This is a genomic window from Streptomyces sp. NPDC090025 (assembly GCF_044748125.1).
Classification (GTDB): domain Bacteria; phylum Actinomycetota; class Actinomycetes; order Streptomycetales; family Streptomycetaceae; genus Streptomyces.
The window spans coordinates 765,609-807,104 of the sequence record NZ_JBIVFL010000001.1; the positions used below are offsets into that span (position 1 = coordinate 765,609).

At 72.3% G+C, this 41,496-nt stretch carries 40 protein-coding genes; 22 read left to right on the forward strand and 18 right to left on the reverse strand.

Annotation, left to right across the window (positions count from 1 at the left end; translation table 11 throughout):
* Positions 1-134 precede the first annotated feature (134 nt).
* The 5 genes from ACIPXM_RS03665 to deoC form a co-directional block, all read right to left on the reverse strand.
* Positions 135-386 (reverse strand): type II toxin-antitoxin system RelE/ParE family toxin, encoded by a 252-nt coding sequence (locus ACIPXM_RS03665; RefSeq protein ID WP_401651527.1) that lies wholly within the window; start codon positions 384-386, stop codon positions 135-137.
* Positions 383-637, reverse strand: a complete 255-nt coding sequence (locus ACIPXM_RS03670) for a type II toxin-antitoxin system Phd/YefM family antitoxin (RefSeq protein ID WP_401651529.1) — start codon at positions 635-637, stop codon at positions 383-385. The genes ACIPXM_RS03665 and ACIPXM_RS03670 overlap by 4 nt, the downstream gene beginning before the upstream one ends.
* A 137-nt stretch (positions 638-774) precedes the next feature.
* Positions 775-1,668, reverse strand: a complete 894-nt coding sequence (locus ACIPXM_RS03675) for an aldehyde dehydrogenase family protein (RefSeq protein WP_401651531.1) — start codon at positions 1,666-1,668, stop codon at positions 775-777.
* Positions 1,661-3,097 carry an aldehyde dehydrogenase family protein gene (locus ACIPXM_RS03680; protein ID WP_401651533.1) on the reverse strand — a complete coding sequence of 479 codons (1,437 nt, stop codon included), beginning with the start codon at positions 3,095-3,097 and terminating at the stop codon, positions 1,661-1,663. The genes ACIPXM_RS03675 and ACIPXM_RS03680 overlap by 8 nt, the downstream gene beginning before the upstream one ends.
* 5 nt (positions 3,098-3,102) lie before the next feature.
* Entirely contained in the window at positions 3,103-4,092 is a 990-nt protein-coding gene (gene deoC, locus ACIPXM_RS03685; protein WP_401651535.1) for a deoxyribose-phosphate aldolase, read from the reverse strand.
* A gap of 331 nt (positions 4,093-4,423) precedes the next feature.
* Here deoC and ACIPXM_RS03690 point away from each other — a divergent pair, with 331 nt between their 5' ends.
* The 10 genes from ACIPXM_RS03690 (at position 4,424) to ACIPXM_RS03735 (ending at position 16,747) form a co-directional block, all read left to right on the forward strand.
* Positions 4,424-5,068 (forward strand): PH domain-containing protein, encoded by a 645-nt coding sequence (locus tag ACIPXM_RS03690; protein WP_401651536.1) that lies wholly within the window; start codon positions 4,424-4,426, stop codon positions 5,066-5,068.
* Positions 5,069-5,377: 309 nt separating this feature from the next.
* A complete protein-coding gene (locus ACIPXM_RS03695; protein WP_401651538.1) occupies positions 5,378-5,722 on the forward strand; it encodes a hypothetical protein in 345 nt (114 codons plus the stop codon).
* A gap of 77 nt (positions 5,723-5,799) precedes the next feature.
* Positions 5,800-6,807, forward strand: coding sequence for a phosphate ABC transporter permease subunit PstC (pstC, locus tag ACIPXM_RS03700; RefSeq protein WP_401651540.1), 1,008 nt, complete (start codon positions 5,800-5,802; stop codon positions 6,805-6,807).
* Positions 6,808-6,885: 78 nt separating this feature from the next.
* Positions 6,886-8,127, forward strand: coding sequence for a phosphate ABC transporter permease PstA (gene pstA / locus ACIPXM_RS03705; RefSeq protein ID WP_401651542.1), 1,242 nt, complete (start codon positions 6,886-6,888; stop codon positions 8,125-8,127).
* Positions 8,124-9,899 (forward strand): phosphate ABC transporter substrate-binding protein PstS, encoded by a 1,776-nt coding sequence (pstS, locus tag ACIPXM_RS03710; RefSeq protein WP_401651544.1) that lies wholly within the window; start codon positions 8,124-8,126, stop codon positions 9,897-9,899. The genes pstA and pstS overlap by 4 nt, the downstream gene beginning before the upstream one ends.
* Positions 9,896-12,400 carry a hypothetical protein gene (locus ACIPXM_RS03715; RefSeq protein ID WP_401651546.1) on the forward strand — a complete coding sequence of 835 codons (2,505 nt, stop codon included), beginning with the start codon at positions 9,896-9,898 and terminating at the stop codon, positions 12,398-12,400. The genes pstS and ACIPXM_RS03715 overlap by 4 nt, the downstream gene beginning before the upstream one ends.
* A 279-nt stretch (positions 12,401-12,679) precedes the next feature.
* Positions 12,680-13,651 (forward strand): substrate-binding domain-containing protein, encoded by a 972-nt coding sequence (locus ACIPXM_RS03720; protein ID WP_401651548.1) that lies wholly within the window; start codon positions 12,680-12,682, stop codon positions 13,649-13,651.
* A 178-nt stretch (positions 13,652-13,829) separates the two neighbouring features.
* Entirely contained in the window at positions 13,830-15,020 is a 1,191-nt protein-coding gene (locus ACIPXM_RS03725) for a hypothetical protein (protein ID WP_401651550.1), read from the forward strand.
* Entirely contained in the window at positions 15,017-15,886 is an 870-nt protein-coding gene (locus ACIPXM_RS03730) for a sortase (RefSeq protein ID WP_401651552.1), read from the forward strand. Before ACIPXM_RS03725 ends, ACIPXM_RS03730 begins: the two co-directional genes overlap by 4 nt.
* Positions 15,887-15,904: 18 nt before the next feature.
* On the forward strand, positions 15,905-16,747 hold the full coding sequence (locus tag ACIPXM_RS03735; protein ID WP_401651553.1) for a phosphate ABC transporter ATP-binding protein: 843 nt from the start codon (positions 15,905-15,907) through the stop codon (positions 16,745-16,747).
* A gap of 69 nt (positions 16,748-16,816) precedes the next feature.
* On the opposite strand, the gene ACIPXM_RS03740 is transcribed toward ACIPXM_RS03735, so the two are convergent.
* Positions 16,817-18,001 (reverse strand): hypothetical protein, encoded by a 1,185-nt coding sequence (locus ACIPXM_RS03740; protein ID WP_401651555.1) that lies wholly within the window; start codon positions 17,999-18,001, stop codon positions 16,817-16,819.
* A gap of 96 nt (positions 18,002-18,097) precedes the next feature.
* A complete protein-coding gene (fxlM, locus tag ACIPXM_RS03745; protein WP_401651557.1) occupies positions 18,098-19,279 on the reverse strand; it encodes a methyltransferase, FxLD system in 1,182 nt (393 codons plus the stop codon).
* Between the two features lie 59 nt (positions 19,280-19,338).
* Between fxlM and ACIPXM_RS03750 the strand changes: the two genes are divergently transcribed.
* Both ACIPXM_RS03750 and ACIPXM_RS03755 read left to right on the forward strand, forming a co-directional pair.
* Complete coding sequence (locus ACIPXM_RS03750; protein ID WP_401651559.1) at positions 19,339-19,800, forward strand: DUF5753 domain-containing protein; 462 nt, start codon at positions 19,339-19,341, stop codon at positions 19,798-19,800.
* Complete coding sequence (locus ACIPXM_RS03755; protein WP_401651561.1) at positions 19,790-20,059, forward strand: DUF397 domain-containing protein; 270 nt, start codon at positions 19,790-19,792, stop codon at positions 20,057-20,059. The genes ACIPXM_RS03750 and ACIPXM_RS03755 overlap by 11 nt, the downstream gene beginning before the upstream one ends.
* A gap of 117 nt (positions 20,060-20,176) precedes the next feature.
* Here ACIPXM_RS03755 and ACIPXM_RS03760 read toward each other — a convergent pair whose 3' ends face one another.
* From ACIPXM_RS03760 to ACIPXM_RS03770, 3 genes are all read right to left on the reverse strand, one after another.
* Positions 20,177-21,832: a phospho-sugar mutase gene (locus ACIPXM_RS03760; RefSeq protein WP_401651563.1), complete on the reverse strand. Its 1,656-nt coding sequence runs from the start codon at positions 21,830-21,832 to the stop codon at positions 20,177-20,179.
* 365 nt (positions 21,833-22,197) lie between these two features.
* Positions 22,198-23,001: a purine-nucleoside phosphorylase gene (locus tag ACIPXM_RS03765; RefSeq protein WP_401651565.1), complete on the reverse strand. Its 804-nt coding sequence runs from the start codon at positions 22,999-23,001 to the stop codon at positions 22,198-22,200.
* 286 nt (positions 23,002-23,287) lie between these two features.
* Positions 23,288-23,725 (reverse strand): gamma-glutamylcyclotransferase, encoded by a 438-nt coding sequence (locus tag ACIPXM_RS03770; protein WP_401651567.1) that lies wholly within the window; start codon positions 23,723-23,725, stop codon positions 23,288-23,290.
* A 272-nt stretch (positions 23,726-23,997) separates the two neighbouring features.
* Here ACIPXM_RS03770 and ACIPXM_RS03775 point away from each other — a divergent pair, with 272 nt between their 5' ends.
* Positions 23,998-25,437 (forward strand): NAD(P)H-quinone dehydrogenase, encoded by a 1,440-nt coding sequence (locus ACIPXM_RS03775; protein WP_401651569.1) that lies wholly within the window; start codon positions 23,998-24,000, stop codon positions 25,435-25,437.
* 237 nt (positions 25,438-25,674) lie between these two features.
* Positions 25,675-26,601 (forward strand): DeoR/GlpR family DNA-binding transcription regulator, encoded by a 927-nt coding sequence (locus ACIPXM_RS03780; RefSeq protein ID WP_401652483.1) that lies wholly within the window; start codon positions 25,675-25,677, stop codon positions 26,599-26,601.
* On the opposite strand, the gene ACIPXM_RS03785 is transcribed toward ACIPXM_RS03780, so the two are convergent.
* Positions 26,598-27,275 carry a TetR/AcrR family transcriptional regulator gene (locus tag ACIPXM_RS03785; RefSeq protein WP_401651571.1) on the reverse strand — a complete coding sequence of 226 codons (678 nt, stop codon included), beginning with the start codon at positions 27,273-27,275 and terminating at the stop codon, positions 26,598-26,600. The genes ACIPXM_RS03780 and ACIPXM_RS03785 overlap by 4 nt on opposite strands.
* A gap of 93 nt (positions 27,276-27,368) precedes the next feature.
* Positions 27,369-29,123, reverse strand: coding sequence for an acetyl/propionyl/methylcrotonyl-CoA carboxylase subunit alpha (locus tag ACIPXM_RS03790; protein ID WP_401651573.1), 1,755 nt, complete (start codon positions 29,121-29,123; stop codon positions 27,369-27,371).
* Between the two features lie 428 nt (positions 29,124-29,551).
* On the opposite strand from ACIPXM_RS03790, the gene ACIPXM_RS03795 reads away from it, so the two are divergent.
* Positions 29,552-30,004 carry a hypothetical protein gene (locus ACIPXM_RS03795; RefSeq protein WP_401651575.1) on the forward strand — a complete coding sequence of 151 codons (453 nt, stop codon included), beginning with the start codon at positions 29,552-29,554 and terminating at the stop codon, positions 30,002-30,004.
* Positions 30,005-30,019: 15 nt separating this feature from the next.
* On the opposite strand, the gene ACIPXM_RS03800 is transcribed toward ACIPXM_RS03795, so the two are convergent.
* From ACIPXM_RS03800 to ACIPXM_RS03815, 4 genes are all read right to left on the reverse strand, one after another.
* Positions 30,020-30,625: a nucleoside triphosphate pyrophosphatase gene (locus ACIPXM_RS03800; protein WP_401651577.1), complete on the reverse strand. Its 606-nt coding sequence runs from the start codon at positions 30,623-30,625 to the stop codon at positions 30,020-30,022.
* 65 nt (positions 30,626-30,690) lie between these two features.
* Positions 30,691-30,819 carry a morphogenic membrane protein MmpB gene (gene mmpB, locus ACIPXM_RS03805; RefSeq protein ID WP_401651579.1) on the reverse strand — a complete coding sequence of 43 codons (129 nt, stop codon included), beginning with the start codon at positions 30,817-30,819 and terminating at the stop codon, positions 30,691-30,693.
* 122 nt (positions 30,820-30,941) lie between these two features.
* Entirely contained in the window at positions 30,942-31,178 is a 237-nt protein-coding gene (locus tag ACIPXM_RS03810) for an acyl-CoA carboxylase subunit epsilon (RefSeq protein ID WP_401651581.1), read from the reverse strand.
* 28 nt (positions 31,179-31,206) lie between these two features.
* Entirely contained in the window at positions 31,207-32,811 is a 1,605-nt protein-coding gene (locus tag ACIPXM_RS03815) for an acyl-CoA carboxylase subunit beta (RefSeq protein ID WP_401651583.1), read from the reverse strand.
* 134 nt (positions 32,812-32,945) lie between these two features.
* Here ACIPXM_RS03815 and ACIPXM_RS03820 point away from each other — a divergent pair, with 134 nt between their 5' ends.
* The 5 genes from ACIPXM_RS03820 (at position 32,946) to ACIPXM_RS03840 (ending at position 39,068) form a co-directional block, all read left to right on the forward strand.
* Positions 32,946-33,797: a biotin--[acetyl-CoA-carboxylase] ligase gene (locus ACIPXM_RS03820; RefSeq protein WP_401651584.1), complete on the forward strand. Its 852-nt coding sequence runs from the start codon at positions 32,946-32,948 to the stop codon at positions 33,795-33,797.
* 312 nt (positions 33,798-34,109) lie between these two features.
* Positions 34,110-35,270 (forward strand): adenylate/guanylate cyclase domain-containing protein, encoded by a 1,161-nt coding sequence (locus ACIPXM_RS03825; RefSeq protein ID WP_401651586.1) that lies wholly within the window; start codon positions 34,110-34,112, stop codon positions 35,268-35,270.
* A 53-nt stretch (positions 35,271-35,323) separates the two neighbouring features.
* Complete coding sequence (locus tag ACIPXM_RS03830; RefSeq protein WP_401651588.1) at positions 35,324-36,130, forward strand: enoyl-CoA hydratase/isomerase family protein; 807 nt, start codon at positions 35,324-35,326, stop codon at positions 36,128-36,130.
* A 131-nt stretch (positions 36,131-36,261) separates the two neighbouring features.
* A complete protein-coding gene (locus ACIPXM_RS03835; RefSeq protein WP_401651590.1) occupies positions 36,262-37,377 on the forward strand; it encodes a diguanylate cyclase domain-containing protein in 1,116 nt (371 codons plus the stop codon).
* Between the two features lie 440 nt (positions 37,378-37,817).
* Entirely contained in the window at positions 37,818-39,068 is a 1,251-nt protein-coding gene (locus tag ACIPXM_RS03840; protein ID WP_401651593.1) for a hypothetical protein, read from the forward strand.
* On the opposite strand, the gene ACIPXM_RS03845 is transcribed toward ACIPXM_RS03840, so the two are convergent.
* Positions 39,049-40,080: a hypothetical protein gene (locus tag ACIPXM_RS03845; protein ID WP_401651594.1), complete on the reverse strand. Its 1,032-nt coding sequence runs from the start codon at positions 40,078-40,080 to the stop codon at positions 39,049-39,051. The two genes, ACIPXM_RS03840 and ACIPXM_RS03845, sit on opposite strands and share 20 nt — an antisense overlap.
* Before the next feature lie 143 nt (positions 40,081-40,223).
* Entirely contained in the window at positions 40,224-40,469 is a 246-nt protein-coding gene (locus ACIPXM_RS03850; RefSeq protein WP_401651595.1) for a hypothetical protein, read from the reverse strand.
* Positions 40,470-40,577: 108 nt separating this feature from the next.
* Between ACIPXM_RS03850 and ACIPXM_RS03855 the strand changes: the two genes are divergently transcribed.
* Entirely contained in the window at positions 40,578-41,399 is an 822-nt protein-coding gene (locus ACIPXM_RS03855; protein ID WP_401651597.1) for a Scr1 family TA system antitoxin-like transcriptional regulator, read from the forward strand.
* On the forward strand, positions 41,392-41,496 hold a 105-nt coding region (locus tag ACIPXM_RS03860), incomplete at its 3' end, for a DUF397 domain-containing protein (RefSeq protein ID WP_401652485.1). The genes ACIPXM_RS03855 and ACIPXM_RS03860, both read left to right, overlap by 8 nt.

The following is a 41,496-nucleotide window of genomic DNA, read 5'->3' on the forward strand; positions in this document are numbered from 1 at the left end:
GGGGGGGCCGCGCCCCCGCCCCGCGCGGCGGCCCGGGGGGGGGGGGGGGGGGGCCCGCCGGGGGGCGGGGGGGGGGGGGGGGGGGCGGCGGGGGGGGGGGGGCGCCGCGGCGGCCCTCTCATGCGGCGTGATTCTCAGGCTGTGCGGCCGAGGTGGGTGACCAGGACGCGGATGACGTCCTCTTCGATGACGTAGAGGACGCGGTAGTCGTTGATGCGCAGGCGGCGAAGGCTCGGCGACCCGTAGGCGATCGATCCTGTGGGGCGCGGGTCGTTGGCGAGCTTGTCGATGGTGTCCAGGACGAGAGCCAGGCCGTCCGGATCGTCTTTGAGAAACCGTGCGGCGGAGTTGAGTGCGCCCGGTTCGAAGATGATCTCGTAGGTCACTGCTGGTCGAGCCCCAGTCGCCTGCGGACCTCGGCCATGGGAATACCCGGCTCCAACGTCCCCTCGGCCTTGCGTCGCTGGTAGTCGGCGATGGCCAGAGCGTCCTCCAGATCCTCTATCACCTGGGGCGAGACGAGGAGGGCGGCCACGTGGCCGTGGTCGGTGAGGGCGATGGTCTCGCGGCCGTGGGCGGCGCGGCGGACCAGGTCGCCGAGCTGGGAGCGAGCGGCACTGATGGCGATCTCAACCATGTGTCACATGCTGGCACGACATTCCACTTGTGAGCAACTCATGCGACTAGGTGCATGGAGTCTGCCCATGAAATGCAAAAGGGCCGCGCCCCGTCCGTACGGACAGGACACGGCCCTCTTCGAGCGACCAGGAGCGGTCAGTACGACGAACCCGAGGCGCCCAGCGAGCCCGTCGGGTGCCAGACCGTCTTGGTCTCCAGGAAGGCGGTCATCCGGTCCGTGCCCGGGGACTCGGCGAAGTCCTCGCCGCGGCGCGGGCGCAGCACCCGCTTGAGGTTCTCCGCCGCCGCGACCTCCAGCTCGCGGGCCAGGTCGGCGTCCGCGCCCGTGAGGTCGATGGCGTTGACGTCGAGGTGGGACGCGAGGTGCGGGCCCATCTCGGCGGCCTTGCCGGAGAGCAGGTTGACCACGCCGCCGGGCAGGTCGGAGGTGGCCAGCACCTCGCCCAGGGACAGCGCGGGCAGCGGGGCCTTCTCGGAGGCGATGACGACCGCCGTGTTGCCGGTCGCGATGACCGGGGCGATCACCGAGACCAGACCGAGGAAGGACGACTCCTGCGGGGCCACGACGGTGACCACACCGGTCGGCTCCGGCGTCGACAGGTTGAAGTACGGGCCCGCCACCGGGTTGGCGCCGCCGACCACCTGGGCGATCTTGTCGGTCCAGCCCGCGTACCAGACCCAGCGGTCGATCGCCGCGTCCACCTGGGCCGCGGCCTTCGACTTCGACAGGCCCTCGGCCTCGGCGACCTCGCGGACGAACTGCTCCCGGCGGCCCTCCAGCATCTCGGCCACGCGGTAGAGGATCTGGCCGCGGTTGTACGCGGTCGCGCCCGCCCAGCCGCCGAACGCCTTGCGCGCGGCCACGACCGCGTCACGGGCGTCCTTGCGGGACGACAGCGGCGCGTTGGCCAGCCAGTTGCCCTTGGAGTCCGTCACCTCGTACACCCGGCCGCTCTCGGAGCGGGGGAACTTGCCCCCGACGTACAGCTTGTAGGTCTTGAAGACGTTCAGACGGGTCGCGTCAGACATCGAGGTAGCCCTCCAGGCCGTGCCGGCCGCCCTCGCGGCCGAAGCCCGACTCCTTGTAGCCGCCGAACGGCGACGTCGGGTCGAACTTGTTGAACGTGTTGGCCCAGACGACACCGGCCCGGAGCTTGTTGGCGACCGCGAGGATGCGGGAGCCCTTCTCCGTCCAGATGCCCGCCGACAGGCCGTACTGGGTGTTGTTGGCCTTGGCGACGGCCTCGTCGGGGGTGCGGAACGTCAGCACCGAGAGCACCGGGCCGAAGATCTCGTCACGGGCGACGGTGTGCGCCTGGGTGACGTGCGTGAACACCGTCGGGGCGAACCAGTAGCCCGAGGTGGGGATCTCGCACGCCGCCGACCAGCGCTCGGCGCCCTCCGCCTCGCCCTGCTCGACCAGCTTGGTGATCCGGGCCAGCTGCTCCTCGGAGTTGATGGCGCCGATGTCGGTGTTCTTGTCGAGCGGGTCGCCGAGGCGCAGCGTGCTCAGCCGGCGCTTGAGCGAGTCGAGCAGCTCGTCGTGGATCGACTCCTGGACCAGCAGGCGCGAGCCCGCGCAGCAGACCTGGCCCTGGTTGAAGTAGATGCCGTTGACGATGCCCTCGACGGCCTGGTCGATCGGCGCGTCGTCGAAGACGATGTTGGCGCCCTTGCCGCCCAGCTCCAGGGTGAGCTTCTTGTCCGTGCCCGCGACCGAGCGGGCGATGGAGCGGCCCACGGCGGTCGAGCCGGTGAAGGCGACCTTGTTCACGTCCGGGTGCTCGACGAGCGCGGCGCCCGCGTCCCCGTACCCGGGGAGGATGTTGACGACGCCCTTGGGCAGCCCGGCCTGGCGGCAGATGTCCGCGAAGAACAGCGCCGACAGCGGGGTGGTCTCGGCGGGCTTGAGCACGACCGTGTTGCCGGTGGCGAGCGCCGGGGCGATCTTCCAGGCCAGCATCAGCAGCGGGAAGTTCCACGGGATGACCTGGCCGGCCACGCCCAGCGGGCGCGGGTTGGCCCCGAACCCTGCGTGGTCGAGCTTGTCGGCCCAGCCCGCGTAGTAGAAGAAGTGCGCGGCGACCAGCGGGAGGTCCGCGTCGCGGGTCTCCTTGATCGGCTTGCCGTTGTCCAGGGTCTCCAGGACGGCCAGCTCGCGGCTGCGCTCCTGGATGATCCGGGCGATCCGGAACAGGTACTTGGCGCGCTCGGCGCCGGGCAGCGCGGACCACTTCTCGAAGGCGCGGCGGGCGGCCTTCACGGCGCGGTCGACGTCCTCGGTGCCCGCCTGGGCGATCTCGGACAGGACCTCCTCGGAGGACGGCGAGACGGTCTTGAAGACCTTGCCGTCGGCCGCGTCGACGAACTCGCCGTCGATGAAGAGGCCGTAGGAGGGGGCGATGTCGACGACGGACCGGGACTCGGGAGCCGGTGCGTACTCGAAAACAGATGCCATGGTGATCAGTCCACCGTCACGTAGTCAGGACCGGAGTAGTGGCCGGTGGCCAGCTTCTGGCGCTGCATCAGCAGGTCGTTGAGCAGGCTGGAGGCACCGAAGCGGAACCAGTGGTTGTCCAGCCAGTCCGCACCGGCGGTCTCGTTGACCAGGACCAGGAACTTGATGGCTTCCTTGGTGTTGCGGATGCCGCCCGCGGGCTTCACACCGATCTGGACGCCGGTCTGGGCGCGGAAGTCGCGCACGGCCTCCAGCATGAGCAGGGTGTTGGCGGGGGTGGCGTTGACCGCGACCTTGCCGGTCGAGGTCTTGATGAAGTCGGCCCCGGCCAGCATGCCGAGCCAGGAGGCGCGGCGGATGTTGTCGTACGTGGACAGCTCGCCGGTCTCGAAGATCACCTTGAGCCGGGCCTTGTCGGCGCACTCGGCCTTGATGGCGGCGATCTGGTCGAAGACCTCCAGGTAGCGGCCGGCGAGGAAGGCGCCACGGTCGATGACCATGTCGATCTCGTCGGCGCCCGCGGCGATCGCGTCGGCCGTGTCGGCGAGCTTCACCGGCAGGGCGGCGCGCCCGGCCGGGAAGGCGGTGGCGACCGAGGCGACCTTGACGCCGGAGCCCTTCAGGGCGGCCTTGGCGGTGGCCACCATGTCGGGGTAGACGCAGACGGCGGCGGTCGTCGGGGTGCCGCGGTCGGTCGGATCGGGGTGGACGGCCTTGGCGGCGAGCGCCCGGACCTTGCCCGGGGTGTCCGCGCCTTCGAGCGTCGTCAGGTCGATCATCGAGATGGCCAGATCGATGGCGTACGCCTTGGCCGTCGTCTTGATCGAACGGGTACCGAGCGACGCGGCGCGCGCTTCCAGGCCCACGGCGTCGACGCCGGGCAGCCCGTGGAGGAAGCGGCGCAGCGTGCTCTCGGACGTGGTCACGTCGGAGAGGGGGGCACCTCCCGCGCCAGAGGCTGCGGGGGAGTGTGCTGCGGATGCAGTGGTGGGCATGGTCACCAGTCGAGCATATCTACGCGCGTAGCGGCCTGTACAGGGGGCTGCTCGTACGAGCGGGCGAAAGCGCAGGTGGGTGCGGGGGTGGCGGGGGTGGGGTGAGCTCGGTCACGGGGTCGGGGGCGGGGTCGGACGCGGGCACGGACGCGGGTACGGGGGCGGTCCGGCCGGAGCCGGGCCTTCCGGCCGTACGGGGCACGGCCCGGGCCCGGTCGTGGCCGGGGGACCCCTCCCGTACCGCCTCGCCCCGAGCGTCGTTCGAACACGCGCGCGTGCGACACCCCACCTCCTCGCGGTGTCCGCGCACCGGCTGAGGCAGAATCGGGCCATGACCACCCCGCAGCCGCCCTCCGCGCCGTCCGCCGAGCCCTACAAGGACCGTGTGTTCCGTTCGACGATGGGCATCGCGGGCGGGGTCTTCCTGGTCGCGCTCGCCGGGGTGCTCGGCGGGGACTCGATCGTGCGCGGCGACGGCCGGGTGCCGTGGCTGGCGCTCGCCGGGCTGCTCCTGGTGCTGCCGCTGATCGTCGCGTTCACGCTGCGGCCCGCCGTGTTCGCCGGGGCCGAGCGGCTGCGGATCCGCAACCCGTTCCGTACCGTCTCGCTGCCCTGGGCCGCCGTCGCGGACGTCCGGGCCGGTTACTCCAGTGAGGTGCTGACCCAGGACGGCCGCACCTTCCAGCTCTGGGCCGTCCCGGTCTCGCTGCGGCAGCGCAAGCGGGCCGCCCGGGCCGCCGCGCGGGCCTCGCAGGACGATCCGCACCGGCGCACCTCGGTGACCGCCGACGTGCGGGACACCGCCGCCCGGGTCGCGCCGTCCGACCAGGTGGTGGCCGATCTGCGCGGGGAGGCAGAGCGGCTCGGTTCGCGGCCCGAGGCGCAGGGCGAGCCGCAGGTCCGCTGGGCGTACGAGGTGATCGCCCCGGCCGTCGCGGGCCTGGTCCTGCTGGTGATCCTGGCCGTCACCGGCTGAGCCCGCCGGGCGGTGCCCGCACGGGTGGCCGCCCGGCCGGTCGTGCGCCCCCGGCGCACGGTCTTCACACCTTCCCGCGCCCCGGCGCACCCGTGTTCAGCCCGCTGAACCGGTTCAGTCGTTCTGCCCCTAAACCGACGGTCCGGACGGTTTGGTCCCCCAGCCTGCAGGTATCCGAGGGGCAACGTCCCGATGAAGCGTTGCGCGGGCCGTTTGTTCAGCGTCCAACAAACAGGTCCGTCTCAATAGATTGCCCCTGCCGAGACTGTGGGGGTGGGGGCAATGGGCAGAGGTGCCGGTCCGTCCGGTATGAGATGTCTGGTCGACGCGGGGCCCGACGGGCTGTGGTCGTGGCGGCTCGTGTCACCGAACGGGCGCGTCGTGGCGCGCTCGGGCGGCGGCTACGAGGACCACGTCCGCTGCCGGGACGCGTTCGTCGACCTGTGCGCGGAACACGCCGGGATGACCGGCGGCATCCAGCACACGGCCGACGGGAACGGCTGGGTGTGGTTACTCCGGGATCGCGAGGGCAGACCGGCCGCCGTCTCCGGACGCGCCTACGAGCGCTACTCGACCTGTCGTACGGCCTATGAGCGGTTCTTGCTCATGGTGGCCAAGGACGGCGTCGTCTGGCGCTCAACTTCCTTATTGTGAACGGAAGTTGCCCCGCGCACGCCCCTCGTTCACATTCCCGGGCCTCCCTGTCCACCGCGCGGGAATCACATCGTGGCGTGACGACAGAAACTCCTGAAGCGCCGGCGCTCGGCGCCCCGAGACGGCTGCACGCCGACCGCGGACTGCCGGACCGGATCTTCCGGGCCGTCGCCCGCTCCGGCGGCGGACTCGTGCTCGCCGTGATGCTGCTCGTCGGCGGATTCCTGCTGATGCGGGCCTGGCAGGCGCTGGACAGGGCCGGCTGGTCCTTCCTGCGCACCGAGACCTGGGAGCCGGACGCCGGGAACTTCGGCATCGCCGCGGTGCTCGTCGGCACCGTGCTCATCGCCCTCGTGGCGATCAGCGTGGCGGTGCCGCTGGCCACCGGCGCCGCCCTGTTCATCTCCGAGTACGCGAGTCCCCGGCTGCGCAAGACCCTGATCTCGACCGTCGACCTGATGGCCGCCGTGCCGTCCGTGGTCTACGGCCTGTGGGGGGTGTTCTGGCTGGAGGAATCGATCCTGCCGATCGCCCGGTGGATCGCCACCTGGTTCGGCTGGATCCCGTTCTTCCGGGTGGACGGCGCGGACCCGGACGACCCGCTGGCGCCGCCCACCGTCTACACCTCGTCGACCTTCGTCGCCGGGCTCGTCGTCGCCATGATGGTCGCGCCGATCATCTGCTCGATCATGCGCGAGGTCTTCTCACAGGCCCCGGCCGGTGAGCGGGAGGGCGCGTACGCGCTCGGCGCCACCCGCTGGGGCATGATCCGCTCCGTCGTGCTGCCGTTCGGCAAGGGCGGCATGATCGGCGGCACCATGCTCGGCCTCGGCCGCGCGCTCGGCGAGACCATCGCCGTCTACATGGTCATCTCGCAGGTGTTCACCATCCAGTGGCACGTGCTGCAGACCGGCACCAGCTCGGTCTCCTCCCTGATCGCCCTCCGGTACGGCGAGGCCACCCCCTTCGGCATGTCCGCCCTGATGGCTGCCGGCTTCGCCCTCTTCGTCATGACCCTGATCGTCAACTTCGCCGCCTCGTCCATCGTCGCCCGCAGCCGCTCCGGCGCCTCCAGCGACGCCTAGGGCCTGTCCGACAGACAGGCCCTAGTACGCGCACTCGTACGGCCCTTCGTACGTGCCCTGAAGGGGGACCCGAACCCGATGACCCTCGCCCCGGAGCGACCGGTCCGCCCCAAGACCGCCACGCCGCCACCCGCGGGACGTCCCGCCGCCGCGGAGCGCCGGCGATCCACCGGCGGGCTGCGCGCCACCGACGTGTACGCCGTCCTCGGTGCCGCCGCCGCGGCCGTCGCCCTCACCTGGCTGCTGTTCGACCGGCTGCTGCCGTTCAGCGGGGCCGTCGGCTTCGTGCTCGTCGCGTACGCGCTGTTCCTCGGCCTGTACGCGCTCGTCGTCTCGCTCGACGAGGACGGCCCCGCCGTCCGCGACCGGCTCGCGGGCGTCGTCGTCCGCACCCTCGGGGCCGCGCTCGTCGCGGTGCTCGTGTTCGTGGTGGCCTTCACCCTCTGGGAGGGCCGCAAGGCCCTGGTCCACCTCAACTTCTTCACCGAGGACATGAGCCTGGCGGGCCCGCTCGAACCGCTCGACGTCGGCGGTGTGCTGCACGCGGTGGTCGGCACCCTGGAGCAGATCTCCATCGCCCTGGTGCTCACCGTGCCCGCCGGAGTGCTCTGCGCCGTCTTCCTCAACGAGGTCCCCGGCGCCTTCGCCCGGCTCGTGCGCACCATCGTGGAGGCGATGACCGCGCTGCCGTCGATCGTCGCCGGTCTGTTCATCTACGCCACCGCGATCCTCGCCCTCGGCATGGAACGCTCCGGCCTCGCCGCGTCGTTCGCGCTCTCGGTGATGATGCTCCCGATCATCATCCGGGCCTCCGACGTGGTGATCCGGCTGGTGCCCGGCACGCTGCGGGAAGCCTCGTACGCGATGGGCGCCTCGCGCTGGCGGACCGTGCGGCACGTGGTGCTGCCCACCGCCCGCTCCGGTCTGACCACCGCCGTCATCCTCGGCACCGCGCGGGGTGTGGGGGAGACCTCGCCGGTGCTGCTCACCGCCGGGTTCACCGCCGAACTGAACGCGCTGCCGAACTCCGGCGCCCAGGTGTCCCTGCCGCTCGCCACCTTCGAGCTGGTCAAGTCCCCCGAACCGAACATGATCGCGCGCGGGTTCGGCACCGCCGCCGTGCTGATGCTGCTCGTCCTGCTGCTCTTCGTGATCGCCCGCGTCATCGGCGGCCGCGGTCCCGGGCAGTTGACGAGTCGTCAGCAGCGGCGCCGGGTGCAGGCGTCCCGGCGCGACGCCGAGCGGATCGCGTCCGGCTCGTCGAACCCCGGCCGCCCGGCGCCCGCCTCGACCGACATATCACCTAGGAGCACGTCGTGAGACCCGCGACCCTCACCCGAATCGCCCTGGCGCTCGCGGCCGCTCTGTGCGCGCTGCTCGCCGTGCGGCCGCCCGCGGCGGTCGCCGACGGGTACACCAAGATCACTGGTTCCGGCTCCACCTGGAGCTCCAACGCGGTCGAGCAGTGGCGCCGCAACATCGGCGCCAACATCGGACTCACCGTCAACTTCAACGCCAACGGCTCCTCGCAGGGCCGCGAGCAGTTCAAGAACGGCACGGTCGACTTCGCGGTCTCCGAGATCCCGTACGGCCTCAAGGACGGCAACGCCACCGACGTGCCGCCGGGCCGCGGCTACGCGTACATGCCGATCGTCGCGGGCGGCACCGCCTTCATGTACAACATCAAGATCGGCGGCCGGCAGGTCACCAACCTGCGGCTCTCCGGGCCGGTCCTGGCGAAGATCTTCACCGGCCAGCTGACCATGTGGAACGCGCCCGAGATCAAGGCCGACAACCCCGGCCTCACGCTGCCCGCCCGCCGGATCGTGCCGGTGGTCCGCTCCGACGGCTCGGGCACCTCCGCCCAGTTCACCACCTGGCTGAGCAAGGAACACCCGAGCGTCTGGAACGACTACTGCCGCCGCGCCGGACGGCAGACCCCGTGCGGCATGACCTCGTACTTCCCGGTGGTGCCCGGCTCCACCATGGTCGCCAAGTCCGGCTCGCTCGGCGTCTCCGCGCACGTCCGCCAGCCGCAGGGCGAGGGCGCCATCACCTACGTCGAGTACTCGTACGCGATCAACGCGCACTTCCCGGTCGTCAAGGTCCTCAACGCCAGCAAGTACTACGTGGAGCCGACCGCGCCCAGCGTGGCCGTCGCGCTGCTCAAGGCCCGGATCAACACGGACCGTTCGTCGACGAACTACCTCACCCAGATCCTCGACGACGTCTACCGCTCGCCCGACCCGCGCGCCTACCCGCTGTCCAGCTACAGCTACATGGTGGTGCCGACCACCGAGACCGCCCCGCACACCAAGGACAAGGGCCGCTCGCTCGGCACCTTCGCCCAGTACTTCCTGTGCGAGGGCCAGCAGCAGGCCGAGGAGCTCGGCTACTCGCCGCTGCCGAAGAACCTGGTCCAGGCGGGCTTCGACCAGATCCGCCGGATCCCCGGCGCGCCGAGCGGCGCCGTCGACCTGACCAAGTGCAACAACCCGACCTTCTCCAAGGACGGCACCAACACCCTGGCGAAGAACGCCCCGCAGCCGCGCACCTGCGACAAGCAGGGCACCTCCCAGTGCGCCGACGGCACCGGCGGCGCCCGTAACGTCACCACCCCGGTCCACAACGGCTCCGGCGGCGCCGGCACGGGCGGCTCCACCGGCTCCAACGGCGGCACCACGGGCGGCGCGAACGGCGGAGCCACCGGCGGCACCGCCAACGGCGGTACGACCGGCGGAGCCACCGGCGGCACGGCCGACGGCGGTGCCACCGGCGGTACGGCCGGGGCGACCGGCGGCGCGGCGGCCGGCGGGACCACCGCCGGGTCCGGCGGCACCGTCGACCCCGACACCGGCGAGGTGACCGGCGCCGACGCGGGCGCGGGCAACGGCGGCGACTCCTCCGTGGTCGCCAACCCGGTGACCCTGGCCGCCGACGCGGGCAGCGGGCTCCGCTCGGTCCTGATGGCGCTGTCCGCCGTACTGCTGCTCGGCCTGGTCGTCGGCCCGCCGCTGGTCGGCCGCGCCCTCGCCGCCCGCGACCGCAGGACCGGCCGCGGCGACAACGGCCGCGGGGGTGACGGCATATGAGCACCCTGACCACGCCCCGGGCGCGGCTGCGGGTACGGGCCGGGGCGGGCGCACTGCTCGCCGCGGTCGTCCTCGCGCTGCTGCCGCTGCCCGGCACCGAGGGCGACCGCGCCGAGGCGGCGGCGCCCGCGCCCGAGCGGAGCTCCGCCGTCACCAAGAACGGCACCAAGGGCCCGTACGACGACTTCTCCCGGCTCAAGGTGACCGTCCACCAGACCCGTGACCTGCGCTCCCAGGGCGTCCGGGTCACCTGGACCGACGGCGCGCCCACCGAGCTGCGGAACAACAACTACCTGCAGATCTTCCAGTGCTGGGGCGACGACCCGGCCGGGCCCGCCCGGGAGCAGTGCCAGTACGGGGCGGCCGCCACCGGCTCCGACTTCGGCGCCTATGTCGACCGGCGGCTGATCCCGGTCGGCTCCGACCCGCTGGAGAAGCAGTACGACAAGAAGATCCCCGACCCGCAGGTGCCGGGCCTGGAACTCGACCCGTTCGTGCCGTTCAAGCCGGTCAAGGGCCCGCAGACCCGCTCGCTCACCGACTGGACCTACTTCGGTCCCGGCGACACCAACGAGCAGTTCTTCGCCAACACCCAGCCGGACGGCACCGGTCAGGCGGTGGTCAGCCTGCAGACCACCCGGGAGGCCCCGCACCTGGGCTGCGGCGACCCGCTCACCGGCCCCGGCGGCACCGTCCGCGGCCGGTCCTGCTGGCTCGTCGTCGTGCCGCGCGGCGTCCACGACCCGGACGGCACCACCGGCAACTCCTACCGGCCGGTGAGCTCCGCGCTGTCCGCCACCAACTGGGCCCAGCGGATCGTCTTCCCGCTGGACTTCCTGCCGGTCCGCGACGCCTGCGCGACCGACAAGTCCGAGCGCCGGATGACCGGTTCGGAGCTGGTCACCGACGCCGTCACCTCCTGGCAGGCGGCGCTGTGCGCGGGCGGCAGCAGCCGCTTCACCTTCACCCAGCGCGGTGAGGACCTGGCCCGCCGGGCCATCGAGCAGCCCACCTCCACCTCGCCCGGACTCGCCTTCACGGTGAAGCCGGTCGAGGGCGTGCAGACCGCCGTGCACGCCCCGGTCGCGGTCAGCGGGCTCACCGTCGGCTTCTTCTGGGAGGCCGACCGGATCGGCCGGGTCGGCGATCTGAAGCTCAGCCCCCGGCTGCTCGCCAAGATGCTCACGTACTCCTATCCGTACGACATCCGGCAGCTCACCTTCAACCGGCCCGCGCCGGACCATGTGAAGGCGAATCCGCTGTCGATCGTCAAGGACCCGGAATTCCTTCAGCTGAATCCGGAATTCGCCCGGAATCCGCAGGCCCCGCAGATCTACCCGGGCGGAATCCTTTTCTCCGCCGAGCGTTCCGACGTCAACGGGATCGTCTGGAAATACCTGCGCTCCGACAAGGACGCCCGGGCCTTCCTGGAGGGCAAGGCCGATCCCTGGGGCATGAAGATCAACCCGTACTACGAGGACCTGAACCTCGCGAAGGAAGGCCCGGACGAGTTCCCGAAGGCCGACCCGACCGAGACCGAGGTCAACCTGGCCGAGAAGAAGATGAACTACTCGGTCACCGACCGGTCCCCGTACGCGCTCGACATGCACGACGCCGCGCAGCTCGTCCGGCGCGGCAGCAACGGCGGCAAGTTCAACCCGGCCGACGACCCGACCAGCGACACCGGCATCAAGCTCGTCGCCCAGGACGTCATCCCCGGCAGCCGGGCCGCCTACGGCATCACCGACAACGGCTCCGCCCAGCGCTACCAGCTGGAGACGGCCGCCCTGCCGAACGCCGCCGGCGAGTACGTGAAGCCGACCACCGCCACCCTGCTCGACGCGGTCGGCGACTTCCGCGAAGGACCGGTGCGCGGCGTCCTCGACTCCGACCCCTCCCGGGTCGGCCGGGGCGGCTACCCGCTCACCGTCGTCACCTACGCCGCCGCCTCCACCGACCTGGCCGCCGCCGACCGCAAGGAGTACGCGCGCGTGCTGCGGTACGCGGGCGGCGCGGGCCAGCGCCAGGGCACCGCGCCCGGCGAGCTGCCGTACGGCTACGCGCCGCTGCCGCAGAAGCTGCGGCTCCAGGCGGTCGCCGCCGCCTCCCGGCTCGAGCAGGGCACGCCCGCGAGCACCACGGGCGGCACCGCGACCGGCGGATCGGGCACGAGCGGCGCGTCCGGCGGCTCCGGTGGCACCGACGGCGGCGCGGGCGGCTCCGCGTCCGGCGGGTCCGGCTCCATCGGCGGCGCCACGGGCGGCACCGGCGGTACGACCGGCGGCGCCGCCGGGGCGACCACCGGCGGACCGACCGGCGGAGGGACCGCCTCCGGCGGCTCCGCGGGCCCCGACAAGGGCCTCGCGGGCACCGGGATCACCTCGTCCGAGGCCCTCGGGGTGATCCGCTGGGTGCTGCTCACGGTCCTGGTGGTCGGCGGTGGCGCGGCCATCGCGGGCCCGGTCCTGCTGCGGCTCTCGGTGCTCAGGCCACGCGGCTGAGCGGTGCGGGCCGGTGCCTGTCGGCGCCGGCCCAGGGGGTTCCCGGGCGCCCGCCGCCCGGGAATCCCGCATTCCGTTCGGTGGATTCTCTCGGATTCACCTAGGCAAGCAGTTCTTAACCTGATGAGGGGCTGATGGTGGTGGTCCGCCGTACGGGTCGTGCGGAATTGTTCTGCCCGGCCGGTCGACGGGCCGGCCAAGGCAAAGAATGAAGAATCCGGATTTGCTTGCGCGTCCATTCCGTGTGCTCTGTCATCCGTTATTCGGAGGAGATCAGAAGTGAACGTCAAGTCCCGTGCCCGCATCGGTGCCGTCCTCTCCGTCGCCGCCCTCGGTGTCGGCGTCCTCGCCGCCCCCGCCCAGGCCGACCCCAACCCGGTCACCGAGTACCGCACCCTCGCGGGTGTCGGCTCCGACACGACCCAGGACGTCGTGAACGGCCTCGGTGACGTCGTCAAGAACGCCATCGGCCAGAAGATCATCGCCTCCTGGAACGCCACGGGCTCCGCGTCCATCAAGACCAAGCTCAACGGCTGCACCATCACCCGTCCGAACGGCTCCTCGGCCGGTATCGACGCCCTGCGCAACGCCGTTGACACCAACTCGGGCTGCCTCGACTTCGCGCGTTCCTCGCGTGGCCCGGTCGACTCCTCCACCCAGGACCTCACCTGGATCCCCTTCGCCAAGGACGCGGTGACCTTCGCCAAGCGTTCCGACAGCGCGCTGCCCTCGGACCTGACCACGGCGCAGCTCAAGGCGATCTACGAGTGCACCACCACCTCGCTCAACGGTGTGACGCTCACCCCGGTCCTGCCGCAGGCCAACTCCGGCACCCGCCAGTTCTTCCTCAGCTCCATCGGCGTCTCCGCGCCGGGCGCCTGTGTCACCCAGGGTGTCCAGGAGAACGACGGCACCGTCCTCGTCGGCGCCGGCGACATCGTCCCCTTCTCGGTCGCGCAGTACACCGCGCAGGAGAAGGGCGTCGTCACCGACCGCCGCGGCGCGGCCGTGCTCGGCTCGGTCAACTCGATCGCCCCGCGCAACGCCGACAAGTCGCTGAACACCGCCTTCCCCTTCACCCGTGACGTCTACAACGTCGTCCCGTCGGCGAAGCTCACCAACACCTCGATCTCCCAGTCCTTCGTGGGCTCCTCCTCGAAGGTCTGCGCCCAGACCACCGTCATCACCAACTACGGCTTCGGCACGCTCGGCACCGCCTGCGGCGCCACCACCCTCAAGGGCGAGCGCTGACCGTAGCTCCCCCGCACCACCCCGGCATCCCATAGCCGCACGCCGGCCGGGCACCCACCAGGTGCCCGGCCACCGCGCGTAGCGCCTGTCCGGCGCCGCACGGCCGAAGCCACCGCACGGCCGTAGCCGTCGCACGGCCCAGGCCGTGACCGTCCCGTCCCTCCGGAGGAGACCGACCATGAACCGCCCGGCACCACTGAGATCACCGATCGCCCTGCTCACCGGCCTCGCCCTCCTCTGCGGGACGCTCGCCGTCTTCCTCTCCCTCGCGGCGCCCGCCCAGGCGCTCACCCGGCAGGGCTCGTTCACCCTGCAGGCGACCTCGGGGAAGATCACCGACACGCCCTTCGCCGCCTCGGTCACCACCGACGCGGGCTGCCCGGCCCCGGCCGACCCGGCCAAGCCGTACGTCCAGGCCCGCATGTTCGTCATGGACACCGAGTTCCGCGACACCAAGAGCCGGCTCGCCGACATCCCGGCCGGACAGCCGCTGAGCGGCGGCCCGTTCACCCGTAGCCTGACCGGCGAGCGCTCGCTCCAGGCCGCCATCAAGGAACTGGTCGGCGACGCCCCCGCCGACGGCCGCTACGAGCTGCGGCTCGCCTGCCGCACCGCGACCTCCGCCGACGACGACTTCTTCTTCTCCCGCATGATCGAGGTCTCCGGCGACAACTGGACCTCCATCGGCCAGCGCGCCACCCTCCTCCAGGTCACCTCCGACCCGGTCGTCCCGTGGGCCGGCAGCTCCGCCAAGCTCGTCGCCTCCGTCGCGCCCGCCGACGCCGCAGGCACCGTCGCCTTCCAGAAGTTCGTCAACGACGAACTGATCGACATCGCGACCGTGCCCGTCGCCGACGGCAAGGCCGAGACCACCCTCGGCGCCCTCACCGCGGCCCCCGACGGCATCGCCATCGTCGCCACGTACACGCCCACCGACGCCGAGGCGTACACCAGCGCCCTGCGGATCTACACCCTGTACGTGACCGCCGAGTCCCCGAGCCCCAGCCCCACCACCCCCTCGGCGACCCCGACCAGCCCCTCGGGCACCCCGACGGCCACCGGCACCCCGACCGAGACGCCCACCGACGACCCGTCGGAGACGCCCACCGACGACCCGTCCGGGACGCCCACCGACACCGCCACGCCCACTCCGGACCCGTCCGACACCGGCGCCGCCACCGACGGCCAGAGCGGCTCGAACGGCTCCACCGGGACCGGCGGCTCGTCCGGCGGCGGCTCCGGCGGCAACGGCAACCTCGCCTCCACCGGCGCCCAGGCCGGCGCCGCCGCCTTCGGCGCGCTCGCCCTGGTGCTGCTCGGCGCCGCCCTCGTGATCCACGTCCGTCGCCGCGGGAGCGCCACCTCGTGACCACCGTGTCCACCGCACGCCGCCCCGGGCTCGCGCTCGCCGGGGCGGCCCTGTGCGTGCTCGCCGCCGTCCTCATCGGTTTCGCCGCGAACCTGACCGTCCTCGGCCACCTCCAGCACGCCCGCGACCAGAACACCGGCTACGACGAGCTGCGCGAACAACTCGCCCTCGGCACCGTCCCGGTGGGCCAGCGCACCTTCGACGGCAAGCCGGTCACCCCCGGCACCCCGGTCGCCCTGCTCAAGATCCCCGCGCTCGGGATGCGCGAGGTCGTCTCCGAAGGCACCACGTCCAGCGTGCTGATGTCCGGGCCCGGCCACCGCCGCGACACCCCGCTGCCCGGCCAGGCCGGGACCAGCGTCCTGATGGGCCGCCAGTGGGGCTACGGCAGCCCGTTCCAGGACGTCCACCGGCTGCCGCAGGGCGCGAAGATCACCGTCACCACCGGACAGGGCGACGCCGAGTACCAGGTCACCGGGGTCCGCCGGGCCGGCGACCCCAACCCGGCCCCGGCCGGAGCCCAGGAGGGCCGGCTCACCCTGCTCACCGCGAGCGGCGGCGCCTACACCCCCGACGACCTCGTCCGGGTCGACGCCAAGCTGGTCAGCACCGTCCAGCCGGCCCCGCCGCGCCCGCTGCGGCCCGGCTGGATCACCGCCGCCGAGAAGCCGCTGGCCGGTGACGGCGACGCCTGGCTCGGCGTGTTCCTGACCGGCCAGGGACTGCTCGCCGCCGCCCTGCTCGCCGTCGCCGCGCACCGCCGCTGGGGCCACCGGCAGACCTGGCTCACCGCCGTCCCGGTGCTGCTCGCCCTCGGCATCGCCCTGTCCGGGCAGCTGACCCGGCTCCTCCCCAACCTGCTCTGAACACCCTGGAGTTCCGCCATGACCGACATCGCCGACACCGTGATCCTGCCGGGCGTCCCGGCCGGACCCCCCGGGACCGGGTCCCGCGCCGCCGGGCTCGAGGCGGACTCCGTCTCCGCCTGGTTCGGCGACCACAAGGTCCTCGACCGGGTGTCGCTCGCCATGCCCGCCCGTGAGGTCACCGCGCTCATCGGCCCCTCGGGCTGCGGCAAGTCGACCTTCCTGCGCATCCTCAACCGGATGCACGAACTGACCGGCTCCGCCGCCCTCGCCGGCCGGGTGCTGCTCGACGGCGCCGACATCTACGACCGGGGCCGCCGGATCACCCACGCCCGCCGCGAGATCGGCATGGTGTTCCAGAAGCCCAACCCGTTCCCCGCCATGTCGATCTACGACAACGTCGTCGCCGGACTCAAGCTCAACGGCGTCAAGAGCGACCGCGGCTCCAAGGACGCCCTGGTCGAGGAGTGCCTGACCAGGGCGGGCCTGTGGAAGGAGGTCAGGGACCGGCTGCGGCAGCCCGGCGGCGCCCTGTCCGGCGGCCAGCAGCAGCGCCTGTGCATCGCCCGCTCGCTCGCCGTCCGCCCCCGGGTGCTCCTGATGGACGAGCCCTGCTCGGCGCTCGACCCGACCTCCACCCGGCGCGTCGAGGAGACCATCGCCGAACTCAAGTCGGAGATCACCATCGTGATCGTCACCCACAACATGCAGCAGGCCGCCCGCGTCTCCGACAGCTGCGCCTTCTTCCTGGCCGAGCAGGGCACCCCCGGCGCCATCGTCGAACACGGCCCCACCGAGGCCGTGTTCGGCTCGCCGCAGGACCCCAGGACCGCCGACTACGTCAACGGCCGCTTCGGCTAAGCCCGTTCGCCCGGTACGCCCGGTACGCCCGGTGCGTTCGGTACGTGAGAGGGCCCGCCCGGTACGTGGCTACGGCGGGCCCCGCCACACGAGCAGCATGTACGCGCCCAGCCAGGCCGAACTGAGCGCCGCCGCGCCCAGCACCACCGCCGCCACCGGGAGCCTGGCCCGGGCCACCGCCGCCGCCACCGGCAGCAGCAGCGGGAAGCCCGGCAGCAGGAACCGGGCGCGCGGGAAGTACACCCCGCCGCTGCCCAGCACCACCAGGAGCAGCACCCCGCCGAACACCAGCAGCGGCAGCGGCTGCCGGTCCGCCAGACAGAGCAGAAACAGCCCGGCGGCCACCACGAGCACCACCGACACCACCACCAGGAACAGCTGCGGATCGGTCGCGTACGCGAGGTAGGCGCGCAGCCGCTCCCGGGTCACCGCGCCGCCGTCCCACTCGTTGCCCCACACCCGCTGGACCGCGAAGTAGCCGTCCCAGCGGCCCAGGGCAAGGCCGACCCAGCCGACGTACCCGAGCCAGCCGAGCGGAGCCGCGAGCGCGGCGAGCAGCGGCGCACGCCCCCGCCGCCGGGCCGCGAGCAGCCCCGCCACCGACACCGCGGCCGCCACCGCCACCCCGGTCGGCCGGGTCAGCCCGGCCGCCACCGCGAGCCCGGCCGCCCACCCCCAGCGCCCGGCGAGCACCGCGTACAGCGCCCACGCGGCGAGCGCCGTGAACAGCGACTCGGTGTACCCCATCCACTGCACCAGGGCGACCGGCGTCGCCCCCCACAGCACCGCGAGCACCGTGCCGACGCGCCGCCCGCGCAGCCGGTCGCCGACCGCGAACACCCCCCAGGCGGCGGCGAACGAGCACACCACGGCGACCACCAGACCCACCGAGGCCCGCGAGCCCGGGGTGACCGCCGCGACCGCCTTCACCAGCACCGGATAGAGCGGGAAGAACGCCAGACTGCGGGGCGGGTCGGAGAGCCGGTCCCGGTGCTCGTGGGTGTAGCCGTGATCGGCGATCCCCAGATACCAGTTGGAGTCCCAGTCCGTGGCGAGCGCGGGCCACACCCCGTGCCCCTTGAGATGCGCCCAGTGCGCGAGCACCAGCAGCCCGAACAGCCGCACGACCAGATACCCGGCCAACGCGGGCCCCGCGTGCCGCAGCGCCGACGGAACGCGAAAGAGCCGCGCGGGGGCCGGTGCCGGAGGTACGGCGGCGGGGCGGCGGATCAGCTGGGACGGCACGGGGGACACCGGGTCACCCTGACCCGGCCACGGGGACCGGGGACGGACCTGACGTCAGCCGCCGTACCGAGTTCACCTGTTCGGGTCCACCGTCAGGGTGACAGGTCACGCCAGGACGATGACGCTCTCCTTCTTGGAGATCGGGTGTCCGCCCGCCGGGGCAGCGGTCGCGTAGATCGTCATGGCGGGCACGGCCGTCCGGTCCGCGCCCCAGGCGTCGATGTGGGCCACCATCCTGCGAGCCAACGCGGCACCGGCGGGCCCGTATCCGGCCGCGCCCAGACGCCACGGCCGTGCCGGATCCATGTCCTCCCGCAGGAGGATCATGTAGGCGAGCGAATCGTCGACCACGACAGCGGGCGTCCGGACCGGAATGGCCGGTCGTCGTACGCCCGAAGCGAGAGCCTCGGACGTGGCTTCCAGACGGCACACCGTGTCGTCCTTCATCGTGGCACGCAACCAGACGCCGTCGAACGGCTCCTGCCCGCCGACGCGGGCCTCCGCCCACGTCTCGACAACCGGCCCGGAGAACACGTCACGGAGCCGATCACCGCGTACCTCCTGGTCCACGTCATGGTGCAGTCGGATCCTCCCGTCGAAGAGTTCGACGGTCCGCTCTCCGTCCTGACCGATGATCGGCACGAACCCGCACAGCTCCATGCCCTCGGAGACCAGGGTGTCGCCACGCCGGATCAGCGACACCGACCTGGTCTGCCCACGCCAGCGGAGCGGAAGGACGAGCCGCCCTCCGTCCGCGAGCTGTCCCCACCAGGCCCGGGGGATGTCCCACAGCCCGACGGTCGCGATCAGCCGGTCGTACGGGGCGTTCCCGGGCGCGCCCAGCAGCCCGTCCCGCTGCATCACGGTGACGCGGTCGTACCCGGCCCTGTCGAGCATGGTCCGGGCATGCAGCGCCACGTCCGTGTCGATGTCCACGGTGGTGACAGCACCATCGGGGCCGACGATCTCCGCGAGGAGCGCGGCGTTGTAACCCGTACCCGCGCCCACCTCCAGGATCCGGTCGCCGGGCTGGGCATCGAGCTGGCCGAGCATCATCGCCACGATGGACGGCACGGACGCGAGCGACAGCGGCTGGGGGCCATCGGGGTTGTCCTTGATGGTCACCGCCTCGTCGGTGTACGCCCTGGACGGGTCGAGACCGGGCAGGAACCGGTCCCGCGGCACGGTGCGCATGGCCCGCTCGACGGTCCTCGGCAGCGTCCGCCCGGACGTGATCTGGTCGACGAGCCGGTTCCTGCGCTCGTCGAGGGTGGGAGTGTCGGTCACAGGGTTCCTTTCAGTTCAGGAGGAGACACGCCGCCCACCCGGTCTCGACCGGCCGGGCCGTGCTGAGGGCGTGTCGTACGAGGAGTGCACCGTCGGAGCCGGTCAGCGTTGAGCTGCGTGTGAACCGCAGGAGGATCCTGAGCAAGGAGAATCCGCCGATGATCCAGGCGATCATCGGCGAGGCGGCGCTCCGTCAGAAGGTCGGCGGGGTGGAGGTCATGAGCAGGCAGCTCGACAGCCTGCTCCACGACTCGGCCCACCACCAGGTCAGCTTCCGCGTCGTGGACTTCGAGGCGGGGGCCACCTTGGCCTACTTCTTCCACCTGATCGAGTTCGGTGGAGCGAAGGAGACCCCCGTCGCGGCGTTCGACGCCGTGACGGGGATGTCGTTCAAGAAGAGTCCGAAGGACGTGCGTGAGGTCCGAGACTTCGTCGAGTCGTTGAGGGTCATCGCGCGGACGCCGGAAGACTCATTGGAAATGATCAGAACGATCAGGAAAGAGCTGTCCCGTGACTCATGAGGATGCCCGTACCGACAAACTGAGCATTCTGCGCGCCATCAAGGCGTACGACATGTCGGGTGTCCAGTGGACCAAATCGTCGTTCTCCGGCGGCGGCGGCTCGGGCGACTGCCTGGAGGTGGCCCGGATCCCCGGCCTCGGCTACGCGCTGCGCCACTCCATCCTGACCGATCATGTCATCCCGCTGACCGACGGCGAGTACGCCGCGTACGTCGACGGCGTGAAGGCCGACCAGCCCGGCCTGGTGCCGGGCGCCTGAGCGGGCGGTCGCTTCCCGGGTCGTACGGCGAAGCCCCGCTCCGTGCGCCGAGGACGGGGTCCGGCGCACGGAGCGGGGCTTCGGTCGGTCTTCGCCGCACGCGAGGCGCGGTGGGGCTCAGAGGCCGGCCGCCTCCGAGAGGTCCTGCTTGATCGCGGCGAGCACCTCGGCGCCCTTCGCGCGGGCCGTCGACAGCTCGCTCGCGTCGGCGACCGGGACCACGACCTCCAGGTAGCACTTGATCTTGGGCTCGGTGCCGGACGGGCGGACGATCACCCGGGCCTTGAAGTCACCGTCCAGGTGGTAGCGCAGCCCGTCGGTCGGCGGCAGCGAGGCGGTGCCCTTGGTCAGGTCCTCCGCCGTCACCACGGTGAGCCCCGCCAGCTTGACCGGCGGCCGCTCGCGCAGCGCCGCCATCGCGTTCGCGATGATCGACAGGTCCTCCACCCGCACCGACAGCTGGTCCGTGGCGTGCAGACCGTGCTCGACCGCCAGGTCGTCGAGCAGGTCGGTCAGCGTCCTGTCCCGCTCCTTCAGCTCCGAGGCCAGCTCGGCCACGAGCAGCGCAGCCGTGATGCCGTCCTTGTCGCGGACGCCCTCCGGGTCGACGCAGTAGCCCAGCGCCTCCTCGTACCCGTACCGCAGACCGTCCACCCGGGCGATCCACTTGAAGCCGGTCAGCGTCTCCTCGTAACCGACGCCCGCCGCCTCCGCGATCCGGCCGAGCAGCGACGACGACACGATCGACTCCGCGAACACGCCCCGCGCGCCCTTGTGCACCAGGTGCGCCGCGAGCAGCGCGCCCACCTCGTCGCCGCGCAGCATCCGCCAGCCGCCCTCGGCCGACGCGTCCGGCACCGCCACCGCGCAGCGGTCGGCGTCCGGGTCGTTGGCGATCACGATGTCGGGGTCGACCGCGCGGGCCGCCTCGAACGCGAGGTCCATGGCGCCCGGCTCCTCCGGGTTCGGGAACGCCACGGTCGGGAACGCCGGGTCCGGCTCGGCCTGCTCGGCGACCAGCGCCGGCGGCGGGAAGCCGTGCCGGGCGAAGGCCGCCGTCAGGACGTCCTTGCCGACGCCGTGCATGGCCGTGTAGACGGTCCGCACGGTCCGCGGGGAGCCCGGGGTCAGGACGGCGTCGGTACGCGCCAGGTAGGCGTCCAGGACCTCGTCCCCGAGCACCTCCCAGCCCTCGCTCGCGCGCGGCACGTCGGCGAGCGCCCGTACCGCGTCGATCTCGGCGGCGATCTCCGCGTCGGCCGGCGGCACGATCTGCGAGCCGTCGCCCAGGTAGACCTTGTAGCCGTTGTCCCGCGGCGGGTTGTGGCTCGCGGTCACCTCGACACCGGCGACGGCGCCCAGATGCCTTATCGCGTACGCCAGGACGGGCGTCGGCAGCGGACGCGGCAGCAGCGCGGCGCGCAGCCCGGCGCCGATCATCACGGCCGCGGTGTCCAGGGCGAAGTCGGCCGACTTGTAGCGGGCGTCGTAACCGACCACCACCAGGCCGCCGGTCTGGCCCTTGGCCTTCAGGTACGCGGCGAGACCGGCCGCGGCGCGGATCACCACGGCGCGGTTCATCCGCATCGGCCCGGCGCCCAGCTCGCCGCGCAGCCCGGCGGTGCCGAACTGCAGCATCCCGGCGAACCGGTCGGCGAGCTGCTCGGACTCACCGCCCTCGATCAGCGCGGCCAGCTCCTCGCGGGTCTCCGGGTCGGGGTCCTCGGCGAGCCACGCCTGGGCCCGGGCGAGGAGGTCGTCCTGCGTCGTCACGGTGTGCCTTTCGGGGGTGGTGCGGTGGAGGAGGGGCGGGGGTTCTTCTTCCCCGCCCCGCCCCCGGAGGAAGCAGATCCGGCGGAAACACATCCGACGGGATCAGACCCGGGATCGGATACGGGATAGGGGATCCGAGATCCGAGGTACCGGATCCAAGATCCAAGATCCAAGATCCAAGATCCAGGACCGTGGATCCAGGACCGTGGATCCGAGATCCGAGATCCGAGATCCGAGATCCGAGATCCGGGGTCGTGGATGCGGGATCCGAGATCCGGGGTCGTGGATACGGGATCCGAGATCCTGGATACGGGATCCAAGGTCCAAGACCCTGGATCCAAGATCCGGGATCCGATCCGGCGGGATCAGATCCGGTCGAGCACCCGGGTCAGGAGCTCGCCCATCCGGGCGGCCGAGTCGCGGCCCGCCTGGAGGACCTCCTCGTGGTTCAGCGGCTCGCCCGAGAGGCCCGCCGCCAGGTTGGTGACCAGGGAGATGCCAAGCACCTCGGCGCCCGCCTCGCGGGCCGCGATGGCCTCCAGGACGGTGGACATGCCGACCAGGTCGCCGCCCATCACGCGGACCATGTTGATCTCGGCCGGGGTCTCGTAGTGCGGGCCGGGGAACTGGACGTAGACGCCCTCCTCCAGGGTCTCGTCGACCTCCTTGCACAGCGCGCGCAGCCGCGGCGAGTACAGGTCGGTGAGGTCCACGAAGTTCGCGCCGACGATGGGCGAGGCCGCCGTCAGGTTGAGGTGGTCGCTGATCAGCACCGGCTGGCCGGGGCGCATGCCCTCGCGCAGACCGCCGCAGCCGTTGGTCAGGACGATGGTCTTGCAGCCCGCGGCCACGGCGGTGCGCACTCCGTGGGCGACGGCGGCGACGCCACGGCCCTCGTAGTAGTGGGTGCGGCCGAGGAAGACCAGGGCGCGCTTGTCGCCGATCTTGTACGAGCGGACCTTGCCGCCGTGACCCTCGACGGCCGGCGGCGGGAAGCCGGGCAGCTCGGTGACCGGGAACTCGGCCTCCGGGGCGCCGAGCGCGTCCGCGGCGGGGGCCCAGCCGGAGCCCATCACCAGGGCGACGTCGTGGTTCTCGACGCCGGTCAGCTCGCGCAGGCGCGCGGCGGCGGCCTCGGCGGCCTCGTACGGGGTGGCAGTAGCGTTCACTGACTCTCTCGCCTCGGGGAGGGGGGTCCGAGGAGGGGTCGCCCCGGACGGATCTGATACGCGAAGCAGCCTAGCCCGAGAATCCCTACGCGCGTAGATGACGGCCCGCACGGACCTGCGATCGTTGTCTTGTCGTTTCCGACGAAGCGACGGCGGAAGGGCGGCCGGACGAACACTCGGCGCCCCGAGACCCGAGACCCGAGACCCGAGACCCGAGACCCGAGCCCCGAGACCCGCCGCGAGCCCCGAGGCCCGGCCCGAAGACCCGGCCCAAGGCCCGGCGGCCTCAGCAGGGGCGCTTGCGCAGTTCCATCACATAGTCGTGCGGGGCGCCCGCCGACTCCGCCGCGTCCGCGACCTCGCCCAGGTAGCGGGCGGACGGCAGCCCGCCCTCGTACGCGTTCAGGACGTACAGCCAGGTCGGCTCCTCGCCGTCCAGGGTGTGCACCCGCACCCGCATCCGCCGGTAGATGTCGAGGCCGACACCCTCCCAGCGGTCCATCGACTCCTCGTCCATCGGCGCGATGTCGTACAGGGCGACGAAGACCTGCGAGCGCGGCGCCTCCACGATGGTGGCGAGCGCGCCCTCCCAGCCCATCTGCTCCCCGCCGAAGGTCAGCCGCCAGCCGTTCAGCCAGCCGGTGCCGCGCAGCGGCGAGTGCGGAGCGCGGCGCGTCATCAGCCGCGCGTCGAGGTTGCCGGCGTAGGCGGCGTAGAGCGACATGGGGTCGAGGGTACGGGAGCGCGGGGGGTTGTCGACGAGCGGCGGGGTGCGGCCGGGACGGGGAGGGGGCGGGGAGGGAGTGGTCGGGGAGCGGGCGGGGAGCGGGGCGGGGGCCGGGTGGGGCGGGTGGCCGGGAAACGACCCCGGCGCGTGCCGCGCGGGCGGGTACGGGACAATGGGGTACGCACTTGAAGCGTGCGGGACAATGGCGTACGCACTGCAGCCCAGCGGGGGACCCCCCGGCAGAACGAGAGCGCGAGGCGTAGATCCCAGTGACCCGGATCGTGATCATCGGCGGCGGACCCGGCGGATACGAGGCGGCCCTGGTGGGCGCCCAACTCGGCGCGGAGGTGACCGTCGTCGACTGCGACGGCCTCGGCGGCGCGTCCGTCCTGACCGACTGCGTTCCCTCCAAGACCCTGATCGCCACCGCCGAGGTGATGACCACCTTCGACTCCTCGTACGAGGAGCTGGGCATCATCGTCGCGGACGACACCCCGCACCTGGAGCAGGCCGCCCGGGTGGTCGGCGTCGACCTGGGCAAGGTCAACCGACGGGTGAAGCGCCTGGCGCTCGCCCAGTCGCACGACATCACCGCCTCCGTCACCCGGGCGGGCGCCCGGGTGCTGCGCGGCCGCGGCCGGCTCTCCGGGCGGCAGGGCATGGACGGTTCCCGCCAGGTGATCGTCACCGCCGCCGACGGCACCGAGGAGACGCTGACCGCCGACGCCGTCCTGATCGCCACCGGCGGTCACCCGCGCGAGCTGCCGGACGCCAAGCCGGACGGCGAGCGGATCCTCAACTGGACCCAGGTCTACGACCTGAAGGAGCTCCCCGAGGAGCTCATCGTGGTCGGTTCCGGTGTCACCGGCGCCGAGTTCGCCGGTGCCTACCAGGCGCTCGGTTCCCGGGTCACCCTGGTCTCCTCGCGCGACCGGGTGCTGCCGGGCGAGGACCCGGACGCCGCCGCCGTCCTGGAGGACGTGTTCCGCCGCCGCGGCATGAACGTGATGGCCCGCTCCCGCGCCGAGTCCGCCAAGCGGGTCGGCGACCGGGTCGAGGTCACCCTGTCGGACGGCCGGGTCATCACCGGAAGCCACTGCCTGATGGCCGTCGGCGCCATCCCGAACTCCGCGGGCATGGGTCTTGAGGAGGCCGGGGTACGGCTCAAGGACTCCGGCCACATCTGGACCGACAAGGTCTCCCGCACCTCCGCCCCCGGCGTGTACGCGGCGGGCGACGTCACCGGTGTCTTCGCGCTGGCCTCGGTGGCCGCGATGCAGGGCCGGATCGCGATGTACCACTTCCTCGGCGACGCGGTGGCCCCGCTCAACCTGAAGACGGTCTCCTCCAACGTCTTCACCGACCCCGAGATCGCCACCGTCGGCTACAGCCAGGCCGACGTGGACGCGGGCAAGATCGACGCCCGGGTGGTGAAGCTGCCGCTGCTGCGCAACCCGCGCGCCAAGATGCAGGGCATCCGGGACGGCTTCGTGAAGATCTTCTGCCGTCCGGGCACCGGCATCGTGGTCGGCGGTGTGGTCGTCGCGCCCCGCGCGAGTGAGCTGATCCATCCGATCTCGATCGCGGTCGACAACAATCTGACCGTCGAACAGATCGCAAATGCTTTCACCGTGTACCCCTCCCTGTCGGGCTCGATCGCGGAAGTGGCACGGCAGTTGCACACCCGAAAGGCCGCGGGCGAGGCGTAGCCACCCGGCCGATCAAGGCCCCGGCCTGCGGGAACGGTTCGCCGACTCGGACAACCCCCGGCAAGCCGGGGCATAGCCATGGCATCTCGGCGGTCAACGGCGGGGTCTCCCATATCACTTGGGGACCCCGCCTGTGTGCATCTTCTGCAATTCGGCCCATAGTGCTGAAAAGCATCGGCGGGTCACGTTACTGTCAGTTTCGTGTTCGCTGCAGAACGTCGCCAGTTGATCCTCGAAATGGTGCGCGCCAATGGAGCCGTGTCGCTCCGCGAGCTCGCCCGCGTCGTCCAGACCTCAGAAGTGACCGTACGGCGAGACGTGCGGGCGCTTGAGGCAGAAGGACTCCTCGACCGCCGCCACGGCGGTGCGGTGCTGCCGGGCGGTTTCACCCGCGAGTCCGGTTTCCCGCAGAAATCCCATCTCGCGACCGCCGAGAAGACCGCCATCGCCGACGTCGCCGCGAGCCTCGTCGACGAGGGCGAGGCCATCGTCGTCGGCGCGGGCACCACCACCCAGGAGCTGGCCCGTCGGCTCGCCCGGGTACCCGGGCTCACCGTGGTCACCAACTCGCTGCTCGTCGCCCAGGCCCTCGCGCACGCCAACCGGGTCGAGGTCGTCATGACCGGCGGCACCCTGCGCGGCTCCAACTACGCCCTGGTGGGCAGCGGGGCCGAGCAGTCGCTCCAGGGGCTGCGGGTCTCCCGGGCCTTCCTGTCCGGCAGCGGGCTGACCGCCGAGCGCGGTCTGTCCACGTCCAACATGCTCTCCGCGAGCGTGGACCGGGCGTTGGTGCAGGCGGCGGCGGAGGTGGTGGTCCTCGCCGACCACACCAAGCTGGGCACCGACACCATGTTCCAGACGGTGCCGACCGACGTGATCACCCGGCTGGTCACCGACGAGCCCCCGTCGCACGACGAGCGGGCCCTCACCGAGCTCCAGGCCCTGGCCGACCAGGGCGTGCAGATCGCGGTGGCCGGCACCGGGGCGCACGGCGGCGAGCACCACCCCCCGGGCGGCCGCCCGCGCCGTGACCTGCCGCTGCCCGGGCAGCGCGGCCGGATGCCGGGCGGCGGTCAGTTCCGGGGCGGCCCGGGCGGTCCGCTCGGTGCCGATGTGCTGGCGCCCGAGCGCACGGCCCGGGTGGCGGACATGCGCCGCCGTTAGGCGTCGCTGTCCGCGGCGGTGGCCGGCCCGGCGGTGGCCGGTCCGGCGGTGGCCGGTCCGGTGGTGGACCCGGTGGCGGGCCCGGTGACCGGGCCCTGCCGCAGCTCGCCCTGCCTCGACTCCTCGGGGCGCGGGCCCAGGCCCCGTACCGTCAGATCCAGCAACCGGGCCGCCAACTCCTCGTCCTCCGGGGCGCGTTCGGCGGCCAGCGCGATGGCGTGGGTGAGCTTCATCAGATCGCCGATCGCCACGTCGGCGCGCACCGCGCCCGACTCCCGCGCCCGGTCGAGCAGTCGCGTCCCGGCCGCCCGCAGTGGCTCGCCGCACTCGGCGAGCGCCGAACTCCGGTCGTACGACGTCGACATGAGGGCGATCGAGAGCCCCCGGTACTCGCCCGCGTGGGCGATCAGGGTGCGCAGCCAGTCGACCAGCGCGGCGCCCGGGTCGCGCGCCCCCGCGAGCTCCGCCGAGCGGTCGAGCAGCGCGGCGATGCCGTCCCTGACGATCGCGCCGAGCAGCGCCTCCCGGGTCGGGAAGTGCCGGTAGAGGGTGCCGATGCCGACCCCGGCCCGCCGCGCGATGTCCTCAAGGGACGCGTCCGTGCCGTGCGCGGCGAAGGCGGCACGGGCCTCGGCCAGCAGCCGCTCACGGTTGCGGCGCGCGTCGGCACGCATGGGCGGTCCTCCCGGGGAGAGTGGCGGCGGTACGGCGAAGGGCCCGCGGGCGGCTGACGCCCGGGGCCCTTCGTACGGTAGCGGCTGCGGAGGTCAGTCCTTGATCTCGCAGATCGCCGCACCCGAGGTGATCGAGGCGCCGACCTCGGCGCTCAGGCCCTTGACGGTGCCGGAGCGGTGCGCGTTCAGCGGCTGCTCCATCTTCATGGCCTCCAGGACGACGATCAGGTCGCCCTCCTTGACCTCCTGGCCCTCCTCGACGGCCACCTTCACGATGGTGCCCTGCATCGGGGAGGCGAGGGTGTCGCCGGAGGCGGTCGGGCCGGACTTCTTCGCGGCGCGGCGCTTCGGCTTGGCACCGGCGGCGAGGCCGGTGCGGGCGAGCGACATGCCGAGCGAGGACGGCAGCGAGACCTCAAGACGCTTGCCGCCGACCTCGACGACGATCGTCTCGCGGCCGGACTCGTCCTCGTCCGCGTCGGCGCCCGCCGGGGCGAACGGCTTGATCTCGTTGACGAACTCGGTCTCGATCCACCGGGTGTGGATGCGGAACGGGTCGCTGGTGAACGCCGGGTCGACCACCACGGCCTGGTGGAACGGGATGGCGGTGGCCATGCCCTCCACCTTGAACTCGCCGAGCGCGCGGGCGGCGCGCTGCAGCGCCTGCTCACGGGTGGCGCCGGTGACGATCAGCTTCGCGAGCAGCGAGTCCCAGGCCGGGCCGATGACCGAGCCGGACTCGACGCCCGCGTCCAGGCGGACGCCGGGGCCGGTGGGCGGCGCGAAGAGGGTGACGGTGCCGGGGGCCGGGAGGAAGTTGCGGCCCGGGTCCTCGCCGTTGATGCGGAACTCGAAGGAGTGGCCGCGGATCTCCGGGTCGCCGTAGCCGAGTTCCTCGCCGTCGGCGATCCGGAACATCTCACGGACCAGGTCGATGCCGGTGACCTCTTCGGTGACCGGGTGCTCGACCTGGAGCCGGGTGTTGACCTCCAGGAAGGAGATGGTGCCGTCGACGCCGACCAGGAACTCGACGGTTCCGGCGCCGACATAACCGGCCTCCTTGAGGATCGCCTTCGACGCGGCGTACAGCTCCGCGTTCTGCGCCTCGGTCAGGAACGGCGCGGGCGCCTCCTCGACCAGCTTCTGGTGGCGGCGCTGGAGCGAGCAGTCACGGGTGGAGACGACCACCACGTTGCCGTGCGAGTCGGCGAGGCACTGGGTCTCGACGTGCCGCGGCTTGTCCAGGTAGCGCTCGACGAAGCACTCGCCGCGGCCGAAGGCGGCGACGGCCTCGCGGACGGCGGAGTCGTACAGCTCCGGCACCTCTTCGAGGGTGCGGGCGACCTTGAGGCCGCGGCCGCCACCGCCGAAGGCCGCCTTGATGGCGATCGGCAGGCCGTGCTCCTCGGCGAAGGCGACGACCTCGTCGGCACCGGACACCGGGTCGGGCGTGCCGGCCACCAGCGGGGCACCGGCGCGCTGCGCGATGTGCCGGGCGGCCACCTTGTCACCGAGGTCGCGGATGGCCTGCGGCGGCGGGCCGATCCAGATCAGCCCGGCGTCGAGGACGGCCTGGGCGAACTCGGCGTTCTCGGAGAGGAAGCCGTAGCCCGGGTGCACCGCGTCGGCGCCCGAGTCCGCGGCCGCCTGCAGCACCTTGGCCATGTCCAGGTAACTGGTGGCCGGGGTGTCACCGCCCAGAGCGAACGCCTCGTCGGCCGCGCGGACGTGCAGGGCGTCCCGGTCCGGATCGGCGTAGACGGCTACGCTGGCGATCCCGGCATCCCGGCAGGCACGGGCGACACGAACAGCGATTTCGCCACGGTTGGCGATGAGCACCTTGCGCACGATGGCTCCCTCCTTGAAACAAGCTGAGTTTAGGGACTGCCGACACGGCCCTTCGACCCGTCCCCCCATGGTGAGCCAGCCCACATGGAGTATGGATCGAGGCTCGCTCGGGCCGTGAAATCCCTTGTCGCACCAAGGTACGCAGGGTTCCTTTACGGCACAGTAGCTCCGAGGTGTGGCGCAGGTCTCTGTTCGTGGAGCCAGTCGCCAAACGGGATTCTTTGTCGAGAACCTACGAATGGCTCAAGGATTCTTTGCCTGTCCGTCGTCCGTACGCCACCCGGTCACGGAGGTTTTCGTTCCTCGCGCGAGCCCTTGTCTCTCTCTTGTCCGCCTCTTGTCCGCCTCTTGTCCGCAGGTTTACCGGCCAGTAGCCTTCGCCCTGATGTTCGTACCGTAGGTAACAGACGTCTCAGGGGGTGGCCGAGGTGGCCCGCAGACCGATAGCACTCGTGACGGCGGCGGTGCTCCTGCTCGAAGCGCCCGGCATCGTGGCGATCAACGCGGTCATGGCCCGCTTCGTGAAGGCCCAGTCGATGTCCCTGGACGGCATGGACCCGGACGCGATGTACGCCGGCACCTGGGCGCTCGGCATCGGCTCCGGCGCGCTGCTCGTGCTGTGCGCCCTGGTGCCCCTGATCGCGGCGATCCGCGACCGCCGCCCGGCGCGCCCCGGCCGGATCCTGCTCGTCGGCTGCGCGGTGGTGCACGGCGTGCTCGGCGCGGTGACGGTGGGTCTGCTCGGCTGGGGGGCCTTCGCGTTCATGATGGTCGTGGTCGGCCTGATCGTGCTCACGCTGGTGGCGTACGGGGAGCAGCGCGGCGGCGACGGTGCGGCGCAGGCGCGGCCGGAGCCGCCGGAGGCCGTGGCCTCCGCGTGACGCCGCTCGGGCCGGTCAGGCCCAGAGGTCGGTGATCCGCACGTCCAGCTTCGCGAGCAGCGTGCGCAGCAGCGGCAGCGACAGCCCGATGACATTGCCCGGGTCGCCGTCGATGCCCTCGATGAACGGCGCCGAGCGCCCGTCGAGCGTGAACGCGCCCGCCACGTGCAGCGGTTCGCCGCTGGCGACGTACGCGGCGATCTCCTCGTCCGTGGGCTGCCCGAAGCGCACCACGGTGGAGGCGGTGGCCGACTCGTAGCGCTTGGTGGTGGTGTCGAAGACGCAGTGGCCGGTCTGCAGGATGCCGACCCGGCCGCGCATCGCGTGCCAGCGGGCGGTGGCCTCGGCGGCGTCGGCGGGCTTGCCGAGCGCCTGGCCGTCCAGTTCGAGGACCGAGTCGCAGCCGATGACGAGGGCGCCGGACGCCTCCGGGCGGGCGGCCACGTGCGCGGCCTTCGCCTCGGCGAGGGCGAGCGCCAGCTCGGCGGGGGTCGGCGCGTGCGTCTTGTCCTCGTCGACACCGCTCACGATCACCTCCGGCGCGAGACCGGCCTGCTTGAGCAGTCCGAGCCGGGCGGGGGAGGCGGAGGCGAGCACGACACGGCGGCGATCAGCAGTCATGGGGGCAGCTTAGGCCGTGGCCCGGGCGCCCGCTGCGGCTCCGGGGCCCGGTCGGCGTCCGCGGTTCACCGCCAGCCGACCGCGAACATCGCCACCACCATCGCCAGCGCGAGCAGGAAACCGGCGCGCCGCAGCATCGCCTGCATGTCGCGCATTTCCTTCGGGGGTTCGTTCTCGGGGTCGGACCACAGCATGTTCTCGATGCTGCGGCAGGCCCGGCGCGGGCGCCTGAGTACGGGTACTCAAGCGCCCGGTGTGAAAGGACTAGTCCTCTCGCCGCCCACTTGTCCGGACAAGTGGTGGAGGGGTCAGGGGTCTAGGCAGGCCAGTAGGTGCGCGCCCAGGAGTGCGGGCCCGGCCGGGGCCGTACCCCGCGGGCGATCCTGGCGGGGTCGGACCAGCCCTCGGGAGCCCCCGGGCCGCCGCCGGACGCGGCCGCCGCCGTGGCCGCGGCCCGGGCCTGGACCACCGCCAGTGCGGCGGCCAGCTCCTCCGGGGTCGGGTTGCCTCGTACGACCCTGATCGTCTCGGTCATGGCCGTCGTCTTGGTCATCTCGGTCACCTCGTCGGTCCTCCCGGGCCTAGAGTGGGATGTTGCCGTGCTTCTTCGGGGGCAGGGATTCCCGCTTGGTGCGCAGCTGACGCAGCCCCTTCACGATCTGCGGGCGGGTGTCGGACGGCAGGATCACCCCGTCGATGTAGCCGCGCTCGGCCGCGATGTACGGGTTGAGCAGGGTGTCCTCGTACTCCTGGATCAGCCGGGTGCGCACCGCCTCGACGTCCTCGCCGTTCGCCTCGGCCTCGGCGAGGGTGCGCCGGTGCAGGATGTTCACCGCGCCCTGCGCGCCCATCACCGCGATCTGCGCGGTCGGCCAGGCCAGGTTGAGGTCGGCGCCCAGGTGCTTGGAGCCCATCACGTCGTATGCGCCGCCGAACGCCTTGCGGGTGATGACGGTGATCAGCGGGACGGTCGCCTCGGCGTACGCGTAGATCAGCTTCGCGCCGCGCCGGATGATGCCGCCGTACTCCTGGTCCACGCCCGGCAGGAAGCCCGGCACGTCGACGAAGGTCAGCACCGGGATGTTGAAGGCGTCGCAGGTGCGCACGAAGCGCGCGGCCTTCTCGGAGGCGTTGATGTCGAGGCAACCGGCGAACTGCATCGGCTGGTTGGCGACCACGCCGACCGGGAGGCCCTCGACGCGGCCGAAGCCGGTGAGGATGTTCGGCGCGAACAGCGCCTGGGTCTCCAGGAATTCACCGTCGTCGAGGACGTGCTCGATCACCGTGTGCATGTCGTACGGCTGGTTCGCGGAGTCCGGGATCAGCGTGTCGAGCTCGCGGTCCTCGTCGCTCGCCTCGGTCTCGGCGGTCTCCGGGAACGCGGGCGGCTCGGAGAGGTTGTTCGAAGGCAGGTAGGACAGCAGGGACTTGACGTACTCGATCGCGTCCTTCTCGTCGCCCGCCATGTGGTGCGCGACGCCCGAGGTGGTGTTGTGGGTGCGGGCGCCGCCCAGCTCCTCGAAGCCCACGTCCTCACCGGTGACCGTCTTGATGACGTCCGGGCCGGTGATGAACATGTGCGAGGTCTGGTCGACCATCACCGTGAAGTCGGTGATCGCGGGGGAGTACACCGCGCCGCCCGCGCACGGCCCGACGACCAGGGAGATCTGCGGGATCACGCCGGAGGCGTGGGTGTTGCGGCGGAAGATCTCGCCGTACATGCCGAGCGCGGACACGCCCTCCTGGATGCGGGCGCCGCCGGAGTCGTTGATGCCGACGACCGGGCAGCCGGTCTTCAGGGCGAAGTCCATCACCTTGATGATCTTCTGGCCGTAGACCTCGCCGAGCGCGCCGCCGAACACGGTGAAGTCCTGCGAGAAGACCGCGACCGGGCGGCCGTCCACGGTGCCGTAACCGGTCACGACGCCGTCGCCGTACGGACGGTTCTGCTCAAGACCGAAGTTGGTGGAGCGGTGCCGGGCCAGCTCGTCCAGCTCCACGAACGAGCCTTCGTCGAGCAGCAGTGCGATCCGCTCGCGCGCGGTGAGCTTGCCCTTCGCGTGCTGCTTCTCGACCGCCCGCTCGGAACCGGCGTGGGTGGCCTCGCCGGTCCGGCGCATCAGATCCGCGATCTTGCCCGCGGTCGTGTGAATGTCGATCTCGTCGTGCTCTGCCGGCTCGGACATCGGGATGCGGCTCCCTGCCTGGTCACGGGGGGTTCGTTGACTACGAATGGGCTACTGCTGAGCTACTGACCCGTAGCGTATCGGCGTCGATACCGTTCGGCAGTGCGGCGTTTGCCACACCTACGCTGGCTTGCATGACGTCCTCCCAAGGCTCAGCGGGACACCGGTCCGACCTCGACCGCCCCCCGCTCGACGCTCCCGCACTGCGCAGCGCGCTCGTCCGCCCCGACGGCCTGTGGACCTCCCTCGACGTGGTCGACTCCACCGGCTCCACCAACTCCGATCTCGCCGCCCGCGCCGACGAACTCCCCGAGGGCGCGGTCCTCGTCGCCGAGGAACAGACCTCCGGCCGCGGCCGCCTCGACCGCACCTGGAGCGCGCCCGCCCGCTCCGGCGTCTTCGTCTCCGTACTGCTCAAGCCGGACGTGCCGGTGCACCGCTGGGGCTGGCTGCCGCTGCTCACCGGGGTGGCCGCCGCGCGCGGCCTCGGCGAGGCCGCGGGAGCCGACCTCTCCCTCAAGTGGCCCAACGACCTCCTTGTACGCGTCGACGGCGAAGAACGGAAGACCGGCGGCATCCTCGCCGAGCGGGCCGGCGCCGACGGCGTCGTCATCGGCCTCGGCATCAACGTCACCCTCCGCCCGGCGGAACTCCCGGTCCCGGCCGCGGGCTCCCTGCTGCTCGCCGGAGCCGCCGCGACCGACCGTGACGCGCTGCTCGTCGCCGTACTGCGTTCACTCGAACAGTGGTACGGCGACTGGGCCCGCGCCGACGGCGACCCCGAGCGCTCCGGCCTCCAGGCCGCGTACACCGCCGCCTGCGCCACGCTGGGGCGCCGGGTGCGGGCCGAGCTGCCCGGCGAGCGGGTGCTGGAGGGCGAGGCGGTGGCGGTGGACGGGGACGGGCGTCTGGTGGTGGAGACGGAGGGCGGCGGCACGGAGGCGGTGGCGGCGGGGGACATCGTGCATGTGCGGGCGGCGGGGTAGGGGCCTCGGGTACGGGGCCTGGCGGGGCCTGGGGCCGTCCGTCGTGGGTGCGGGGGCCGGGGTCTCCGCGGGGGTGGGCCCCCGCCCCGCCGGACGGGGAGGGTGAAGGTGGGTGGGGAAGCGGGTGGGCGGAGGTCCGCTCGGCCTCCGTCCGGCCGCCCCGGGGAGTGGGGCTTCACCCGTTCACCCGGCCGTCGCGGGCGTCCGGGGACGGGTTCCGGCGTGAGCCAGCACACACCTGCCGTATCGTGGACCGCGATCCACGCGACAGATCGGCAGGACAGTGGGCAGGGAACGGGCAGGAGGCGGCCGGTGACCGTCGACGACGCGAACAACGGCGGCGCGGCCGAACCAGCTGAACCAGCCGACCCACCCTCGGCCTATCCGACCCCGCACCATGTCGTCGACCACACGGCCGAGCCGACCGACGACCCGCTGGCGATCCGGCTCGAACAGCTGATCCTCGGCGCGGACCGCCGCTACACGCCCTTCCAGGCCGCCCGCACCGCCGGTGTCTCCATGGAGCTCGCCTCCCGCTTCTGGCGCGCGATGGGCTTCGCCGACATCGGCCAGGCCAAGGCGCTCACCGAGGCCGACGTGCTCGCGCTGCGGCGGCTGGCCGGTCTGGTCGAGGCGGGGCTGCTGAGCGAGCCGATGGCGGTGCAGGTCGCCCGGTCCACCGGACAGACCACCGCGCGGCTCGCGGAATGGCAGATCGACTCCTTCCTGGAGGGCCTGACCGAGCCCCCCGAGCCCGGCATGACCCGCACCGAGGTCACGTACCCCCTGGTCGAGCTGCTCCTGCCCGAGCTGGAGGAGTTCCTGATCTACGTGTGGCGGCGCCAGCTCGCCGCCGCCACCGGCCGCGTCGTGCAGGCGGCCGACGACGAGGAGATGGTGGACCGGCGGCTCGCCGTCGGCTTCGCCGACCTGGTCGGCTTCACCCGGCTCACCCGCCGCCTTGAGGAGGAGGAGCTCGGCGAGCTGGTGGAGGCGTTCGAGACGACCTGCGCCGACCTCGTGGCCGCGCACGGCGGGCGGCTCATCAAGACCCTCGGCGACGAGGTCCTGTACGCGGCGGACGACGCGGGCACGGCGGCCGAGATCGGCCTTCGCCTGATCGAGACCCTCGGCCACGACGAGACCATGCCCGCGCTGCGCGTGGGCATCGCGTTCGGCACGGTGACGACCCGGATGGGCGATGTCTTCGGCACCACCGTGAACCTGGCCAGCAGGCTCACCTCGATAGCCCCGAAGGACGCGGTCCTGGTCGACAGCGCCTTCGCGGAGGAGCTGACGAGGACCGGTGAGGCACCCGTCTCCGAGACGCAGGCCGCCGAGGAGGCCGCCCGCGCCGAGAAGGAGGGCGAACAGCCCCCCGCGTACCGCTTCGCGCTCCAGCCGATGTGGCAGCGCCCGGTGCGTGGACTCGGGGTCGTGGAGCCCTGGCTGCTGGGCCGCCGCCCGACCTAGGGGGTGTCCTAGGATCCCGGTGAACAGTCGTTAACCGGGAGGGTGTGTCGGTCATGTCCGAGCAGTCCGAGCAGTCCGAAGAGCGTTTTGGCGAGTTCGTGCTGGTGCGCAGGGCGGCGCACGTCGCCGAGCTGGTCCTGGACCGCCCCAAGGCGATGAACGCGGTCTCCTCGGAGATGGCCCGCTCGCTCGGCGCCGCCTGCGCCGCGCTCGCCGCCGACCCGGCGGTCCGGGTCACCGTGCTGACCTCGTCCAACGACCGGGCCTTCTGCGTCGGCGCCGACCTCAAGGAGCGCAACTCCTTCAGCGACGCCGAGCTGGTCCGGCAGCGGCCGGTGGCCCGCGCCGCGTACACCGGGGTGCTGGAACTGCCGATGCCGACCGTCGCGGCCGTGCACGGCTTCGCGCTCGGTGGCGGGTACGAGCTGGCGCTCGCCTGCGACGTGATCGTGGCGGACGCGACGGCCGTGGTCGGACTGCCCGAGGTGTCGGTCGGCGTGATCCCCGGCGGCGGCGGTACGCAGCTGCTGCCGCGCCGGGTGGGCGCGGCGCGCGCCGCCGAACTGGTCTTCACGGCCCGCCGGGTGGAGGCGGCGGAGGCCCGCGAGCTCGGTCTGGTGGACGTGCTCGCCGAGGACGCCCGTACGGCGGCCCTGGAGCTGGCCGGGCGGATGGCGGCGAACTCGCCGGTCGGCCTGCGGGCGGCGAAGCGCGCGATGCGGCTCGGGCAGGGGCTCGACCTGCGGGCGGGCCTGGAGGTCGAGGACGCGGCCTGGCGTTCGGTGGCGTTCTCGGGCGACCGGGCGGAGGGCGTGGCGGCGTTCAACGAGAAGCGCCGCCCGGAGTGGCCGGGCGAGTAGCCGACCGCCCGAACAAGCCCCCCAAGTCCCTCAAGCCCCCCTCCGGCCCCCTTTGTCACTATTTGCACGAAATGTCACTTACGGTGACGTCTCGGAAGGGAAAACGGACCAAACCTCCCTAAGCTGGAGGAATGGGAGAGGACGTGCGGCTGCGGGCGGTAGTGGCGCTGGCTCAGGCGATGGCGGCGGCGCACACTCCGCGGGAGTTCTGGCGGATCGCCGCGCTGGGCGCGGCGGAGGCGCTCGGGGGCAGCTTCGCGGCCCTGTCCGTCTGGGAGCGGGACCACGGCCGGTTGAAGGTCCTGGTCAACGCGGGGGACCGGGCGCCGGGCGAGGAGGAGTTCCCGGACGCGGAGACGTATCCGGTGCACCAGTTCCCGGAGATCACCGAGTTCCTGCACGAGCAGTGGGCGGGCGGCGGCGAGCCGGACGCCTGGGTGGAGACGGCGCAGGACCCGGTCCCGACCGGCCGGGTCACCGGCCTGTGGCGGCGCGGCCGGGGCAGCTGCGTGGTCGCGCCGATCGTGCTGCACGGGCGCGCGTGGGGCGAGTTGTACGTGGCGCGCCCGGCCGGCACCGAGCCGTTCGGGCGCGCCGACGCGGACTTCGCGACGGTGCTCGCGGCGGTCGTCGCGGCCGGGATCGCGCAGGCGGAGCGCCTGGAGGAGGTCCGCAAGCTGGCGTTCACGGACCCGCTGACGGGCCTGGCCAACCGCAGGGCGGTCGACACCCGGCTCGACGAGGCGATCGAGCGGTACCGGGCGGACGGCTCGGTGGTGAGCCTCCTCGTGTGCGACCTGAACGGCCTGAAGCGGGTCAACGACACCCACGGGCACGCGGTCGGCGACCGACTGCTGGAACGGTTCGGCTCGGTCCTCTCCCGGTGCGGGGCGATGCTCCCGGGGGCGCTGGCGGCGCGGCTCGGCGGCGACGAGTTCTGTCTGCTGACGGTCGGTCCGACGGCGGACGAGGTGGTGGCGGTGGCGGAGGAACTGTGCGTGCGGGCCGCCGAGCTGGAGCTGGGCGAGGGCGTGGCGTGCGGGGTCGCCTCGACGGGCGACCCGATCGGGCCCCTGAAGTCCGCCCGCCGCCTGTTCCGCCTGGCGGACGCGGCCCAGTACCAGGCGAAGGCCGCCCGCTCCAGCAAACCGGTGGTGGCGGGCCGCGACGGCGCGGTCATCCGCCTGGCCGACGCCCCACCCGGCACCCGCGACCGCCGCCGCTTCCGCGACGCGCCACCGGCGTGACGACAACCCGCGACGCCACCTCCCCCGACCCGCAGGGCGATGGCGCACCCAGGCCCGGTGAAGCGGTGGGCGGGGGTACGACGTGAGGGGGCCGGGGTCGCAGGTACGGGGTGTCCGGACGTAAAGGGCCGGAGCTCGCGCGGAGCGCGGCGAGGCACAGTCCGGACACCCCGTACCGGAGACCGCGGCCCCCGCCCCCACCACCCGGCCCCGGCCGCCCGTGCAGCGCCCCGCCCGCCCGCGCAGCGCCCCCGCGCAGCGCACCCGCACCGCCCGCCCGCGCCGCGCAACCCCGCGCCGCGCAACCGCTCACCCCGCAACCGCGCGCCACGCGCCCCCACCCGCGCCCCTTGCCGACCGCCCCACCCCTCCCTAGCATCCCCGGGCACCAAGGCCCCGCACCCGCCGGGCCCGCCACCACCGCCCAAGGGGGATACCCGATGCGCCGATTACGAAAGGGCCTGGCGTTCCTGGGGGCGTTGAGCCTCCTGCCCGTCCTCGCGGTCTCCGCGCACGCGGAGCCGTCCGAGTCCGCCGCCGCGTCCGGACCGCTCTCCGCCGACCGGATCGCCGCGCTCTCCCCGGAACGTCAGGCCGAGGTCCTCGGCCCGCTGCGGCTCGCCGCCGATGCCGCCGCGCAGGTCGGCCGGGGCGCGGCCTGGGCGGACCGCTACACGCAGGTCGAACTGGCCCCCGACTACCGCTCGGTGAACGTCTATCTGACCGATACGAGCCCCGCCCAGACCGCCCGCTTCCGGGCGGCCGCGCACCGCGCGAACCCGCAGGCGGACACCGGTCTCCTGCACGTCCGGCAGGCGAAGAAGTCCGCGAAGGCGCTGCGCGCGGAGATCGACGCCCTGACCCACCGCGCGAACCTCCCCTTCACCGTCTCGCTCGCGGGCTCGTCCCCGGACGGCTCGCGCATCCAGCTCTCCGTCGACAAACCGGCCGCGGCCCGCACCTATCTCGCCTCCCCGACGGTCACGGCGGCGCGCACGGCCGACGCCACCCCGGTGACCGTCAGCCAGGCCGCGCCCTCCGCGCCGCTCAACCGCTGGAACGACTCCTCGCCGTTCTACGCGGGCGCCGCGCTCGGTCCGGCGAGCGGCGACCGCTCGTACTGCACGAGCGGCATACCCGCGATCAGCACCTGGGACGGGCGGCAGTGGCTGGTCACGGCCGGGCACTGCTACAACGTCAACGACAACGTGTGGACGGCCGGCGGCACGTACATCGGCCAGGTCAAGTTCAAGAAGCCGGAGCTGGACTCCGTCTTCATCGAGACCCCGACGAACCGCTACACGTGGGACGGCGTCGACGCGGCGGGCTACACCCGCTACCTCAACGGCGTCCGGAACGTGGCCGTCGGTGACTTCACCTGCCAGCTCGGCTACAACTCCAAGGTCGTCTGCAACATCCGTACGGTGTACGCGGGCAACTCCAGCTGGGTCGTCAACGGGACGACGGTCTGGGGCAGTTACGGCGTCCCGCACAACGGCGGCATCGTCGGCCGGGGCGGCGACAGCGGCGGCCCGGTCATCTTCATCAACGACCCCAACTCCCGTCAGCTGAACGGCATCGTGAGCTACGGCTACGGATGCAACGCCAGCAAGGAGTGCAGCACGGGGCTCGCGTGGGTCGACGTGTGGTCGATCTTCAACGGCTTCGCGATCAAGCTGAACCCGTCCTGACCGTCCCAACCGTCCCGGCCGTGCCGGTCGTTCCGATCAGCGCGTCGGCGCACGGAGCGCACAACGTCTCCTCGCCGACCGGCCGGAACAGCATCGGCTGAAGGTGCGCGCCCTCGCACTCCCGGGCCTCCGCCAGCCGCGCCGAGACGCGCGGCCCGGCGGACGGCCCGGGAGCCGGGGGTGCCACCGAAGGCACCGGAGTCAGGGGCGTCACCTCGCGGAGCAGATACCGTACGAGCCCGCCGGGCCGGTGCACCGGCGTGCCGTTCCTCGGCAGGCTGCGCAGGATGTGGTCGTGCACGGAGGTGACGCTGTGCCCGGCGGTGAGCCAGCGCGCGGCGAGGCGGGCCAGTTCGTCGCGCATGCCGCGCGGGATGAACCGCAGGGCGGGGGAGAGGAGGGGCAGCGCACCGATGAGGCCGAGCCGGGCCTCCTCGGGGATGCCCGGCTCGGCCTCGGAAATCTCCGCCTCGGGAACCTCCGCCTCGGGAACCTCGGCCTCGGGAACCTCCGCCTCGGGAGCCTCCGGCCCACCCCCGCCCCCGCCCTCGCCCTCCGTCTCGGCCGGACGGTTGGAGGTGTCTTCGACAGGGTCTTTCTTTGGAGGACCGTCGGTGCCCGGGGTGGTCGGCTCACCGACCGCCGGAACCCGGGGACCCGGTGCCACCTGGTGCGTTCCCGGTGGACGGCCGCCGAGCAGCTTCGCCGCCTCCGCGGCGCTCAACGGGCGGTTGGACACGAGCTGTCGGGTCTCCCACCGCCCGCCGGGGCCCTGTGTCCGCAGCTCGTGGACGAAGCCCTCCGCCATCAGCTGTCGCTTGGCCCGGGTGAACGCGCACCCTCGGATCCCGGCGCGCTCGGCCGTTCGGGAGAGTGATTCCCTGGCGCCTTCCGGGAGCGAGAGCTGCCAGGTCAGGAGCCGCACGGCGTCGGAACAGAGCCGGGGGTGCCGGATGATCTCGTGGTCGAACGGGGTGAAGCAGCGCGAGGGCGCGATAAAGTGCCGGTACATCACGGGTGGAGTCCTGTCCACTGGTGGTCGAGGCCCTCGTGGATGGTTCCCGCCATCGCGAGGGCCGTTCAATGCGGCGAACGTACCGCACGGCATATGCCCGAAACGCCACGTCGAGTGAAAATCCCTCGTGTGAGTGACGATCAGTCATCACCCGCTGTCTGTACGGGGGTTCGCCGCTCGGGAGACGTGCTGATGACCCGTACGGCTCCGCGCGGCGTCAGACTCTCCCGCTCCTGCGGACTCGCCGTCCAGCACTGGTCGACGGCCGCCTGCCACACGTATCCGCTGGGTCGGACCAGGATCAGCGTGTCCGCGTGCACGCAGTGCACTTCGCCCGTGAGGGCCCTGGTCGCGTCCGTCACGATGTCGCCCTGCCGGTACCTCATCACGCTCCCTTTCTGATGGATCTCCTCGACTACCCCTTCACGATGGCGCGGACGCCCCTACGCTCACCAGGAGTTGGGTTCCGGCGTTGCGGGTGAGGAACGAGGCATATGCCAGGGGCAAAGGAGTTGGATCCGGGGGAGAGCATCGAGCAGTACCTCGGGAACGCGGTGCGGGAAGCGCGCCTCGCGCTGGGCCGGGACTGGACCCAGGCGGTCGTGGGGGCGAAGGTCTTCAGCAGCGGGAGTCGCATCTCGGAGGTCGAGCGCGGCGAGGACCCGCCGGACCGGGAGCTGGCGCGGAAGCTGGAGATCGTGCTGGGGCTGCCGCCGGGGACGCTGGTGAACCTGGTCAAGATCCTGACCGAGCAGAACGTCCGCGACTACGCGAAGACGTACATGCGGCGGCAGCTCGAAGCCACCGCGATACACGAGTTCTCGATCGTGGTGCCGGGTCTGCTCCAGACCGCCGACTACGCGCGCGCGGCGATGGAGGCCGGACTGGCCGGTGACGCGGGCCAGATCGGCGACTTCGTACGCCGACGGCTGGAGCGTCAGACGGTGCTCGACGGGCCAGAGCCGCCCTGGATGGTGATCGTGCTCGACGAGGCGTGCCTGCGCCGTGACCTCGGGGGCGGCCGGGTGATGCGCGAGCAGATCGAGCACCTGCTGGCGATGTCCGACCGCCCCAATGTGAACCTCCAGGTACTACCCCTGCGGGGGTCCCCGGTGGCGGGCTCCCTGGCCCTCCTCACCCTCCCCAGGGGTGGGCGTGGTGCGTACACCGAGGGTTTCAACACCGGCAACTACACTGAAGATCCGGCCGAGGTGATGCAGTTCCAGCGTGTCTATGATCTGTTGCAACAGGGTGCGTTGGGCGTGCGGGCGTCCCTCGAACTGATGCGTGCTATCGCGAAGGAACATCATGAGTGAGACCTCACCGAACTGGCACACCAGCAGCTACAGCGGTAACACCAACGACGCCTGCGTCGAGGTCGCCGACAACGCCCCCCACCTCGTCCGCGTCCGC

What these genes read in the sequence shown, in the direction of transcription:
- ACIPXM_RS03670 (WP_401651529.1), bottom strand. Translation starts at nt 637, where the DNA reads ATGGTTGAGATCGCCATCAGTGCCGCTCGCTCCCAGCTCGGCGACCTG.
- ACIPXM_RS03675 (WP_401651531.1), bottom strand. Translation starts at nt 1,668, where the DNA reads ATGTCTGACGCGACCCGTCTGAACGTCTTCAAGACCTACAAGCTGTAC.
- ACIPXM_RS03680 (WP_401651533.1), bottom strand. Translation starts at nt 3,097, where the DNA reads ATGGCATCTGTTTTCGAGTACGCACCGGCTCCCGAGTCCCGGTCCGTC.
- deoC (WP_401651535.1), bottom strand. Translation starts at nt 4,092, where the DNA reads ATGCCCACCACTGCATCCGCAGCACACTCCCCCGCAGCCTCTGGCGCG.
- ACIPXM_RS03690 (WP_401651536.1), top strand. Translation starts at nt 4,424, where the DNA reads ATGACCACCCCGCAGCCGCCCTCCGCGCCGTCCGCCGAGCCCTACAAG.
- ACIPXM_RS03695 (WP_401651538.1), top strand. Translation starts at nt 5,378, where the DNA reads ATGAGATGTCTGGTCGACGCGGGGCCCGACGGGCTGTGGTCGTGGCGG.
- pstA (WP_401651542.1), top strand. Translation starts at nt 6,886, where the DNA reads ATGACCCTCGCCCCGGAGCGACCGGTCCGCCCCAAGACCGCCACGCCG.
- ACIPXM_RS03715 (WP_401651546.1), top strand. Translation starts at nt 9,896, where the DNA reads ATGAGCACCCTGACCACGCCCCGGGCGCGGCTGCGGGTACGGGCCGGG.
- ACIPXM_RS03725 (WP_401651550.1), top strand. Translation starts at nt 13,830, where the DNA reads ATGAACCGCCCGGCACCACTGAGATCACCGATCGCCCTGCTCACCGGC.
- ACIPXM_RS03735 (WP_401651553.1), top strand. Translation starts at nt 15,905, where the DNA reads ATGACCGACATCGCCGACACCGTGATCCTGCCGGGCGTCCCGGCCGGA.
- ACIPXM_RS03770 (WP_401651567.1), bottom strand. Translation starts at nt 23,725, where the DNA reads ATGTCGCTCTACGCCGCCTACGCCGGCAACCTCGACGCGCGGCTGATG.
- ACIPXM_RS03780 (WP_401652483.1), top strand. Translation starts at nt 25,675, where the DNA reads ATGGTGCGCGCCAATGGAGCCGTGTCGCTCCGCGAGCTCGCCCGCGTC.
- ACIPXM_RS03785 (WP_401651571.1), bottom strand. Translation starts at nt 27,275, where the DNA reads ATGCGTGCCGACGCGCGCCGCAACCGTGAGCGGCTGCTGGCCGAGGCC.
- ACIPXM_RS03800 (WP_401651577.1), bottom strand. Translation starts at nt 30,625, where the DNA reads ATGACTGCTGATCGCCGCCGTGTCGTGCTCGCCTCCGCCTCCCCCGCC.
- mmpB (WP_401651579.1), bottom strand. Translation starts at nt 30,819, where the DNA reads ATGCTGTGGTCCGACCCCGAGAACGAACCCCCGAAGGAAATGCGCGAC.
- ACIPXM_RS03810 (WP_401651581.1), bottom strand. Translation starts at nt 31,178, where the DNA reads ATGACCAAGACGACGGCCATGACCGAGACGATCAGGGTCGTACGAGGC.
- ACIPXM_RS03815 (WP_401651583.1), bottom strand. Translation starts at nt 32,811, where the DNA reads ATGTCCGAGCCGGCAGAGCACGACGAGATCGACATTCACACGACCGCG.
- ACIPXM_RS03820 (WP_401651584.1), top strand. Translation starts at nt 32,946, where the DNA reads ATGACGTCCTCCCAAGGCTCAGCGGGACACCGGTCCGACCTCGACCGC.
- ACIPXM_RS03830 (WP_401651588.1), top strand. Translation starts at nt 35,324, where the DNA reads ATGTCCGAGCAGTCCGAGCAGTCCGAAGAGCGTTTTGGCGAGTTCGTG.
- ACIPXM_RS03835 (WP_401651590.1), top strand. Translation starts at nt 36,262, where the DNA reads ATGGGAGAGGACGTGCGGCTGCGGGCGGTAGTGGCGCTGGCTCAGGCG.
- ACIPXM_RS03840 (WP_401651593.1), top strand. Translation starts at nt 37,818, where the DNA reads ATGCGCCGATTACGAAAGGGCCTGGCGTTCCTGGGGGCGTTGAGCCTC.
- ACIPXM_RS03845 (WP_401651594.1), bottom strand. Translation starts at nt 40,080, where the DNA reads ATGTACCGGCACTTTATCGCGCCCTCGCGCTGCTTCACCCCGTTCGAC.
- ACIPXM_RS03850 (WP_401651595.1), bottom strand. Translation starts at nt 40,469, where the DNA reads ATGAGGTACCGGCAGGGCGACATCGTGACGGACGCGACCAGGGCCCTC.
- ACIPXM_RS03855 (WP_401651597.1), top strand. Translation starts at nt 40,578, where the DNA reads ATGCCAGGGGCAAAGGAGTTGGATCCGGGGGAGAGCATCGAGCAGTAC.